We start from the raw sequence: 57,671 nt of genomic DNA, 5'->3' as shown, positions 1-57,671 counted from the left end.
AGATACCTGAATTTGCGGGTATGTTTCAAAAAGAAGTGGCACAACGCATTTGTGAAAAGAAAGGAACTAAAGCATACGGAATTCTGTCTGTTTTAGTGCAAGCTTTTTATGATGCAGAATATTTATTTACGGTAGATGAAAATGTTTTTATTCCGCCACCAAAAGTAAAATCAGGTGTTTTGCGTTTGCGCAGAAAAAAAGATTATAGTTTGCCTTGCGGGGAGAAATTATTTTTTACGGTAGTTAAAACGGCATTTCAACAACGTCGTAAAACCATGAGAAACAGTTTGAAAACGATGAACTTATCTGATAGTTTAAGAGAGGACCCAATCTTTGATCTTCGCCCAGAACAGTTAGACGTAGCGCAATTTATTGAACTTACCCAAAAAATAGAAGCGGATGGAATTTAAAATCAGCAAAAACTTAATACTCGAATTAGAGCAACACATTGTCAATAAAAACGATAAGGAACTTGAAGCCTTATTGAATGACATGCACCATGCTGATATTGCAGAGATTCTGGATGAGCTTGATTTTGATGAGGCAACCTATATTTTTAAGGTATTAGACAGTGATAAAACCGCAGAAATTCTTCTTGAACTAGAAGATGATTTACGTGAAAATATATTAAGTCGCCTTTCGGCAAAAGAGATTGCAGAAGAATTAGATGAGCTAGATACGAATGATGCGGCCGATATTATCGCAGAGCTTTCTCAGGACTTAAAAGCCGAAGTAATCTCTGAATTGAATGATGTTGAGCATGCAAAAGACATTGTTGATTTGTTGCGTTACGATGAGAACTCTGCAGGGGGATTGATGGGGAAAGAGCTGGTGAAAGTGAACGAAAACTGGAATGTCCTGACATGTGTCAAAGAAATGCGCGTTCAGGCAGAAAATGTTTCTCGCGTGCATTCTATCTATGTGGTCGATGATGAAAACAGATTGAAAGGAAGACTTTCGTTAAAGGATTTATTGACTACGTCGACAAAAACAAATATCAATGATATTTACATCCGAAAATTAAATTACGTTAATGTAGATACTGAAGATGTTGAGGTGGCCCGAATTATGCAAAAATATGATTTAGAAGCTATTCCTGTTGTTGATGAAATGGGTCGTTTAGTAGGTCGAATCACCATTGATGATATTATTGACGTCATTAGAGATGAAGCAGATCAGGATTACCAGTTAGCGGCGGGTATCTCTAAGGATGTAGAAGCAGATGATAGTATTTTAGAGCATACTAAAGCACGTTTGCCGTGGTTGGTTTTAGCGTTGCTAGGAGGTTTTATTTCTGTAAAAGTGCTTGGGTTATTTGAAGGCGCTATGTTAAAGCATGGAGAATTATTCTTTTTTACTCCGCTAATTGCTGCAATGGCAGGAAATGTCGGAGTGCAATCATCAGCGATAATTGTGCAAGGTTTGGCAAACAACACTTTGAGTGGATCCTTATTTAGTCGATTGATGAAAGAAGTATCTCTTAGTTTACTTAATGGGGTAATTCTAGCAGTTATATTGTTTGTAGGGAGTCATTATCTTTTGGATGTAAAAATTGTGATTGGGGTAATTGTCACGACGGCTTTAGTTTCGGTGATTATAATTGCGTCACTTATTGGAACATTTGTGCCATTATTGTTGGATAAATTTGGGATTGACCCCGCCTTGGCGACAGGGCCTTTTATCACTACTAGTAATGATATTTGTGGTATTCTTATCTATTTCTCAATTGCAAGAATTATTTTAGGCTTTTAATTCCAGGATATAGAATTGTAAAGAAAACAGCTTGTTTTTGATAGCTAAATTATTGACTAAATTAATCAAAAAACCAAAAATAAAAATGAAAATACATATAATAGGAGGGGGAAACCTTGGAACTTCGATTGCAGTTGGGATATCTAAATTTTCGAAAAATAATACGGTTACCGTCACCAGAAGAAATACGGCTAGTATTGCTTATCTCGAAGATTCTGGAATAACAGTTTCTTCAGACAATACACATAACATTGAAGACGCCGACATAATTATTCTTACGATAAAGCCTTATCAAGTAGATGTTGTTTTGGCTGATATACTACCAAAAATCACGAATAAAACTATTGCTTCTGCAGTGAGTGGCTTGTCCATAGAAGCGCTTCAAGGTAAAATAGGTGACAAGAACCAGGCTATCCGAATCATGCCTAATATTGCGGCACAATTTGGAGAGTCTGCAACCTGTATTTCATTCAATGAAAATAATAAATCGCAAGCTCAGGCTGTTATTACTTTATTTGAGAATCTTGGTACAGCTCCAGTTATTGATGAAAAATTAATGGACGCCGCTACTGTTTTGGCCGCAAGCGGAACTGCTTTTGCGTTGCGTTATATTAGAGCATCGATGCAGGCTGGTATCGAAATAGGATTTGATTGGAAAACAGCTTTGGCCATTTCAGCTCAAACCGTCAAAGGGGCTGCGGAAATGCTTATGGAAGAACAAGTGCATCCAGAACAATTAATAGATCGAGTAACAACTCCAAAGGGTTGTACTATTGCCGGACTTAACGAAATGGAAATGCATGGATTTAGTTCCTCATTGATACGAGGAATCAAAACTTCTTTGAATCAAATAAAAGGTTAATTTTAAATTTGTGTAATGTAAATTTTACATAAATTATCTATAAGTACCTCAATGCTAGATTTTTATAATCGATATGATGTGTAAAACAAACTAAAGCAAGTAGTTCATCGGATTAAAAGTGTAATTCATCGAAAAATAGCTGAAGCGTATTATTTGAGGTATAATTAAACGTAAATTTGTGATAGCCTTATTGATCTACTCTTACTTTTCTATCTAATGGTATAATTGAATATTAACAATTAAAATTCATTATGATGAAAAAATTACTTTACAATCTTTACGAGAGAATTTCTGATTTTTTATATGGAGGACAAAAAGCCTCTCCATTTTAAACGATTAAACGGGTGTTTTAAAAGAATGTACTTAGAATAGTATCCAATATGGATGGTATTAGGTGGAAAACCATTTCTAAATTTATATAATTTAGAAATGGTTTTTTTTATTTTTAGTAAATTGGAATCTATTGAGTTCTTAAAACTATAAACCGTAATTTTTTATTAATTTTGATTTCTAACTTAGAAATCATTTTCATGGATATTAAAATTCTTCATATTGACAGCAACAATCCCATTTTAAAGCGGCAATTACAAGAATTGGGTTTTGAAAATCACGAAGATTTTACTTCTTCTAAGGACGAAATCGAAGCAAAAATACAATCCTATCATGGGGTTGTAATTCGAAGCCGATTTAAAATTGATAAAACCTTTTTAGACAAAGCCACTAATTTACAGTTTATAGCGCGTGTAGGTGCTGGACTAGAAAGTATCGACTGCGACTATGCAAAATCGAAAAACATTTCGCTCATTGCCGCTCCAGAAGGAAATAGGAATGCGGTTGCGGAGCATACTTTAGGAATGATTCTGTCGTTGTTTAATAATTTGAATAAGGCAGACAGGCAAATTCGATCAGGACATTGGAATCGAGAAAGTAATAGAGGACATGAACTAGACGGCAAAACAGTAGGGATTATAGGTTATGGTAATATGGGGAAATCATTTGCCAAAAAACTCCGTGGTTTTGAAGTAGAAGTGTTGTGCTATGATATTCTAGGAAATGTTGGCGATGCCAATGCAAAGCAGGTTTCCTTGGAAGAATTACAGCGAAAGTCAGATGTATTGAGTTTACATATCCCATGGACACCGGAAACCGATAAGATGGTTGATACTGCTTTTATCACTGCTTTTGCGAAGCCTTTCTGGATTTTTAACACTTCTAGGGGTAAAAATATAGTTACCGCAGATTTGGCAGCTGCTATGTCTGCAGGAAAAATTTTGGGGGCAGGACTAGATGTGTTGGAGTATGAGAAATTATCTTTCGAAACTCTTTTTCAAGATAATAATACACCTGAAGCGTTTCAATACTTATTAAAAGCAGATAACGTTATATTAACACCTCATGTCGCGGGATGGACTTTTGAGAGTCACGAACGATTGGCTCAAGTAATTGTAGATAAGATTAAGTCAAAGTATCTTGGTGAAGACAAAGTTGTAGTCGATGAAAAACGAGTTACGGGAATAGGAGGGTTGTTTTTTAAATCAAAAAGTGCTAAAGAATTGGTTGCTTGGTATGGGAAACACTTAGGATTAAAAACAGACGACTATGGTTCTACTTTTTGGTGGAAAGATAGTAAGGGTAAAGATTGTTCTACGCAATGGTCTCCATTTGCTGAGGATACGACTTATTTTGAGCCTAGTGAGAAACAATTCATGCAGAATTTTAGAGTACATAATTTAGAGATGTTGTTGCTACAATTAAAAGAAGAAGGAGTCACTATTGTAGGAGAGATGGCGTGCTTTGATTACGGTAAATTTGGTTGGATTTTGGATCCTGAAGGAAATAAAATTGAACTTTGGGAGCCAATTGATGATGTTTTTAAATAAAAAATTATATATTTAATCCTTAAAATCAATCAAATAATCAACTATTATGGAAAATGCAAAACATGAATCTTGGAATGCTCCACAACCGGTTCATGAAGATAATAAAAAAATAGCAGCCGGTTTATTAGCAATTCTTCTGGCGCCTTTTGGGATTCATAAATTTCTTTTAGGGTACACGACGGAAGGGATAATATGGCTTGTGATTAGTCTTGTTACATGTGGTTCAGTGACGACTTTATTAGGGATTATTGAGGGAATAGTTTACTTGACTAAGTCAGACGAAGAGTTCTATCAAACATATCAGGTAAATAAAAAAGGATGGTTCTAAACATAAAAAAGTCTCGACATTGTCGAGACTTTTTTATGTTTAATTGAACGTTATTATACCTGACTAATCTTCCTTGTCAGCTAATTTTCTTTCCAGTTCAGCCTGAAATTCTTCCATAACTGGTTTCATTGTGCTTTCTGGAATATCTGCGATTCTAATGTACATCAAGCCATCGACAGCATTGTTAAACAATGGATCAACATTAAAAGCAACCACTTTTGCATTTTGTTTGATGTATTTTTTAATTAACACTGGCAAACGCAAAACTCCTGGTTCGAGTTCGTCAATAATTTTGTCAAATTTATTTAAATCAGCTTCTGTTTCATTAAAAATAAAATCTTTATCAGCATCTTTTAGTTTTACTTTGTAAGCCTTTTTCGGATGGATATACTGTGCAATATAAGGATCATAATAATTCGATTTCATAAATTCAATCATCAAAGATTTTGAAAAATCAGAGAATTGATTACTGATACTTACGCCTCCAAGAAGGAATTTATGTTCCGGAAAACGTAAAGTGGTATGAATGATTCCTTTCCAGAGCAAGAAAAGGGGCATCGGTTTTTGCTGGTATTCTTTGATGATAAATGCGCGACCCATTTCTATAGATTTATTCATCATGTCGTGAAGTTCTGGCTCAAAACGAAAAAGTTCATTCAAATAAAAACCTTCTATTCCGTATTTCGGGTAAATTTCTGAACCTAGTCCCATTCTATAAGCTCCTGCAATTTTCTTTGCATCATCATCCCATAAGAAAAGATGATGGTAGTATTGATCAAATTTGTCTAAATCGATAGACTCGTTTGTTCCTTCGCCCACTTCTCTAAAAGTAATTTCGCGCAAGCGTCCTATTTCATGAAGGATGTTTGGAATTGTATTTGCTTCAGCAAAAAAGACTTCGTAGTTTTTACTTTGTAAGAGTCTGCAATCCGTGTCTCGCAACGCATCAACTTCTGAAATAATTTTTTCTCCATTTGCAGGAGTTACTATTTCTTTAGGGCTTCGGGGGATTTTTAAATTTGGTGTCGTCAATAACTTACTCTCTTTCTCGTAAGGATTAGCCAACATATAGGTCTTTTTTCTCAAGAATTCAGAATAGAGTTCTGTTGTTTTGTATTCGTTTTGTTCTGCCACTGAAATCGGTTTCCCTATTCTGACTTTTATGACCCGATGCTTCTGACTGAAAACTTCTGAAGGTAATTTTGCAGTGCGAAAGGTTCCGCTAATTTTAGAAAGGAAATAAAATAACCAACTATTTTTAGCGTGAAAGTAAATAGGCACAACAGGAACTTGCGCTTTACGGATTACTTTAATAGCTCCTTCTTCCCATGGTTTGTCGACCATAAGTTTTCCATCTTTATAACTGGAAACTTCTCCAGCTGGAAACATTCCAAGTGGTTTTCCATCACTTAAATGACGCAAAGTTTCTTTGATTCCTATCACACTTGATTTAGCATCCTTATGATTTTCAAAAGGATTAACTGGCATGATGTATTTTTTGAGAGGCTCAATCCTATGTAATAAGAAGTTTGCGATTATTTTGAAATTAGGTTCTCTATCGAGCATTAATTTCAACAACAAAACACCATCTATACCACCTAAGGGATGATTGGAAATGGTTATATAAGCGCCTTCTTTTGGTAGTCTTTTAAAATCATCTTCCGGGATTTCAAATTTTATTTGTAAGTCGTCTAATATGGCATTTAAGAAATCAACATCTTTTAAATGCTTATTGCCATCATAAAATTCATTAAGCTTAGATATTTTTAATGCTTTCATTAAAAGCCAACCGGAAAAAGTTCCCAGAATTCCATATTTTTCAGCATTTATTGCTTTTGCAACTTCTTTTGCGGTAACTAAACCCATTTACGTATTGTTTTTTGAGGGAAAAACAAAGATAAACAAAAAGTCTATGATTAAGCTATAATACCATTGCATTTTCTTGTTTTTTCGAGTGTTTGATTTTTATTTTTTAGTACTTTTGAAATTCAAAATTATAGTAAAATGAAGATTATTTCTTATAACGTTAACGGAATTCGTTCTGCAATTTCTAAAGGATTCATTGATTGGTTACAACAGGCAAATCCAGATGTTATTTGTCTTCAGGAAATTAAGGCTTCTCCGGAACAGCTCCCATTATTGGATTTTGAACTAGCGGGATACCCCTACCATTATTGGTTTCCGGCTACAAAAAAAGGATATAGTGGAGTGGCTATTTTATCAAAAGTCAAACCAAACAATGTCGTATTTGGAACGGGAATTGAGCATATGGATTTTGAAGGAAGGAATATACGCGTAGACTTCGATGAGTTATCAGTGATGAGTTTGTATCTGCCTTCAGGGACAAATAGTGAAAGATTAGACCATAAATTTATGTTTATGGATGATTTTCAAAATTATATTACAGATTTAAAGAAAGAGATTCCTAATCTGGTAATTTGTGGTGATTATAACATATGTCACGAAGCCATTGATATCCATGACCCAGTTCGAAATAAAAAAGTATCTGGATTTTTACCTGAAGAAAGAGCTTGGCTTGACACATTTCTGAATAATGGATTCGTTGATAGTTTTCGTTTTTTAAATAAAGAACCAGACAACTATACTTGGTGGACCGTTCGAGTTCCTACTGCTAGACTCAACAATAAGGGGTGGCGTATTGATTATTGTTTAGTGAGTGAGCCGTTGCGGGAAAGAATAAAACGGGCTTTAATTTTGCCCGAAGCAAAACATTCGGATCATTGTCCCGTTTTGGTAGAGATAAGTTAGATTTATAATAAAAAGGAAAATAAATTTTAAAGTATTAAAAATGATAAAAAGAATTTCACTAGGATTGTTAATTGTAGCGCTTTCGACTTCTTGCGTATCCAAGAAAATTTACAACGATTTAGAAAATAAGTTTACCGATTTAAAGAAAGAAAATCGAGTTTTAGCCGATGAAAATGCGGGTCTTTTGAAAGCCAAGAATCAATTGGAACTAGAGCAGGACGCATTAAAAACAGATTTCAGTAAATTAAAGTCAGATCGTGATAAATGGTTGGCTGATTATGGTGCTTTAAGTAATAAAATGGACGTGATGCAAGAATCGTACAAAGCATTGGAGAAAAATAGCAATGAAGCGTTGCAAATTAATATGAGCAAGAATCGTGATTTGCTTTCGCAATTAGATGCTAAAGGAAAGGCTTTGGCAATAGAACAAGAGCGACTGAATAAAAGTGCTCAAAGACTTCAGGAATTGGAATCGTTGATTGCTGCCAAAGAAGCGACGATGAAAAAACTGAAAGAAACGCTTTCTAATGCTTTAAATAGTTTTGAAGGGAAAGGTTTAACGGTGGAGCAAAAAAACGGGAAAGTATATGTGTCCATGGAAAATAAACTACTGTTCAACTCTGGTAGTTGGGCTGTAGGTTCTGAGGGAAAGAAAGCGGTAGTAGAGTTAGGGAAAGTGTTAGGAGATAATCCAGATATTTCAGTATTGATTGAAGGTCATACTGATGATGATGGTTTTTCTAGTTCTGGACCAATTGCTAATAATTGGGATTTATCCACTAAAAGAGCTACTGCTATAGTTGCAATTTTAGGCGAAAACAAAAATATTAATAAGCAAAACTTAACTGCTGCAGGACGTGGGGAATTCTCTCCATTAGCTAGTAATGCAACAGCAGAAGGAAAAGCAAAAAACAGAAGAATTGAGATTATCTTAACGCCAAGATTAGATGAAATCGCTGAAATGTTGAATGAAATAAACTAAATTATACTGTTTTTAATACAAAAGGTTCAGCCATAAGCCGCTGAACCTTTTTGTGTTTAATATGGTGAACGTTTCTAAAAAATCTGTTAACGCTATACTATGAACTGTCAATAAAAGGTACATTTGTATCTCCATGCTTTTTAATTTTAATCAAATAAATGAAATATACAACCCTACCCAATACTGAAATAAAAGTTAGTAAAATATGTTTAGGCACCATGACTTTTGGTCAGCAAAATACAGAGACAGAAGGACATGAACAGATGAATTACGCACTTGAAAAAGGAGTTAATTTTTTTGATACAGCTGAGATGTATTCCGTTCCAGCAAGGGAGGAAACCTACGGGAGTACTGAAAAAATTCTTGGAACTTGGTTCAAAAAATCTGGAAGAAGAGAAGAAGTTGTCTTAGCTTCTAAAATTGCAGGTCCCAACCCTAATTTTACCTACATGCGCGATAAGAATGACTTTTCGCCTACAAGTATAAAATATGCTTTAGATAATAGTTTGCAGCGCCTTCAAACGGATTATATAGATTTGTATCAATTGCACTGGCCGGAGCGAAAAACCAATTTTTTTGGACAAAGAGGTTTTAAAGTCCAAGAGGATGATGCTTGGGAAGATAATATCCATGCTGTTTTGGATACTTTGGGAGATTTTATAAAGGAAGGGAAGATTAAACATATCGGACTTTCTAACGAAACGCCATGGGGAATTATGCGTTTTCTAGAAGAAAGCAAGCATCATAATTTGCCGAGAATAAAAACAGTTCAAAATCCTTATTCTTTATTGAATAGGCTATTTGAAAGCGGTTCTGCCGAAATAAGCTTGAGAGAAAATGTAGGTTTGTTAGCTTATTCTCCAATGGCTTTTGGAATCTTATCGGGAAAATTCCTCAGTGGAGAAAAACATCCTAACGCAAGGATTAATTTGTTTCCTCAGTTTTCAAGATACAATAGCGCTCAATGTACCGAAGCTACAAGACTATATCAGGAAATTGCTCATAAAAATGGGTTAAGCTTAACGGAATTGTCGTTGGCTTTTATAGAACAACAGCCTTTTGTGGCTAGTACGATTATTGGGGCTACAACAATGGAGCAACTCAAAGAAAATATAGATACCATTCAAGTATCGTTGTCTGATGAAATACTAAAGGCAATTGACGAAGTTCAGGCTATAATTCCTGATCCGGCACCGTAATGAGTCATAATGAAGTAATCATTTTAAAAGCCTGATAAGTAGAAACACTTATCGGGCTTTTGAGTTTTAAAGGAATTAAACTTTAAAACTCAAACTCTTCAATAACTGACAGGGAATCAATGGGAATTGAATCTTGTACTTTTAGTCGGAGATATGATTTTGCAGCACCTGAAATAAGTAGCGGTTGTGATTTGTAAATCGTATCATTAATATTGAGTAATCCTCTCCTCGTCATTATATTCGTCAAAAAGGATTCCTGTTTAGCCGCAAAATCTCTCAGCTTGCCCTGGTCATTAAACTGATACATAAATTTTCTTGGACTTGGTATAATTCGAGCGAGAAACAAACACTCGTTGAAAGTTAATTGAGAAGGGCTTTTCTGGAAATAGAAGTGACTTGCTTCACCTATTCCATATACATTAGGTCCCCATTCAATAATATTAAAATATACTTCAAGCATGCGCTCTTTGCTTGTAACGCGGTTATTTTCCAGAATGTAAACTAATAAAATTTCTTCCAGCTTTCGGGACACCGTTTTTTCACGTGTAAGGAAAACATTTTTTATCAATTGCATGCTGATGGTACTGGCACCACGTGTGAATTTTTTGGTTTTTATATTTTTGGCAATAGATTGTTTGAATGCTTCATTTATAAATCCATGATGTGAGAAGAAAGAAGGGTCTTCTGTCGTTAAAACGCATTTTCTTAAGTAAGGAGATATTTGATCTATCGGTGTGTAATTTGGGTTAGACGAGCCTACTAAAATTGGACGTTGGAGCACGTCTTTTATAATTGCTCTGTACACAAACTCACCGTTCAGTTTAGTTAGATTTGCTTCTCCGTATTTTGTTATTTTTAAATTTTCCTTTCGTAAATTGCTATCAAAAACTAATTCTTCAGGTTTGTTTTTATTGAACTTAAAATCCAGTTTATAATCGAAAGTACCTTCGGCCTGCATTCCTTGAAAATGGGTGAACAGTCCATCAGGGAGAGAGGAAATAAAATCCTGGGCTTTCATTTTAGGAATAACCACGTTGAGTTTATAAATGGTATCGGTTTCTGTATCATAGGAGATATAGGGGCGAAATTTAAACTGGTTTAATTGGATAGTGGAACTGCTGTCTACTGATATGAAATCAGAGCCCAGCAAAAAACGATAGTCAAATCGCGCATTTTTGATTACAACATCTTTACGGGCTATTTTTGGGTGGTTTATCCTAAAGTTGGTTATCGATGTGAATCCATCAATATGTAATTTGCCACCACTCTTGTCAATATTTTCAATGTTTAACCGAATCGAATCAAAGCTAGATTTTAAATTGTACCGTTCATCAAAATACGGTACTTTGATGGCTCCAGTGTCTTTGTTAAATATTCTAATGTCGGCTTTTTTATTGCGTGGATCGGCAAAACCGCTAATTTTCCAATGCTGAGCAAAAGTATTGGTTTGGACGTCGATGGAAGTTTCAAGCTCTTTATCGGAGAGTGTCAATTTCTTAATGTCGATAGTCGCTTTTTTTCCGTTATCATCCAGTTTGAACTTTAGATTTTCGATGCTCATATCTGTTGGAACCAAATTTAATGCTTTCGAAATAATTCTGTAAGCAAAGGCAGCATAATCTCTTTTGTCATTGTTGGTTGATTCTCCATTATCTTTCTTGAGGAAAGCCGCAAAATTTTTCACATTTCCTTTCTGTACTAGTTGAACCATTCCGTTTTTAATTTTCAAAGTGCCCAGTTGAACATCGCCCAGCAACAAATGCCAGAAGTTAATACTTGTTTTAATTTTTTGGATGTTAAACAGGGTGTCTGCGTTTTTAGGGACTAAGGTAATTTCAGTTAGGCTAATTCCTGAAAATCCATCAAAAGAGGCTTTTTTTATGGATAAATTGCTATTGTACTTTTGCTCAATTTTAGTCGAAGCTTTTTCAATTGCTTGCTGTAAAATAGAATCTCTAAAAATAAAAAAACCGATAGCAAGTAGTAGTAGTAATAACACAATCACTTTCAGGAGTAAAATCATCTTCTGTTTTCCGGTTTTCATAAATTGTAGGTTGTTTTAGGGATCGATTGAGAAACAAATTTAAAAGAATAAATGCTAATCTCTTTTTTAAAGTGGAATAATTATGGGATTAGATTTAATTTTTTGTTGTGGCCAAAAAAAAACTACAATAAGCAATTATTGTAGTTTTTGAAACTATAGGTTGTTTTATGATTTAAACAATGCCTATTCTATGAGATAAATGACGTTATTTTTGATTGTAGAATTTTTTTACTTTGGCAATAATCTGATTGGAAGTCATGCTATCTGCCGTTTCAACAGATTTAAGTTTACTGGCAATAATTGATTTCTCACCATTAATTTTTTGTTCTAATTTAGTCTTGGTTTCTGCAGGCCCAAAAATGTAAAGCTCGTCAGATTCATTGACAGTGGATATAATATCTTTAAAATAGCTGTTAATCTGATGCTTCTTTCTTTCGTCAAAGGATTTTTGAGAATCGATATGTTGACCGCCAAAAAAACTTCCTTTATCACCTTCTTTATCATGATAGACCCTATTCTCAAGATCAGATAGGATTTCACTAACTGCTTCTTTTCCATCTTCAAGAGTTACAATGATTGCTTTTGTTGAGTCAATCCAAATACCTGTTTGCTTTTTCATCTTTTATACGTTTAATAATGTTATTAATTATAGTAGAGAATTTTAATTTTAAAAAGGAAAATGACATTGAATACCTAATCTAAAATTGCTTTTAGAATGATAGATGTGAACCCTTGTTTCATTATAGGCGAACCCTTGCGGAGTCTTTAAAGTAAAAGGAAGATTCGTTTCATAAAAATACGAAATAAATTAAGGATAACATAAAAATTAACATGTAAATAACTAAAGGTCAATATATATAATGTTTTTTTGCTATAGTTTTGTTTTAGTTTGGCCTTTATTTTCGACTATTTTTTTTACCCAAACAACATGCTGGCGACATCTTCAATTTTTGCCACAAGTTGAATTTTTATATCAGAATTTTTCAAAGCAATTTTATTGTATTTGGATACGAAAATAGTCGAAAATCCCAGCTTCTCCGCTTCTTGAATGCGTTGATCTACGCGGTTCACAGGACGGATTTCGCCTGACAAACCAACTTCTCCAGCAAAACAAAAATCTTTATTGACTGGTATGTCCTCATTAGAAGATAAAATGGCCGCTACAACTGCTAAATCGATAGCTGGATCGTCTACGCTAATTCCGCCGGTGATGTTTAGAAACACGTCTTTGGCGCCAAGCCTAAAACCAGCTCTTTTTTCCAGAACGGCTAGAATCATATTCAGTCGTTTAGCATTGTAACCAGTTGTGCTGCGCTGAGGTGTTCCGTAAACTGCAGTGCTGACTAAGGACTGTATTTCAATCATTAAAGGTCGCATACCTTCCAAGGTAGAAGCGATAGCCGTACCAGATAGTTCTTCGTCTTTATGTGAGATTAAGATCTCGGACGGATTTGAGACTTCACGCAGTCCGCTGCCTAGCATTTCATAAATTCCTATTTCGGCCGTAGAGCCGAAGCGATTTTTTAGCGATCGTAAAATACGGTAGACATGGTTGCGATCTCCTTCAAATTGCAAAACAGTATCGACCATGTGTTCCAAGATTTTTGGGCCGGCAATGTTTCCGTCTTTGGTAATATGACCAATTAGAATAACTGGAATGTTTGTTTCTTTGGCAAATTTGATTAGCTCGGCGGTTGTTTCTCGTATTTGGGAAATACTTCCTGCCGTAGATTCAATATAATCGGTATGAAGTGTTTGAATCGAATCGATGATTACAATCTCGGGTTCAATCGCTTCAATTTGTTTGAAGATATTTTGTGTTTTAGTTTCCGTAAGAATGTAGCAATTGTCACTTATGGTAGTGATTCTTTCGGCTCTCATTTTTATCTGTTTTTGGCTTTCTTCACCAGAAACATATAGAGTTTTGTAGGGTAATTTTAATGATATTTGGAGCAATAGTGTGCTTTTTCCTATTCCAGGTTCGCCACCAAGTAGTATTAGGGATCCGGGAACGATTCCGCCTCCTAAGACGCGGTTCAATTCTGCATCAGTAGTGTCCATACGGATTTCTTGAGTAGAATCAATTTCGTTTATTTTTAACGGCTTCGGTGCCTTGTTAGTTGAAGTCGTTTCGCTTTTCCAGGCCACTTTTTCTTGCTTCTGAATAATCTCCTCTGCTATGGTATTCCATTCTTTACAAGAGTTACATCGCCCTTGCCATTTGGCATATTGGGCGCCACAATTTTGGCAGAAAAAAGAAGTTTTTACTTTTGACATTATTTTTTTTGTGTTAAACTTTTCATACTATCGTATTTGTCGTACATCATGTCTTTTGTTAAACTACCGATTGGTTCCATTTGTGCGGCTCGTTCGTATTTACTAGCAGCTCTTTTGGCATCGCCCATTTTTTCATACATTAAACCCAATTGATAAGAGGAAAGCATTGATTTTGGATAGTTCTTATCTGCAATCTCGGATAATTTATCTAACTCATTGTAAGCATTATTTTTTAGAATCGCAGCTTCAATTGCTTTGAAGTCATTTAGTCTCACTGGAATTTCAAGGCCTAGTTTATTCGAAATTAAATCATATTTTTTTATTAAATAATCAACATACCCACTTTGAAGTGTTACAATTTTTTCTGTAAATTCAGAAGAAGAAATGGGTTTGTAGGAGTCAAAAATTTGATACAATGCACTAGGAATCGAGTAGAGAACTAGGGAATAATGAGAAGCATTATGAAACTCATCATATTTATAATCAATATTTGAATTAGTAATCGTTTTTATGTTTGTATCTAAGTTTTTTATCGGTTCGCGAAGCTGTTTGATATCGCCATCTGCGGATGATTGATAATAAAAAATACCTTTTTTTGATTGCGCAAGTTTTTCTGAAATTCTGGTTTCCATTGCAGGAGCAAATTCTGGACTTAGCGAGATATAAGCGTCAAAAAGAGGGGTGTCTTTGTATAGAAAAAAGTTTAAAAAACCTGCTGTTGTATCGTGTCCGGCAATTATTCTAAAAGGTGCAATACGGTATTTTTTTTCAATATAAGGAAGTAATTCTCCTCCAATAAATTCAAAAAAATCAGCTCCTTTTCCAGAAGGCAACCCATCATTATTGTTAAAGTTGCAATCCTCCATTCGAGTGTCTCTTTGACTTATTCCTATGACTATTGTTTCTGGTAAGTCATCCCAGTAGCAGCCGTAGTCTAGGGCACCATAAAAAGGATCAAATAAGTATTCTCCATCCAGTAAAATAAGTAAGGGGTATTTTTTAGTTGGATTAAGGGCGTAAGTAGAAGGTAGTCCCACGGTTATTTGGCGTGTTTCTCCCAACTTGGTAGAAATGAATGCTTCTGAAGTTTTTTGAGAAAACATAGAAAAAGTGACGAAGAGCAAAAGGAATAGCTGTTTCATGATTTAGAGCGGTTTGTAAAATTAATTTTATTCTAAATGAACTAGCAATATAATGCTTTATTTACTTTAATTAAAAAATAGAATGTTTAAAACAATTTTGTGCTAAAAGATTGATTCGGCAGCATCAAACAATAGAACGAGCCTTCAAGATACTGTTGTAAATTGAAGGAAACTTGCATGCTATAAATTTTTAAGTTAAAGAATTATCGTTTTCATTTGGAAAAATAATCCAAGGCTTGAACGTTTTTGCTTCTTCAAATTCGAGGGTAGCATAGGAAATAATAATGATGATGTCTTCTTTTTGGACTCTTCTGGCAGCGGGACCATTTAAAGTTATTTCACCTGAATTACGCTGTCCTTTTATAGCATATGTTTCAAATCGTTCTCCATTGTTAATGTTTACAATTGAAACTTTCTCGCCTTCAATGATGTTTGATGCTTCTAAGAGGGTTTCATCAATAGTAATACTCCCGATATAATTTAAATCGGCTCCGGTTACTTTTACCCGATGAATTTTTGATTTTAATACTTGAATTTGCATGCTACAAAAGTAAATTAATTTAATGAAATGGTGTCAATCAATCTTATGTTATTGATAGTAATCGCGATAAAAGCGCGGTATTTTTTAATGTTGCTTTTCCTTAAACAAGGCCTAAGTGTTGTTTCATCTGCAATTTGAAAATATTCTAATTCAAAAGGGGTACTTGTATCGAAAGATTTTTCTACCCATTTCGTTACGGACGTAGCGCTATTTGTTTTGAATTTTTCTTTGGCGAGATTTAAAGTTGTGAAAATTAAAGCCGCATTTGAACGTTCTTGATCTGTCAATCGTTCGTTTCTGGAGCTCATAGCAAGACCATTAGGTTCTCTATAAATGGCGCATCCAATCACGTTTACTTTAAGGTTATTTTTCGTAACCATCTTTTTTACAATTTGCAACTGCTGGAAATCTTTTTCTCCAAAATAAGCATTTGTAGGCATTACTATTTCAAAAAGGCGTTTCACGATTGTTCCTACTCCGTCAAAGTGGCCTGGTCTGAATTTTCCTTCCATCTGATTTTCTAGCCCATCAAAATTAAATGTAAGCGATAGTACTTTTCCTTCGTAAATATCATCTACGGTAGGTGCGTATAAAATAATATCACTATTTAAGTTGTTTATTTTTTCAATATCTGCGTCTAATGTTCTTGGGTATTTTAACAAATCCTCGGGATTGTTAAACTGTGTAGGATTTACAAAAATGCTAACCACGGTATTGTCATTCTCTGCCAGTGATTGTTGCATTAAAGAAAGATGTCCTTGATGTAATGCACCCATAGTAGGAACAAAACCAAGGGTAGAATTTGGGGTCTTAATAGATTTTAAATAGTCTATTAAAGCTGCTTTTCCATAGAAAATAGGCATGGGTGTTTTGTTTAAATTTAGTGCAAACATAATATATTAGTTAATAACTGCATAAATTTTTGTAATTTTGCATGGTTTTTATTACCAATAAATTAAGCAATTTACAATATGAAAGATAAGAGGATATTATATGTATCATCTGAAGTGGTGCCTTACCTAGCTGAGAATGAGGTCTCTTTAATGTCTTATGACGTACCAAAGATGATTAATGATCAAGGTGGGCAAATCAGAATTTTTATGCCTAGATATGGGAATATTAATGAGAGGAGACATCAGTTACATGAGGTAATTAGGCTTTCAGGAATGAATTTAGTTGTGAATGACTTGGATATGCCCTTGATAATAAAGGTGGCTAGTATACCTAAAGAAAGGATACAAGTGTACTTTATTGACAATGATGAGTATTTTAAAAGGAAAGCAACATTCACTGATGAAGAAGGAGAGATGTATGCAGACAATGATGAGCGTGCTATTTTCTTTGCAAAAGGTGTTGTTGAGACAGTGAAAAAACTGAATTGGGTTCCTGATATTATTCATGTTCATGGCTGGATGGCGGCAATGTTGCCAATCTACATGAAACATTATTATAAAAACGAAGCGTTATTTTCTGACACAAAAATCGTTACTTCTGTATATAGTCAGTCATTTGAAGGGACTTTAGATGCAGAAATGATTAAGAAAATTAAACTGGACGGAGTTCCTTTGGATGCTATTGCTGATTTAGAAACGCCAGATTATGAAAGTATTATAAGAGCAACGATTAAACATTCTGATGCTGTTATTATCGCTTCAGATAGTCTGTCTCCAAGTTTAACAAAATTTATAGAATCTTCAGGAAAACCTTTTTTACCTTTCGTCCCTAAAGAAGAGTTTGCGGAAGCGTATACCAATTTTTATAAAGACGAGGTTCTATCAATTTAAACTTTTATTATCGAATATGTACAATAATTCTTTTTTTAAGAAAATTCTATTAGTGGCGTGTGTTGTTTTTCTTTATTCATGTGATAAAGATTATAATTCAATTGGAGATGGGTTGTTGGGAGATAACCATTTTGATTTTGTAAAATACTCGTCGAATGTTGTGGCTTATAATCAAAAAATAGGGCCTATACAGTCTAATAATCTTGCTGTAAATGCGCTAGGGGTTTATGACAATCCTGCTTTTGGTACTACCACGGCAAATTTTGCAACTCAAATAGTTTTAGAATCGGCAAATCCAACGATTGGAAATAATCCAGTAATTGAAAGTGTAGTTTTGACAATTCCATATTTTAGTACTTTAAAATCTACTGATACTAATGGAGATAGAACGTATGAGTTGGACTCGATTTATGGTCCTTCAGATGCTAAAATTATGTTGAGCGTGTATGAGTCTGGATATTTCATGCGAGATTTAGATCCAGCCGCTGGTTTTCTGGAAGCTCAAAAATATTACACAAATCAAAATTCTGATTTTAACAGCGTCAAAGTGGGCAATCGTTTGAATAATTCTTCGGATGTAAGTCAAAATGATGCTTTTTTCTTTAGTGCTGCTGATTATAAAACAACAGTTACTGGTACCGATGGGAAAGAGGTGGTTACTCGTGTCGCTCCAGGAATGCGTTTGGATTTGAATACTGAGTATTTTGAAACTAAAATTATTAAGGCTTCGGCTTTAGGCAAGTTAGCGACCAATGATATTTTTAAAGAATACTTTAGAGGGTTGTATTTTAGTGTCGCTAAATCAGGAAGTAATCCTTCTAATATGGCATTGTTAGACTTTAAAGAAGGTAAAATTACCATAAAGTACAAAGAAGATACTTCGATTACAGATGTGACTAGAGTTGAGAAATCAATTGTGCTTAAACTGACAGGAAATAATGTTAGCTTATTGGATCAAAGTAATATAAATACTTCTTATGCTAATGCAACAAACTCTGCGAATGTTAACACAACACTTGGGGACGAAAAATTGTATGTAAAAGGAGGAGAAGGATCAATGGCAATTTTAGAATTATTTAATGCTACAGAGTTAGCGACAATTAGAGAAAGTGGATGGTTAATTAATGAAGCTAGTCTTGTTTTTCATGTTGATGCAACTGCTTTAGGAGCTGCTTCTAAGCCTAATCGTATTTACATTTATGATTTAAATAGTGATCTCCCGCTTTCAGATTATATTAATGATCAAACTTCGGGAACAAATACGAAGAATGGAAGAGTTATTTTTAGTGGTATTTTAAATACTGAAAAAGCAGACGATAATACTTATAAATTTAGAATAACTAATCATATTAGAAATTTAATTAAAAACGTTGAGGCTACTAATGTCAAACTAGGTGTAGTAATTACAGAAGATATAAATGCGACAAATACGATAACTTCATATAAGTTAAAAACAGCAAATGACTTTATATCTCAGTTGCCTAAGTCCTCTGTTATGAGTCCTTTAGGAACAGTCCTTTACGGAGGTAAATCAACAGTCGCAGAGGATAAAAGATTGAAACTGGAAATTTATTATACAAAACCTAATTAATTATAAGATATGTGCGGAATTGTTGGTTATATAGGGCATAGAGAAGCTTATCCTATTGTTATGAAAGGATTAAAAAGACTCGAGTACAGAGGTTATGATAGCGCAGGTGTAATGATATATGATGGCGATGCCATTAAATTGTGTAAGACAAAAGGAAAAGTTGTGGATCTTGAAGCAAAGGCTTCAAAAGAAATTACTACTAACGGAACAATCGGGATAGGACATACTCGTTGGGCAACACATGGTATTCCCAATGATGTAAATTCACATCCTCACCTTTCTAACTCGGGAGAGTTAGTAATAATTCATAATGGAATTATTGAGAATTACGCTCCTCTAAAAGTAGAATTAATAAAAAGAGGGTATACTTTTCATTCCGATACGGATACAGAAGTACTAGTTAACCTTATTGAAGAAATACAAAAGAAGGAAAATATTAAGCTAGGAAAAGCAGTTCAAATTGCTCTTAACCAAGTGGTAGGTGCTTATGCAATTGCTGTTTTTGATAAAAAGAAACCAGATGAAATTGTAGCAGCTCGTCTAGGAAGTCCTTTGGCAATTGGTATTGGAGAAGGAGAGTATTTTATTGCTTCAGATGCTTCTCCATTTATTGAATACACTTCGAATGCAGTCTATTTAGAAGATGGTGAAATGGCAGTTATTAGGTTGCATAAATCTATGAAAGTAAGAAAGATCAAAGATGATTCTTTGGTAGATCCTTATATTCAGGAGCTTCAAATGAATTTGGAGCAAATTGAAAAAGGAGGTTACGATCATTTTATGTTAAAAGAGATATACGAACAGCCGAGTGTTATAAAGGATACTTATAGAGGTAGGTTGCATGCTAATGAAGGAATTATTCAAATGTCTGGTATTGAGGATAATTTAGAAAAATTCTTAAATGCAGATAGAATTATTATAGTGGCGTGCGGTACTTCATGGCATGCTGGTTTAGTAGCTGAATATATTTTTGAAGAGTTCGCAAGGATATCCGTAGAAGTAGAATATGCTTCAGAATTTAGATATAGAAACCCAATAATCAATAGCAACGATGTAGTAATTGCTATCTCGCAATCTGGCGAAACAGCCGATACTATGGCTGCGATTAAATTAGCAAAGGAACAAGGAGCATTTGTTTTTGGAGTTTGTAATGTAGTTGGTTCTTCAATTTCCAGAGAAACTCATGCTGGTGCTTATACGCATGCTGGCCCAGAAATAGGTGTTGCATCTACTAAAGCGTTTACAACACAAATTACTGTGTTGACAATGATTGCTTTGCGTCTAGCTAAAGCCAAAGGAACGCTATCTCTTTCAGATTTCCATATGTACTTGCAGGAGTTGGAGTTAATTCCCGAGAAAGTAAAAGAAGCTTTGGAAACTAACGATCGTGCAAAAGAAATTGCAGCTACTTTTAAAGACGCGCCTAACTGTTTATATTTAGGAAGGGGTTATAATTTTCCGGTTGCACTTGAAGGAGCTTTAAAACTTAAGGAGATATCTTATATTCATGCTGAAGGTTACCCTGCAGCGGAAATGAAACACGGACCAATTGCTTTAATTGATGAGCAGATGCCGGTAGTGGTCATTGCTCCAAAGCAAGGCCATTATGATAAGATTGTAAGTAATATACAAGAAATTAAATCTAGAAGTGGAAGAATTATTGCCATAGTAACTAAGGGCGACACTCAAGTTCGGGAGTTAGCAGACTATGTGATTGAAATTCCTGAAACTTCAGATGCCTTGTCTCCGTTGATTACAACAATACCATTACAACTTTTATCATACCATATCGCGGTGATGAGAGGCTGTAATGTAGATCAGCCAAGAAATTTGGCAAAATCGGTAACAGTAGAATAAGGAATTAAATAAATTCAGAAAAAAAAGCAAGATGTGAATCTTGCTTTTTTTTGTTTAAAACTTTTTTTAAAAGCTTAATTTTTATGATAAACGTAATTTTTTAACATATTTTATATGTATGCATAGTATTTCGGTATTTTAGGACTGAATTTTTAGGTTTAATTGATAAAATGACAATATAGAAAAAGTTAAAATGACGCTAAAAAGGTAACAATAATGAAATTTTTTTAACCTTTTTTTATTAATATTAAAAATAATTGTACTTTGGTCATCTAAATCAATAAAATTCAACCAAATGAAAATGTATTTACTTTTTTTGTCATTGTTTTTTTGCAGCTTAAGTTTTGCTCAAAATTCAATTTCAGGCACAGTCACTGATAGTGATAATCAAGCAGTTATAGGAGCCAATGTTAAAGTCGTTGGAAGTGCCGCTAGCGCAGTTACTGACGGTGATGGAAATTTTACTCTTAACTCATCAATCCGGTTGCCTTATGTGATCGAAATTTCAAGTGTTGGGTTTAATTCAACTAAAGTAAGTGTTACTTCTAACAATCAAAAAATAAGTATTGTTCTAAAAGATGAGGCAAACTTACTTAATGAGATTGTGGTGTCGGCTTCGAGAACTCCTGAAAGAGTTTTAGAATCTCCGGTTACCATAGAAAGAATGGGAATTGCTGATATTAAAAAGACGGCATCTGCTTCTTTTTATGACGGTTTAGAAAACATGAAAGAAGTACAAATGAATACAAGTAGTTTGTCTTTTAAATCGGTTAATACCCGTGGTTTTGCAACTGTGGCAAATACCCGTTTCATGCAGTTAGTTGACGGAATGGATAACTCTTCTCCTTTATTAAACTTCGTGTTAGGAAACCTGATTGGAGTTTCGGAAATTGATGTTCAAAGTGTTGAGCTATTACCAGGGGCCTCTTCTGCCTTGTATGGTGCAAATGCATTTAATGGTGTTTTGTTTATGAACAGTAAAAGCCCGTTTACAAGTCCGGGAATTACTGCTTATGCTAAATTTGGACAAACAAGTCAAAAGGCTGCTGGTTCTAATGATTATGTTGACTATGGAATTAGAATGGCACATGCTTTTAGTTCAAAATTAGCTGCTAAAGCTAACTTTACGTATTTGCGTGGTACAGACTGGTATGCTACAAACTATAACGATAAAACCGTTGCAGGAAGAGATAGAAGTCATTACGGTTATGATGGGATTAATGTATATGGAGATGAAGCTGCTATAGTTATTACCGCGCCAACTTTACCTAGTGATAAGGTTTCTAGAACAGGTTACAATGAGACTGATTTGACAGATAATAAAGCAAGTAATACTAAAATCGACTTTTCGCTTCACTACAGGCCTTTAGGGAATGATAATTTAGAAGTGATTTGGCAAAGTAAATTTGGTTTTGGTAATGCCGTTTATCAGGGTGCGAATAGGTATTACCTGAATAATTTTTTTATGCAACAACATAAATTAGAAATAAAAGGAAAAAACTTTTTCATAAGAGGGTATACTACCACAGAAGATGGTGGAAATTCATATGATATGCTTTTTACAGGTCTTAATATAAATAGATTAGCGAAATCTGACAAGAACTGGTTCACAGATTATGGAAATGCTTATGCAAATAGTTCTCTTATATTAGGGCTTAATGGTAAAGAAGCACATATAGCTGCTAGAAATTTTGCAGATTACAATATTTCTCCAGCAGGACTAGGTCTGATTCCTAATATAGATCCGAATAATCCAAGTGCACCAAGAGGAACTAGATTATTGCCTGGAACACCTGAGTTTAAAGCCGCTTTTAATAAAGTGACTAATGAAGCGAATGTTCTTTCTGGATCTAAATTGGTTGATAATTCTAGAATATATCATTCAGATGCAAATTACAACTTTAAAGAGCTGATTGATTTTGCCGAAATTCAGGTAGGGGGATCTTTTAGACAATATCAGTTAAACTCTGGTGGAAGAATATATACAGATGCAAATGGGCCAATATATTATAATGAGTATGGCGCTTATACGCAGTTGACAAAAAAATTAATGGATGACAGATTGAAATTTACGGGATCTGTGCGTTACGATAAAGCACAAAATTATGATGGAAATATTTCGCCAAGGGTGTCTCTTGTATATTCTGGTGGTGAAAGTAGAAGGCATAATTTTAGAGGGTCGTTTCAAACCGGTTTTAGAAATCCATCTACGCAAGACCAATACATTGGTTTTAATGTAGGAAGTGCAGTTTTATTAGGGTCGGCTCCAGATAACTTAGCTAGATATAGTGAAACATTATCTATTTCGACTAATGGCCAGTTGGTTAATCAAGGACAATCTACAATTGCTATTACGGGTCAGATAGCATATGATAATTCTTATACAGCTTCGTCAGCAGCTGCGTTTGGGGTGGCTGGAGATGCTAGTAAGCTAGTGAAAACCAATATTAATTATGTTAAACCGGAAACAGTAAAGGCTTTTGAATTAGGGTATCGTTCGTTTATTGAAGGAGTTTCTGTTGATGTTAATGGGTACTATAATATTTACAATGACTTTATTGGTAACCTTAATGTGGTCGCTCCTTTATATGGAGATGCTTTAGATGGAGGTGGGTTAACTAATCCAGAAGGAGTGAAGGCTTTACAAGCTTTGAAAAATGGAGATACTAGAGTTTTTCAATTGTACACAAACACAGGTGTTGAGATTAAATCACTTGGTTTTGGTTTAGGTTTATCTAGAAAAGTATACAGAGATTTTGAAGTAGGTGTTAATTATAATTATGCTGAATTTAAATATGATCAAGCGAAAGATCCTAGTTTTGAAGCTGGGTTTAATACGCCGAAACATAAAGTAAAAGTATCATTTGGAAACGAAAAATTATTTAAAAACTTTGGTTTTAATGTAAGTGGAAGATATAGTACTGCGTATTTATGGCAATCTACAATGGTAGATGGTGTGATCGATGCTGCTACTGTAATTGATGCTCAAATAAATTATGAATTTCCTAAGTTAAAATCAACACTTAAGTTAGGAGCTTCAAATATTGGAGGGAAAGAGTATGCACAAGTATTAGGTGCTGGATTAATAGGGCAACAATATTTTGCTTCTTGGACAATTAACCCGTAATACTTATTAAATTTTAAAAAATATACAACCATGATAAAAAATTTCAAATGGCTACTACTGGTTTCATTAAGCTTTGTAGCATGTAATAATGATGATGCGGTAATAAATCCTGATTCATCAGATGGGATGGCGCTTACGGCTGGTTCTGCTAATTTTTCAAAATATGTAGCATTAGGAGATTCTTTTGCTGCGGGTTATAGTGATGGCGCCTTGTTTATAAAAGGGCAGGAGGGGGCTTATCCAAATGTCTTGTCTCAGCAATTCGCTTTAGTAGGTGGTGGGGCATTCACAACACCGCTTATGTCAGATAATATTGGAGGCTTTTCTATGGGAGGGTTTCAGATTCCACAATTTGGAACGAGGCTTTATTTTAATGGAGTCGGACCTGTTCCAGTTGCTGGGCCTACAACGACTTCAATAACAGCGAAGTTGACTGGTCAATTTAATAATATGGGGATTCCAGGTGCTAAGAGTTTTCATTTAGTAACACCAGGTTATGCTACTTTAAATCCATATTTTGGTCGATTTGCAACACCTTCTGGGACCACTGTTCTTGCGGATGCTTTGGCACAAGCGCCTACTTTCTTTTCGTTGTGGATAGGGGGTAATGATGTTTTAACTTATGCTACTTCTGGTGGTATTGGGGTTAATCAGACTGGAAATATTAATGCTGCTTCTTATGGAAGTAACGATATAACAGATCCGAATGTTTTTGCAGGAGCTTATTCTGCATTGGTTAATGGTTTAACAGTAAATGGTGCAAAAGGAGTGGTTGCAAATCTTCCTTATGTCAATACACTTCCATATTTTACTACTGTACCTTTCAATCCTTTAACTTCAAAAGTTTTAGGCACTGGCAGTACAGCAGTTGGGGATGCGACAATAGATGCACTTAATACTCAGTTATACGGACCGTTAAAGGCCGCTTTAACAGCTTTTCAGGCTGGAGATAGAATAAATTTATTGTCAAAGACCGTTGCTAATCCATTATTGATTAAAGATGAATCATTAACTAATTTATCAGCGCAATTAACGGCTGCTTTTACTCCTTCACTAGGAGCGCAAACTGCCGCTTTTTATGGGGCTGTTTTTGGCCAAGCAAGACAGGCTACAGCTACTGACTTAGTTGTTTTGCCAACGCAAACGGCAATTGGTGCTGCTCCCACTGCTTCTGATTCAGGAGTTGGATTTGCTCCTCCATCTCCATTGAATAAATTTGGAATTACTTTCCCGCTTCAAGATAAACACGTTTTAATTGCAACCGAGGTTGCCGAAATAAAAGTGGCGACAGACGCATATAATGTTTCTATAAAAGCGATAGCAGATTCTAAAGGATTGGCTTTTGTGGATACTAAAGTTGTGATGGATAAGTTAGGCAAGGGAGGAATTACCGCAAATGGTTATACGGTTACTAGTGCTTATGTGACAGGTGGTGCTTTTTCTTTGGATGGTGTGCATCCAAGCCCAAGGGGTTATGCTCTAATTGCAAACAAATTTATTGAAGCGATTAATATGACTTATGGTTCAAATCTAAAAGGAGTTGATTTAAGTAATTATCGTATCTTGTTTCCAAAATCACTTTAATTTAAAGCTGTTTAAATAAAAAATGAAAAACCATTCGTCGAAAGTCGAATGGTTTTTGTTTTAGTACCGCTTTATTGAGATCAGTTTTCATTTAAAAAACACCTTTTTATTTTTTCGTGTTTTTTATATAAAAAAATATTGATTTTTTATTTTAAAAAATTATCTTTGCACCCTGATAAAAGGGTCTAGTCGATACGAATCGGTTAGTTCTATTTCATAAACCTAAATAGCTATTTAATAAATACATAAGTAATGTCAAAAGTAATAGGAAAAGTTGCCCAAATCATTGGCCCAGTAGTTGACGTAGTTTTCAACGGCGTAGATGTTGAACTTCCAAAAATTTATGATTCGTTAGAAATCACAAAAAAAGATGGTACTTTATTAGTGCTTGAAGTACAATCTCACATTGGTGAGAACACCGTTCGTACCATTTCGATGGACTCAACAGATGGTTTGAGTAGAGGTTATGAAGTAGTTGGAACAGGAAATCCTATCCAAATGCCGATTGGTGCTGATGTTTACGGTCGTTTATTCAACGTAATCGGAGATGCAATCGATGGTCTAGGAAACTTGCCAAAAACAGGAGAAAACGGAATGTCAATTCACCGTCAAGCTCCTAAATTCGAGGATCTATCAACTTCATCTGAAGTGTTATTCACAGGTATTAAAGTAATTGATTTAATTGAGCCTTACTCAAAAGGGGGTAAAATTGGATTGTTCGGTGGTGCAGGTGTTGGTAAAACAGTGTTGATCCAAGAGTTGATTAACAATATCGCAAAAGGTCACGGTGGACTTTCTGTATTCGCAGGAGTAGGAGAAAGAACACGTGAAGGGAATGATTTACTTCGTGAGATGTTAGAGTCAGGAATTATAAAATACGGTGATGAATTCATGCACTCTATGGAAAATGGAGGGTGGGATTTATCTAAAGTTGATATGCCAGGAATGAGAGAGTCTAAAGCTACTTTCGTTTTCGGTCAAATGAATGAGCCACCAGGAGCTCGTGCTCGTGTAGCACTTTCTGGATTATCTATTGCTGAGTATTTCCGTGATGGAGCAGGAACAGATCAAGGGAAAGATGTATTATTCTTCGTTGATAATATCTTCCGTTTTACACAAGCAGGTTCTGAGGTTTCGGCACTTTTAGGTCGTATGCCATCTGCAGTAGGATACCAACCAACATTAGCTACAGAAATGGGAGCGATGCAAGAACGTATCACCTCTACAAACAAAGGTTCTATTACATCTGTACAAGCGGTTTACGTACCTGCAGATGATTTAACAGATCCAGCACCAGCAACAACATTTGCTCACCTTGATGCAACTACTGTATTGTCTCGTAAGATTGCTGAGCTTGGTATTTATCCTGCGGTTGACCCGTTAGATTCTACTTCTCGTATCTTAACACCACAAATTCTTGGTGATGAGCATTATGACTGTGCACAAAGAGTAAAAGAGATTCTTCAAAAATACAAACAATTGCAAGATATTATTGCGATTCTAGGTATGGAAGAATTATCGGAAGAAGATAAATTAGCGGTTTCTAGAGCACGTCGTGTTCAACGTTTCTTATCTCAACCATTCCATGTTGCAGAGCAATTTACAGGTTTAAAAGGAGTTTTAGTTGATATCAAAGACACTATCAAAGGATTTAATATGATTATCGATGGTGAGTTAGATCACCTACCAGAATCAGCTTTTAACCTTAAAGGTACTATTGAAGAAGCTATCGAAGCTGGAGAAAAAATGTTAGCGGAAGCATAAAACAAGCAAAGCTTGATAAACTCAAAAAAATAAAATTCCAAATTCCAACAATTGGGATTTGGAATTTAAAATTTGGAATTTTAAAAATTATGATTTTAGAAATAGTATCACCGGAAGCATCATTGTTCAAAGGAGAAATAACTTCAATATCTGTACCTGGTGTTGATGGAAGTTTTCAAATTTTAAATAATCACGCGCCTATAGTTTCATTACTTCAAAAAGGAACGGTAAGTATTACTGCTCCAAGTTTAGTGTTTAGTAAAGAAGTAGTTGCTTTGTTTACGAAAGTAGATGATCAAAATTACACTTTATCTATTTCATCTGGAACGTTAGAAATGAAAGACAATAAAGTAATTGTTTTAGTTGACTAGGACAATTCTAAATAAAGTAAAAAAGCCAAACAGTACTGTTTGGCTTTTTTTTTTGGAGCTATTCCGGCTTTTCGTTGCAATCTTTTGCCCCGATAAAAATCGGGACAAAAGGATTTTCACTGCAATCCGGGCTAAAAAAAATAGTGCTTGAATTAAGGGATAAATTTCTAAATTTGACCATATGGAATTACCGCAAAATCTTACTCAAAAATTAACTGTTCGCGAAGCAGAAAATGCGCTTAGGATATTACCAAAAGCAACTGCTTTGACAGACTTTAATTCTAATGATTATATTGGTTTTTCTAAATCAACGGACATTTTCAATGCCACACATCAGTATTTAGTTGATCATAGGTTTACTCAAAATGGAGCAACAGGTTCCCGGTTAATTTCAGGAAATCATCCGTTATACCAAACAACCGAAAATTCTATTGCCCAGTTTCATCAATCAGACGCTGCTTTACTATTTAATTCTGGTTACGACGCTAATGTGGGTTTTTTCAGTTCTGTTCCTCAAAAAGGAGATCTGATAGTATATGACGAACTCTGTCACGCTTCTATTCGGGACGGAATTAGCCTTTCTAATGCTAAAGCGTATAAGTTTACTCATAATGACTTTGAAGCGCTCGAAAAGTTAATTCAGCGCAATCTTGGCGTTACTATTTATATTGTTACTGAAAGTGTTTTCTCCATGGATGGCGACACGCCTAATCTTGAAGAATTAATTGCTGTTTCTAATAAATACAATTGCTTTTTGGTTATTGATGAAGCGCATGCATTAGGTGTTTTTGGAGATAATGGCGAAGGACTGATTCAAATGTTGAATTTGCAAGAGTATGTTTTTGCCAGAATCATGACGTTCGGAAAAGGATTGGGTTGTCATGGAGCCGTTGTCTTAGGTTCTTCTGATCTTAAAAGCTATTTAGTGAATTTTGCGCGAAGCTTTATTTATACCACCGCTTTATCACCACATTCGGTAGCCACGATTTTAATGGCGTATCAGTCTTTGGAAACAGAAAAAGAAAACATTGAAAAACTCCGTCTTAACATCATTCATTTCAATCAACAAAAGAATTTATTAGGTTTAAAACCGTTGTTTGTTCGAAGCAAGTCGGCTATTCAATCTGCGATTATTCCAGGGAATGCAAATGTAAAAAAAATGGCAAGACAATTTCAGGAAAATGGGTTTGATGTTAAAGCGATACTTTCGCCTACGGTTCCTGAAGGACAGGAGCGACTTCGGTTTTGTTTGCATAGTTATAACGCTCCTGGTCAGATTGAAGAAGTTTTAAGGTTGCTAAGTAGTTTTATTTTTAAAAAATAGTGATTTCATTTTAGTTTTTTTTGCAAATAAATGGGGGCTGTTAGCTCCTATTTATATTAAGTTAAAAAAAAACGAATTTTTTTTGTAACGTTTTGATGAATTGTTTACTTACGAGTCGTAATCAAATTAAACAATATAGTTATGAAACCAAAATCAGTTACCTCGCATCAAGCTTTAACAAGCTACCTATTTATTTTTCTTTCGACTTTAGGTTTAAGTTACTCTTTAGTCAACTATTTTTTATTTCATAAACCCGATACTCAATTCTTGACCGTTATGATATGCTTATTTGTAGCATCAATCGCTTCTTGGCAAAGAAAAAAACACAATAAACAATAAGCAGGAGTTTTCATCATCAATCAAAAAATAACTTTAATCAATCAATAACATGAAAAATTTAATCAAAACAGTAGTAGCATTTGCAATTTTAATTAGTGTGTCAGGCCAAGCACAAACCAAAACAATGGCATTAAATAATTCTCTATTATGGGAGGTGTCTGGAAAAGGGTTGAAAAAACCTTCTTATCTATATGGCACGATTCATATGATTTGTGGGAATGATTATTTTCTATCGGATAAAACTAAGAAAGCTTTTGCTGCTTCTGATAATTTATTCTTAGAGGTTAATTTATCAGACCCAAATGAAATGGCTGCTGCCCAACAAATGGCTTATGGAAAAGAACCATTAAGTACAACATTGAGCCCAGAACAATTGAATGACCTTGATGCTTTGTTACAAAAGCGAACAGGAATGACAGTCAAACAAGTTGACAAGTTTAGTTTAATGACCGTAATGAGTTTAATTATGATGAAATCTTTTGGGTGTGTTGATATTAAAAGTTACGAAATGGAATTTATGGCAATGGCTAAAGATTCTAACAAAAGTGTTACTGGATTTGAAACAATTCAAGCGCAAATGGATTTCTTAAGCAAAGCTTATTCTGATGCGGAGATGATTACAATGTTACAGGAATCAAATGACGATACTGGTAAAAAGATGGTTCAAAATTATATTCAAGAAAATCTTCCAGAACTATATAAAGACATTACCGCTCCAAAAATAATGAATGAAAAAAGCAGAAAATGGATGTTAGATGTGAGAAATAAAAACTGGGTTGTCAAAATGCCAGAAATGATGAAAGATAAAAGTACTTTTTTTGCAGTTGGAGCCGCTCATTTGCTCGGGGAACAGGGAGTAATTAATTTATTAAGGAAATCAGGTTATACGGTAAAGCCAATAATGAACTAATTGCATTTTGAAAGAGAAAGAACTAGAATTTTTATCCCGCATTGATAAGCATAAAGGAATACTGCATAAGGTTTCTAAGATGTATATGGACAATCGCGATGATCAGCAGGATTTGTTTCAGGAGATTATTTGTCAGCTCTGGAGATCGTATGATTCTTTCCGAAATGAAAGTCAGTTTTCGACTTGGATGTATCGGGTAGCAATTAATACAGCTATTGTTTTTCTAAAGAAAGAAAAAAGAAAAGTAGATAAGTATCCATTAGCATCCGAAAACATTAAAGAAGAAGAAAGTGATTATGATCACAAAGAAAATCAATTAGAACACTTCTATAAGGCAGTTCAAAAGTTAGATAAAATTGATAAGGCCATTATTTTTTATCAACTGGAAGGCTTTTCTCATAAAGAAATAGGGGTGAACCTTGGTATTTCGGAAGGAAACGCGAGAGTGAAATTAAACAGAGCAAAAGAGAAATTAAAAGAAATTATAAAAAATCAAGGATATGGATTTTAAAGATATACAATCAGCATGGAACAATGACAAATCTGATAATGTTGTGCTTCCAGCCAATTTAGAGAAATTACAATCGGCTAATATGCCTTTGGAAAAGATTAGAAAGAATTTGAAAAAAGATTTTTTAATACATCTTTTTGGGGTTCTATTTGTTGGAATATTTTCTTTGTTTATAAAGTTCAATCCAACTTATAAGCTAGCCTTTTATATAGTGTATGTTTTTTCATTTGTAATTACCGTATATTTTTTAGTGAAGCTGTATTTTTTTTACAAAAAAATCAACGATATAGATATAAGTACAAAGGATAATTTATATGAAACGTATTTTGAAATTAGATTATTTGAAGAAGTGTACAAATTGATTTCCTATGCTTTAATGCCTTCCGGCCTTATTTATATGATTTTAATTCCTCTAGGGTCAAAAACTGAAAAAGTCATGAAAATTGTAGAATCATTTAGATACCCTGATGTTTTATATGTAGCGGGTGTAGTTGTTTTTATTGCTTATTTGGTTTCATTATGGTTTTTGATACAGGCTCACGCAGAAATGTTTTACGGTAAATATGCCAAGGAAGTAAAGAGAGTGATTGACGAATTAAAAGAAGAATAAATAAATTACCCATCTTAACGATGGGTTTTTTACTTTTGTGAAAACATAAATTAATGAAACTATTTATAACAGGAATCGGAACTGATGTAGGGAAAACGATTGCATCGTCAATCATAACAGAGGCTTTAGAAGCTGATTATTGGAAACCGATCCAAGCGGGTGATTTAGAGAATTCAGACACGCACAAAGTGAAATCTAAAGTTTCAAACAGCAAATCTATATTCCACCCTAATGCGTATGCTTTGAATACAGCTGCAAGTCCACATCTGGCTGCAGAAATTGATAGAATTCCTATCGAATTAGAAAAAATAACGGAACCTACTACGGATAATCATCTCGTTATAGAAGGTGCCGGTGGTGTTTTTGTACCTTTGAATCATTTAGATTGTGTGATTGATTTAATACAGCCCGATTATAAGGTGATTGTAGTTTCTCGCCATTATTTAGGGAGTATAAATCATACCTTACTAACTATTGAAGCTTTGAAAAGTAGAAAGCTACACATTGCTGGAATCATCTTTAGCGGAGACGAGAACGAAGCTACCGAATCAATCATCTTAAGCAAAACAGCAGTGAAGTGTATTGGCAGAATTGAGCAAGAGCCTTATTTTGACCAAAATGTAGTAAAATATTACGCAGATTTGTTTAGAGACAATCTGAAAAATTTATAATTTAATAATCAGTAAGCTATAGTTAAATGAGCCTATCAGAAAGAGATCAAAAGCATAATTGGCATCCGTATACCCAACATAAAACCGCGCAAGCACATATCGCCATTACAAAAGGGCAAGGAGCTTTGCTTTGGGATGAAGAAGGAAAAGAATACATAGATGCTATTGCATCCTGGTGGGTCAATCCTTTTGGGCACAGTAATCCGATCATCGCTGATGCGATTTACAAACAACTTACGACGCTTGAGCATGTTCTTTTTGGCGGGTTTACGCATGAACCGGCAGTTTTATTGTCGGAGAAGTTAACGGCGATATTACCTGAAAACCAACAGAAACTTTTTTATTCTGATAATGGATCTACTGCTGTTGAAATTGCAATTAAAGTAGCCATGCAGTTTTTTTATAATAATGGAATCAAGAAAACTAAGATTATAGCTTTCGAAAATGCTTTTCATGGCGATACTTTTGGTGCTATGGCGGCAAGCGGAATTTCTTTTTTCGTGGAAGCTTTTAAAGACTCCATGATTGAAGTAGTGCGTATTCCGGTGCCAACTGCAGGAAATGAGAAGCAAAGTATTGAAACGTTAGAAAATTTGGTTGCCACCAAGGAATATGCTGCATTTATTTTTGAGCCTTTGGTTCAAGGTGCGGCAGGGATGGTGATGTACGAAGCATCCGAATTAGATAAACTGATTTCTATTTGCAAAAAACACCAAGTCTTTACTATCGCGGATGAAGTGATGACTGGTTTTGGTAAAACGGGTCGAAATTTCGCCAGTAATTATCTTCAAGAATCGCCAGACATGATGTGTCTATCTAAAGCGCTGACTGGTGGAGCGATTCCAATGGCGATTACAAGTTTTACTCAAGAAATATTTGATGGTTTTTATGATGAAGATGTGAATAAAGCCCTTTTTCATGGTCATACTTTTACGGCTAACCCAACGGGTTGTGCTGCGGCTTTGGCGAGCTTGAAACTATTGGAAACTGATGAAATGCAACATAATATTGCTCGAATTAATAAAAGTCATTTGAGTTTTATTAATCGTGTTGAATCCCATCCGAAAGTGGTTACAACGCGAGTATTAGGTGTTATTTTTGCCTTAGAAATAAAAACCGAGAGTGCAGCTAGTTATTACGGATCGTTGCGCAACAAACTCTATAATTTCTTTATTGAAAATGGAATAATTCTGCGCCCTGTGGGTAATATAATTTACATTTTGCCGCCTTATGTTATTACCGATGCACAATTGCAAAAAGTATACGATGCGGTCGAGAATGCATTGGAAATAGTTTAATTTTTTTAACAATAAGATGCGTTTTGACCTTATTATTTTTACAGAACCATTGTGAACTTTGCAGAAAACTTTGCGACCTTTGCGGTTAAATCAAATATTTTGTCAAAAACGATTTCCATTACGGCTATAGCTTCCATTTCTCCATTAGGTAATGATTCAAAAACGGTTTGGGAGAAATACCAAATTTCAGATCATTGTTTTTCGGAGCATGATTTAGATGGTTCAAAGACTCTAGTTGCGAAGCTCAGTGAAAATTCAAATGAAGCAGTTTCTTTATTGAAACAGTCGGATGTTAAATACAAGTTTCTCGACAAGTCTGTTTTATATGCAATGGCTGCTTCGCGTATAGCAATTAAAAATGCAGGTTGGAATCCAGACGATGTGTTCGGAATTAATATTGGTTCTTCTCGTGGTGCGACAGATTTATTCGAAAAACACCATCGCGACTATCTGTTAACTGGTAAAGCTCAAACCTTAGCTTCGCCAACAACTACCTTAGGGAATATTTCTTCTTGGGTGGCTCATGATTTACAAAGTACAGGCCCAGAAATCTCACACTCTATTACTTGTTCGACGGCGTTGCATGCTGTTTTAAATGGCGTGGCTTGGCTAAAAGCAGGTATGGCCGATAAATTTCTGGTGGGAGGAAGCGAAGCGCCTTTAACCGACTTTACCATTGCGCAAATGCGGGCATTGAAAATATATTCCAGAAGTGACGAGGACTTCCCTAATCGTGCATTGGATTTAGATAAAACCCAAAACACCATGATTCTGGGTGAAGGTGCAGCTGTTTGCTGTCTCGAAATAGGAAGAAAGGAAAATGCCGTAGCTTATGTAGAAGCTATAGGATATGGTACTGAAATTTTAGAACATAACATATCCATTTCTGCGGAAGCAACTTGTTTTCAAAAATCAATGAAAATGGCCCTGCAAAATACAGATCCTTCTGAAGTCGATGTGATCGTGATGCATGCTCCGGGAACTATAAAGGGCGATTTGTCCGAATATAAAGCGATCGGGATTGTCTTTGGCGAAAGCCTACCGTTACTCACGACTAATAAGTGGAAAATAGGACACACTTTTGGGGCTTCGGGGATGTTGAGTTTAGAATTAGCGATCCTGATGATGCAACATGATACCTTTATTGGAGTTCCTTTTGCAAAAGCGCAAATTCAAACCAAATCCATTAAGAAAGTGATGGTAAATGCAGTAGGTTTTGGTGGGAATGCGGTGAGTATTTTGTTGTCTTTGTAAGCTATATTGAATCGCTTTCTAAATCTTTCACTTTCTCGTAAACTAAATTGCTCTCGAATCCCCGCCTAAGTAGGTAATCGCAAAATTTCTTTCGCTTTTTTAACGAATTGGTTTCTCGAATGGTCTCCCAATGCCTTTCGGCCAAGGAATGAAAAGTAGCAGTATATTCTTCTGTAGTAATTTCTTTGAGTGCTAAATTGATATTATAGGTCGAAATCTTTCGGAACTTTAATTCGTTTACAATTCTAATATTTCCCCAGTGCTTGATACGATGCTTTCCCCTAGCAAAACTGCAGGCAAAGCGACTTTCGTTAAGGAAATTAGAACCAATCAGATAAACAATAATTTCATCAATTTCTTGTGAATCCAGTTTCATACTCCATAATTTAGAGACTACTTCTTCGTGACAACGTTCTTGATAGGCGCAATAATGCTCAATTTTGTTTGTAGCCTCTTTTATGGAATATACTTCCTTCATTTTTAATTTTTGAAGTGGGGAAATTAAGTATTTCTAGTCAATATAGGGTACTAGTTGCTATATTAAATTGATGTGTTCAGGGAAAAAATTTCTTTACTTACTGTCAATAAATTACGAGTTTTTGATGGAAAATGGATTGTAAAATATTGTATATCAGTTTTTTTAGCTGATTTTAATACAAGATGACGACCTTGTTTTATTTTTGTGGAGTTTTCACCTTTTAAAAGAAATGATTTCTATAGGTGTTTCGGCTAAAAATCTTGGTTCATTTTAATTAGTAAATTAGAAAGGTTATGGAAACCCGATTGCGAAAACGTGGGGTTTTTATGAGATTGTAATTGCACAATAGGCCATTAATTCAAGAGATTTTTTTTGTGGCGCACTTCTAATTATTGGAGATTACGAAAAAGGTCTTAATGCAGTTATAATATTAGGCTAATTTAATTTTAGTGTCCAATGTCGTTTCTGGTCTATTAATTTTTGCAGTAGACCTTCATGGTAATGCTTTTAGTAGAGGGTAATAACAACTCTGTTTTTGTTTAAACGGGTTCTTTTATCAAGGAAATAATTTTCATTTAGTGTTGTTGTTTGGGATTTTATTTGGCAGCTATGTGTTTGAAAACTAACGTTTTTAGGCAGTTCATTTTTTTATAGTAGGAAAAAGAGCTCTTTGGCGAGGAAAAAAGTAGATTGACGACTAAATTTTTTTAGCCTATTGATATTTCTTTTATTTATCAATAATTGGAGCACCTAATCTCTTAATCTGCTGTATGAATATGAAGACAACTTTACTCAAGACTAATTTTTTTATTTTTGTTTTGTTTTTGTTTGCAAATAGTATGTTTTCTCAATCAGTTGGGGATTATCGCTCTACAGGATCTGGAAATTGGACAAGTCTTGCAAGTTGGCAATATTTTAATGGGGCTACTTGGGCATTGCCTTCAGGCACTGCGCCTCAAGGCTTTCCCGGGCAATTTACAGGAACAGGAATTGTGACAATCCAAAACGGCCATTCAATTACAATTAATAGTAGTACGCCAAACGATTTTGGTGGATTGGTTGTTGGACAAGGGAGTTTAAGTAATTTAATCGTAGGTGCTGATGTTGATGTAAGGACTTTAAATCTAAAAATAGATGCTTCGGCTTTAGTGCAGTTTTCTGGGAATAATTTTATTCGCTTCCCTGAAAAGACGAGTATTGTAATAAATTCTCCTGGAAAATTCGATAATGGAGGAACATGTAATAATAATGTTGCTGTTTATATTGGAACTGTAAAGTTTGCAGTATGTAAAGGTTCGGGAAATGCAGAACTTACTTTTGATCAAATAAATCAAGGTGGTGGTACAATTACAGCTGTTGCAAGCTCCAATTCACCAGTTTGTCAAAATGGGACTATAATTTTAGGTGGTACTTTTTCGGGAACTGTTGGTACGACCGTTGCGAACGGCGGTACAACTGGGGTTAATTATTCTTGGTCAATTAAAGCACCAGATAATATGATTACAACTAGTATCGCGCAAAATCCAAGTTTTACAGCTAGTCAGTCTGGTACTTATTTAGCTACTTTAAATACTAGTACCTTTTACGGAAGTACTGTGTATACTAATTCTAATACTATTTCGGTAATTGTAAATGCTGCTCCTATCATCACGACTCAACCTATTAATCAATTGGATTGTGAAGAAAGTTCAGTGAATTTTAAAATTGTAGCTTCTGGAACGAATCTAACATACACATGGTTTTATAAAAGGCCAACTGATACAAGTTTTATAATGCTTTCTGGTGTAGTTAGTAATACAACTTATCCAGATACACCGATAAACAATGAAATTAGGTTGGCAAACGTTGGAAGTGCTCAGTATCCAAGTGGAACACAATTTCAGGTAGTTGTATCAAATGGAACTTGTAGTGTTACTGCAAATACGGTTGTTCTTTCAGTAAATGAAATTGTAGCCATCACTTCACCGGTCCTTACACCTTCTCAATCTGTATTAGATGTAAAACTTTGTTATGGGTCTAATTATTCTTATACGGCAGTAATTTCAAACCCATCCAATGGTCTTGTTACGTACCAATGGAAAAGTCAAATTCCATCTGGGTCTTGGAATAATGTTGTAGATGGGTCTCATTTTTCAGGAGCAACAACTGCTACCTTGAACATAATAAATGGTAGTCCATCTGAATCAGCCAAATATCGAGTAGATATTGTTTTTAATAGGACGGGGGGTAATTGTAGTGTGAGTAGTTTTGGAAAAGTTAGGTTATTAACTTTTTACCCTTTATTAACGACTCCAGTTACAACTATTTCTCAACCAGATTGTATCACAAATACAGGTACTATTACGGTAACGGTGCAAAGTGCAACTGACGTTTATAGTTTTGATAATGGACAGAACTATCAAGCTTCGAATTTTAAAACAGGATTAATTCCAGCAACATATAAGATAATTATTAAAAATATTGGCGGTTGTGTTTCTGCAGTTAGTAATAGTGTAGTAAACGCATCTGTTACTTCTACATGGAGTGGTTCATGGTCGCCAAGCGCACCAACAATAAACGATGCAATTGTTTTTGATGGTAATTACTCTTCGTCATCAGATTTAGTAGGTTGTTCTTGTCAAGTAAATACTGGAAGAACGGTGGTTTTTAATCCAGGCCATACCTTAAAAGTGACTAATCAAGTTGCAATTTTAGGAAGTGGAACACTTACTTTTTTGGATAAGGCAAGTTTAGTACAAGAAAAAGAAGTGCTTAGTACTCCCAATTCAGGAAATATTACGTACCAAAGGATAACAAATACGGGAGTTCGTAACACAGATTATACCTATTGGTCTACTCCAGTATCACCTTTGAAGTTGGGTGGTGCAGGTGGAATTTCGTATAATCCTTCGAGCCTTGCTGGCAGCATATTCTATTCCTATTTTGTAAATGCAACCTCAGAAGATTGGAAAAGTGAATCGGCTGCTACTACAATGGTTACTGGGCAAGGTTATATTATTAGAGGCCCAGGACCAATATCAGTAAATCCGCTCTCTTTTTTAGAAGCTACATTTGTAGGAGTGCCAAATAATGGAAATATTTCTATTACAGTCAATAATCCAAACGCATCTTATCTTTTGGGTAATCCTTATCCTTCAGCTATCGACGCTGATACTTTTTTGGAGATTAATTCGGATATCCTAAATGGAACTCTTTATTTTTGGACTCATAACACAATGATCGGTGTAGGAGTTTCCAATCCTGGTACAGGTGCTTTTGCTTATTCTGGTGACGATTATGCATCTTATAATTTAACTGGAGGAGTAGGGATAGAGAAAGGAGGAGTAAAAGCTACTAGTGATTTAAATTCAGTTCCAGTTATTCCTACTGGAAAAATAGGGGCGTGTCAAGGTTTCATTGCGTCAAGTAAAGCAGCTGGATCTATTGTATTTAATAACAGTATGCGAGTATCTGGCACATCAGGAAACAACGCTCAGTTTTTCAAGCAAAGCAATGTCAATGGAAATGCTCCTAAGGTCATTGAAAAAAATCGTATTTGGTTAGACTTATTCAATGAACAAGGTGCTTTTAAACAAACTTTAGTTGGTTATGTAAATGGAGCTACAAATGATATTGATAGCGCATATGATGGAGAAACTAATGATGGTCAGGAGTTTGTAGATTTTTATAGCGTTAGTCAAGACAAAAATTTAGTAATTCAAGGTAGAGCTTTGCCTTTCGATGAAAATGATATAGTTCCTTTAGGGTATAGGAGTGCCATTGATGGTGATTTTACCATTAATATTGACCAAACCGATGGCTTTTTCTCTAATCAAGATATTTTTTTAGAAGATAAGTTAATGAGTACGATCACTAATTTAAAAAGAGATAACTATACTTTTAATACAACATCAGGGGTGTTTAATGACCGTTTTGTGCTGCGCTATACTAATAAAACATTAGGGACAAAAGATGTTGATTTATTAGGCGAAACAATTTTTATTTCTAATAAAAATAAAGAGATAAAAATAAGTTCTTTACTTGATGCGATCGATTCAGTATTAATCTATGATGTTTCGGGCAAGCAGATTTATAAAAAAATAAAAGTGAACAGTAACCAATTATTGGTAAATAGTTTGCCTTCTGGAAAAGGTGTGCTTTTAGTAAAAGTGATACTAGAAAATGGGAAGAGCATTACTCAAAAAATTCTTTACTAAGTTATTATATAATAGCGATACTTTAGGTTCTATTTTTCTTCTTTTTAATTCCCTCCTTTTTTAAGCAGAATTCTATAAGTATTAGAGTATATGATTTCACGAATCTTTATTTTAAAACCTACTTAGAATTGATTCTTTTTTTGAGAATATTATGCTGCTACAGGGGTTTGAAAACTGGTTTTTACATTATGAAAAATAGTGATTTAGTATCTGGAAAATCATTTCGGTGAGTTGCATTTGTTTTTTTATAATACAGCCTCCACGAACAAGTATTTAATCGGTTTTTCTTGTATTTAATCGATTAAATTGTATTGTTTGTAGAGCGACCAACGATATTGCACGAATATAATAGATTTTAAATTTTCTGAAGAAAAATCAAGAGCATTTATAAGAAATTATTTGTTAAAAATTAGCCCAAATTTTTGAAAATACCACATGAATAAAAATTACTTTACGCTTAAAAACTACATATTTTTGTTGTTTTTTTTAACGCTATCCAATTATTCGGCACATGCAAATTGTTTTTTTGCTGATGTCGAAACTACTCCCAGAGCAACTAAATCGTTTCGTGTCGACAATACAAATGATTTAGGAATGAGTTATTCTTGCACCACAGGTCAAAATTGGGCTGTGAATGTGGTCAAAAGATTTGACTATACTTTTAGTTTTTCTAAAACCTTTGGTGGTAATGAAAATCCCACGGTTTGTGATACAATGAATACAAGAGGTGCTGCTTTGTCTTATCACATTTCAACAAAAATTTAAAATGGTAAAAAAATTACATATTCAAAAATTACTTATTCTAATAGTAATATTGTTTTTTGGTGAAAAATCGTTTGCTCAAACTATTAGTTCAACTACGTATCCAAGGACTGTGTCATCTGGTGCGAGTCTAGTTTCTTATACAAGTTTAGGCACATTAATTGGGAGTGGTCGTGATGATACAAATTCATCATTAGCTAATATTGGTTTTGATTTTTGGTTTAACGGTGTTAGATACACGGAGTTTGGGGTAAGTGCTAATGGTTATCTGAGTTTGGGTTCAGCTCCTAGTGCAACTGGAACTTTATCTTACATAAATAATTTGTCTAATGGTGCAGATGTTCCTAAAATAGCCTCTTTTTGGAGTGATTTAACAACTGGTTCTGACGGATATGTGAGATATGGTCTAAATGGTACGGCGCCAAATAGAACTCTTGTAGTAGAATGGAAAACTAATTTATATAATGGAGGAGGAACTTCAAGCTCAGCAGGAATGACTTTTCAAGCTATACTTTCTGAAACTACAGGAAAAATACAATATATATATGGTTCTGGAATGCTTACATTAACTGGGTATTCGGTAGGGTTTAGTGCTGCTGGAATTAATACGGTTAGTATGGCAACAGCAACCAATGTAGCGTCCTATGGTAGTGATCCAAATAATAGTCAGACTACGGCTATTGCATCTGGTAAATCATACGTTTTTATACCATTGGTACCAATAGCTCCAACTGGACTTACTTTCACAAATGTCACGGCTAATTCTATTGACTTAAATTGGACTGATAATGCATCGAATGAAGTTGGGTATGTAATTTATTCTTCAACAGACAATATTAATTTTACGTTTAATCAGCAAGTGACTGCCAACAGTACAACTGCAAATGTCATTGGATTGTCTTCTGGGATTCTCTATTATTTTAGGGTGTACGCAGTTACTGAAGGTTGTTTGAGTTCTCCAGTTCTAACGGGTTCTCAAACCACTTTATCTCAAGTAATATTAACTACTTCAGGTACGTGGGTTGCCCCTGCTTGCGTTACGGCTATAACAGTTGAAACTTGGGGAGCTGGAGGTGGCGGTGGAAGTAGTAGTAACGATAATAAAGCCGGTGGTTCTGGTGGTGGTGGTGGCGCTTACGCAAAAGGTAATCATACAGTTGTTCCTGGTAGTACTTATTATTATGCTGTTGGTTCTGGTGGTACTGGCGGGCCTGCAAATAGTACAACTGCTGCTTCTTCAGGTTCAAGTTCATGGTTTAATGCAACTGCCTTAACAAATAGCGCTCCTGCAAATAATGTTTCAGGAACACTAGCTATGGGAGGTGGCTCAGGTGTAAATAATACCTCATCAAATCCAACAAATGGAGGCTTGGCAACTTCTTGTTTTGGTAATAGTACTACTGCTTCTGGTTCCAATGGATTTGGAGGCTACAATAAGGGAGGTGGAACCGGTGGAGACGGAGCAAGTCCAGGAGGAGGAGCAGGTGGTTCTGGTTCCTCATCAACTAATGGGTCAAATGGAACAAGTCCAGGCGGCGGCGGCGGCGGATCTAATGACAATAAAAATAATAAAGGAGGAAATGGAGGTCTCGGGCAAGTTTTGATAACGTACACATACCAAGTTGCTGTTCCTAGTGGGATACCGATCGTTAATGGGCCAATATGTGCGGGTTCAACGTCTATAACAGGAATGAGTTCTGAAGCAAACGGAACTACTATTGAAATTTTTAAAGCAAGCGTGAGTTTAGGAACTACGACAGTAAATTCAGGAACTTGGACAAAAACAGGTTTAGGGGCTCTTAGTGCGGGTGATTTAATTTCAGCTAAAGCTACGGCGGCATGTAAAACGGTCAGTCTGTCATCAACGATTGTTACTGTGAATTCGTCAACAATTATCACGCTAACAAAAACAGATAAGACTTGTTCAGCAATCAATGATGGAACCATAAATACAACTTTATCAGGAGGGCTTTCTAATATTCGTTATATAAAACTAACACAAAAGTACGTCAATTCTGAAGCTTGGCAACAAGTGCAAGAGATTCAAGCGTTTGAAATGTTTACAAATACAAATGTTGCTCTTTCTTCTAATGGAGCAGCTGCAACATCGAGTAGTAATTATAATAATAATCCAGTTAGTTATGGTCCATTGAAAGCTATTGATGGAGATGCAACAGGTTACAGTTTTTGGCATAGTAATTCAGTTAATATCGATGAATGGATAAAAGTGGATCTTCAATCAGGTAAGAATCTTGATTATTTAAGAATCTATAATCGTTCTGATTGTTGTTGGTCTAGAGGACAAAATATGTTGCTGGAACTTTTTGATGCTTCAAATAATGTCGTGTATTCAAAAACAGTGAATCTTTGGGGCGGAGTAAATGGCGCTAATTTTATAGATATTAATGTGTTGGATTTGGTATGGAGTGATGGTGGAACTACTTTAAATAGAACAGGTTTGAATGACGGGACTTATACGTTGAATGTTAATGATGTTTTAGGTTGTAATAGTAGTAAATCGATAGCTGTAAACAATGCAGTTATAAATACATGGACGGGATCGTGGAGTAATGGAACTCCAACTATTAGTCAAAAATTAGTTTTCTCGTCAAATTATTCAAATATTAATGATGTTGATATAGAGGGCTGTTCTTGTAAAGTTACAGGAGTAGCGACTGTAGTAACCATAAAATCGGGGCGTACTTTGAAAATTATTAATGAAGTTGAAGTTCAACCAAACGCTTCGTTAGTATTCGAAAATAGTGCGAGTTTGGTTCAAGAAAATGGTGGGGCTATAAACAGTGGTAATATTACATACAAAAGAGAAACAAATACGATAGTTCGCAACACAGATTATACCTATTGGTCTACTCCAGTGTCACCTTTGAAGTTGGCTGGGACAGGAGGAATTTCTTATAATCCGTCAAATCTTGCGGGCAGCATATTTTATTCCTATCTTGTAAACGCTACGTCAGAAGGCTGGAAAAGTGAATCGGCGACAACTACAATGAAAGTTGGGGAAGGATATATTATTAGAGGTCCATTGGCAATATCTGCAAATCCCCCGTCTTCGTTACAAGCTACATTTGTAGGAGTACCAAATAACGGCGATGTGTCTATTACAATAAATAAAAAAGACGCATCTTATCTTTTGGGTAATCCTTATCCATCAGCTATCGACGCCGATACTTTTTTGGGAATTAATTCAGCTGTTCTAAATGGAACCCTTTATTTTTGGACGCATAATACGGCTATTCAGAATCGTACCAATATTGCTTTGACCGCAGGGACCGGGGCTTATGCCTATACTTCGGATGATTATGCATCTTATAATTTAACGGGCGGAGTAGGGATAGAGAAAGGAGTAAAAGCTTCTAGTGATTTAGATTCAGCTCCGATTATTCCAAGGGGAAAAATAGGGGCGGGTCAGGGTTTCATTGCTTCAACATATAAAGCAACTGGATCTATTGTTTTTAATAACAGTATGCGAGTATCAGGCACATCGGGTAACAATGCGCAGTTTTTTAAAGTAAGCAGCGTCAAAGGAAAGGCTACTGCCACCATTGAAAAAAATCGTATTTGGTTAGACTTATACAATGAACAAGGTGCTTTCAAACAAACTTTATTAGGTTATGTAAATGGAGCTACAAATGATATTGATAGCGCATATGATGGGGAAACTACTGATGGGCAAGAGTTTATAGATTTTTATAGTGTTAATCAAGACAAAAATTTAGTAATTCAAGGTAGAGCCTTGCCATTTAATGAAGCAGACGAAGTTCCATTAGGATATAGAACCGCAATAGATGGTAATTTTACCATAAGTATAGAACAAACGGAGGGTGTATTTACAAGTCAGTCCGTTTTTTTAGAAGATAAATTGACTAATACTATTGCTGATTTAAATAGCGGGAATTATACTTTTAATACCGCTATAGGAACATTTAATGATCGTTTTGTATTGCGATATACTAACAAAACATTAGGTTTAGGAGATATTGATTCAATTGAAAAAGGGATTTATGTTTCTAGTAAAAACAAGCAAATAAAGATTAATTCCACGATTGAAGCAATTAATAATATCCAAATTTATGATCTATCAGGGAAATTGATTTATCAAAAAACAAAAATCGATTCAAATGAATTAGTAATCTCTAATTTAATGTCAGCTCACCAAGTTTTGTTGGTTAAGGTTTCATTGCTTGATGGTTCTTTAGTCACAAAAAAATTAATATATTAAAGCAAAAAAAATCCCGTCTTATTTCAAAACAAGATGGGATATTTATATCAGGGTAAATTATTATTTTCCTTTAGAGGATGCTTCAAGGTTTTTCTCAATAGTATGACCTGGTCTCGACCATTTTGGTTTTTCTCCTAGCGGCATAAATTTAGAGTTTTCAGCTTCAACAGTTGCAGGTTGTGATACTTTAGTAAATGGTTTTTGTGGGTTTAGGCCTAACATTTCAAACATTTTCATGTCTTCATTTACGTCTGGGTTTGGAGTAGTTAATAATTTATCTCCTGCAAAAATAGAATTTGCACCAGCAAAAAAGCACATCGCCTGACCTTCGCGACTCATGTTCATTCTTCCGGCCGATAATCGTACTTGGGTTTCAGGCATGATGATACGGGTTGTTGCTACCATTCGTATCATTTCCCATATTTCAACTGGTTTTTCCTCTTCCATAGGTGTTCCTTCTACGGCAACTAAGGCATTAATAGGCACTGACTCCGGTTGTGGATTTAAAGTTGAAAGCGCGACTAGCATTCCTGCTCGGTCCGCGATGCTTTCTCCCATTCCTATTATTCCACCACTACAAACCGTAACATTCGTTTTTCGAACATTTTCGATTGTTTGCAAACGGTCTTCAAACCCACGAGTTGAAATAACTTCTTTATAATATTCTTCTGAAGTGTCTAAATTATGATTGTAAGCATATAAACCTGCTTCTGCTAAACGATGGGCTTGGTTTTCAGTAATCATTCCAAGAGTACAACAAACTTCCATTTCGAGTTTGTTGATTGTTCGAACCATTTCTAAAACTTGATCAAATTCAGGACCATCTTTTACATTTCTCCAAGCTGCTCCCATACAAACTCGGGAAGAACCACTTTCTTTTGCTCGTAAAGCTTGTGCCTTTACTTGATTTACTGACATTAGGTCATTTCCTTCAACTGAAGTATGGTATCTTGCTGCTTGCGGGCAGTAACCACAATCTTCTGGGCAACCTCCTGTTTTAATAGACAATAGAGTGGATACCTGAACAACATTAGGATCATGATGTTCTCTATGGATAGAAGCTGCTTCATAAAGCAAATCCATCATAGGTTTGTTATATATTGCAATAATTTCTTCTTTTGTCCAATTGTGTTTTGTAATGCTCATAGATGCGATTTTTTAATAGTCCAAAAGTAGTCAAATTGTTCTAATGAAGCAATGCAATAAACTTTAAATAGCGGGCGGTAAATAATTTTAGAATTGTAAGTTAGTCAGAGGTCAGTCGGTTGTTCCAATATAGCATGAGTAGCATGGTAACTATTACAGAAGAGGCTATTCCTTCAAATAGTAGAGAAATTGAATAAGTAAAAATCGATGGGTTTCCCCCAAAAAGGAATGTTTCTGAAAGCGATTGGACATAAGAATCGCCTCCTTTTAAATAACTGTAAATGATTAACCCCGTAATGCTTAAAAACACACCAACAATTGAAGTTAGTAGTGCTGCAACGCTATTAGGGACGAAATTTTTTTCGCCTTCAGCTAGATTCATTTTAATAGTTCTGTTAACACCATAAAAGACAAAAAAAACATTAATTAGGCGTAAATAGAACAGATGTCCTAAACCTACAGCATTCATTAGGAAAAAAAAGGCTCCCGTTGAAACAAAAATAATACAACCATTCAAAAATTCTTTGGGAAATTTCATGTTGTCAGCTGTTAAAAATATAAATCAGATCAAATAAATTTTCCGTTTAGGGTCATTTTTTCTAAACTTCATAAAGAGAAATGATGCTATTGATTTGCACTTGCCGCTAGTCAGAAGGATAACGCTTTTTCCAAAATAACATTAAAGTGTAAGTTACGATTACTGCAGATACGATACCCTCAAAGAGTAATGAAATACCGTAGGTTACAACAGTTGGGTCGCCACCAAATAAAAATGAGGCTGAAAGTGATTCAATGTATTTATCACCACCCTGAATGTAGCTGTAAAATATTAATCCAATAATACTAATGAATACGCCAATAAGAGAGGTCGTAAGGGCAGAGATTGCATTAGCTGGAAGGCCAGTTTTTCCTTCTTTGTAATTACTTTTTAACGTTCTGTTTGCGCCATAGTAAATAAAGAGGATATTTAGCGCTCTAAGATAGAATAAATCCGCAAGGTTTAATGCCTTCATTGTTAGGAAATAAATACTAATTCCAATCCAAATAATAATTCCGTTGTATAGTTCTTTAGGTATTTTCATGCATTTTATTTTTTAAAGTTAAAAAGCAATATGTTGTAATACAGGTTGGTTAACTATCAAATTTACACAAAATATAGGAATATATTGAAAGTAGCTTAAAATTTTTTCTAATAAAAGTTATAGTTGGTGTAAATAAGCAATAGCGATACTTTTATCTTTTTCCAATTGTTTAGTCAGTAAATCAACGGAATTGAATTTTTGCTCGGGACGGATGTATTTAAGTATTGAAACCGTTATTTTTTGGTCATACAAATCGGTGTTAAAATCAAAAAAATGGATTTCGATAGATAATTTTTCTCCAGATACAGTGGGGTTGAACCCAATGTTCATCATTCCAAAGATGGTTTTTTGATTGATGATACTTTTTACCACATAAACCCCGTTAAGTGGGATAAGTTTATAGTCTTCTTTTATTTTTAAGTTTGCTGTGGGGAAACCAATAGTCCTTCCCAGCTGCTTCCCTTTGGAAACCGTTCCGGTCAAAAAATAGTCATACCCCAAGTATTCATTTGCCAATGACATATTTCCTTCTTGCAAGGCCTTCCTGATTTTGGTTGAACTTACTGAAAGCGCATTTATTTCCTGAACAGATATTTGTTCAACTTCAAATCCGTATTTTTTTCCAAAACCAATAAGGTCGTCAATGTTGGCTGTGCGATTTCTCCCAAATCTGTGGTCATGACCAATTATTATTTTGTGAATGTCAAATTGATCCACTAGTACAGTTCGTACAAATTCTTCGGCACTTAATTTAGAGAAAATTTCATCAAAAGGATGGATGACAAGATTTTGAATTCCTATAGTTGCCAATAGATGAATTTTTTCATCTATTGTGTTCAGTAATTTCATTTCTGATTGTTCCTGTAAAACCATTCTAGGATGAGGAAAGAAAGTGAGAACCAGACTTTCGTATTTTTTGTTTCCAGTATTATGAATAACTCTTTCTAGAATCTTTTGATGACCTATGTGAACGCCATCATAAGTACCTAATGTGAGGATTGTTTTTTTTGTGGTACTGAAATCTTTTATAGAATGAAAAATCTTCAAAGCAAATATTTTATAATAATGCAAATTTATACTATCTATATTAAATGCAATAGTAAATGGAATCGATTTTCAATGATTTTTAATGATTTTCTAAAATTATCTAAATTATCTAAAATTTAGGTATAAATACTTTAATTTTGAAACATAAATTCGCTACAGCCATGAAAAAAAGTGTTCTAATTCTGTTAATTGTTCTATGGTGCTTGCCAATTTATGCGCAAAAGGAATCCCCCTGGAAAATAGTGGGCCAAAGCACGGTAGCGCGGAATGGTAAAAATGCTACTGCATCTGATGCAAAACAGCTACTGTTTTTTCAATTAGACGAGAATATATTGAAAAAGTCATTGGTTGCAACCCAAAATAAAACAACGAAAATTAATGGTGTCGAAATAATGATTCCAAATTTAAATGGTGTTTTAGAAAAATTTTTAATTTGGGAATCCTCAAATTTCGAACCGGCACTTCAATCCAAATATCCAGATATAAAAGCGTATGCAGGTATCGGAATTACAGATCCTACAGCTTCGCTAAATTTTAGTTTGTCTCCAAGCGGAATGCAAACTATGATTCTTAGGGCTGATAGCGGATCAGAATTTATAGAATCTTATCAGAAGAATCCTTCTTTATATGTTCTTTTTAGTTCTAAAAGTAGAGACAAAGGGAACTTGCCATTTGTATGTAAAACGGATGATGTCGCTTTAAACAGAAAATTATTAAATAAAACGGCTAAGATTGCGGCAAATAATAAAATTTTTAAAACATTGCGATTGGCGTTATCCTGTACAGGTGAGTATACAACCTTTCATGGTGGAACTAAAGCTCTGGCTCTTGCAGCGATGAATGCTACTATGTCTAGGGTGAATGGCATATTTAATAAAGATTTAGCGCTCAAATTGGTTATTATTGCTGATAATGAGCGTATAATTTATACTGATGCAATGGCAGATCCGTATTCAGATGCGATAGTGGGTGCAGGGGGTAATTGGAGCACCGAGCTTCAAACAAATTTAACGAGTGTAATTGGGAATGCTAATTATGACATAGGACATTTGTTTGGGGCAACTGGAGGAGGTGGAAATTCAGGCTGTATTGGTTGTGTTTGTGTCGATCCTGTGTCGGCAGATGATTTAGCGAAGGGAAGTGCGTTTACTTCTCCTGGAGATGGAATTCCAAAAGGCGATACATTTGACATTGATTTTGTCGCCCATGAAATGGGGCATCAGCTGGGTGCAAATCATACTTTTTCTCATGCATTAGAGAATGCAGGTGTTAATGTTGAGCCAGGAAGTGGTTCAACGATTATGGGATATGCTGGTATTACGGCTGATTACGATGTTCAAGCTAGCTCTGATGATTATTTTGCCTATGCCAGTATTTTGCAAATTCAAGAAAACCTTGCCTCCAAAACATGCCCTATCAGCAAGGGTGTCAGCAATAATCCTCCAATGATAAATGCCGGTGTTGATTTTACAATTCCTAAGGGTACAGCATTTATTTTAAAAGGAACAGGGTCAGATCCTGACGGTGACACCGTTACGTATACTTGGGAGCAAAATGATTCTGCTATAACGACAAGTGGAGCAAATAGTCTAGCTGTTCCCACAAAACCAGACGGTCCTTTGTTTCGGTCTTTATATCCTAGCGTTAGTCCGATAAGGTATATGCCGGCCTATAACAACGTATTGTCTAATAAATTGACTAGTAAATGGGAATCTGTATCGACTGTGGCTAGAACGCTTCATTTTGTGTTGACTGCTAGGGATAATGCGGAACAAGACAATGCTCAAACAAATACGGATGAAATGATTGTGAATGTGAGCGGAACAGCGGGCCCATTTACAGTTACATCGCAAAACGCAGATGGTACAAGTTGGTTACAGGGTACGTCCCAAACAATAACTTGGGCTGTTAATGGCACTAATACACTTATGGGTTCTTCCAATGTCAATATCAAACTTTCTGTTGATGGAGGTTTGACTTTTACAATACTATTGGCAAGTAATACTCCTAATGATGGTTCTGAAGTAATTAGCGTTCCAAATGTTATCGAAAAAAACTGTAGGATTTTAATAGAGCCTATAGAAAATATTTATTATGCAGTAAATAGTAAATCTTTTTCCATCGGATATTCAGTTACATCAACTTGCAATAGCTATGTATTTGGAGCTCCTTTTGATATTCCGGAGCAAGCAGCTTATACTGTTAGAACAATAACTGTTCCTCCTTCAACCACATCCGTTGCTGATGTAAATTTTAATGTTGGCTTTACGCACACTTTTTTGTCTGATGTTGAAATAGAAGTGGTAAGTCCGAGCGGAACTACGGTGAAATTGTTTGATAAAAGCTGTGAAAGTAGAAACGGCAAATTATTGTTAAGTTATGATGATTCAGGGACTGATTTGGCGTGTGGAATCACAACGCTACAAACGGTAGTTCCTTTTCAAGCTTTAGCTGCTTTTAATGGAGAAGACCCGCAAGGAGCTTGGACTTTCAGAATTAGAGATGCTAGTAAAAATGATACGGGAACCTTGAATTCCGCCTCCATTACTATTTGTACGAATACTTATGTTTTGGTTGAACCAAATTTTGAAATAACCAATCTTCTTTTATATCCAAATCCGAACAAAGGGAATTTTAATCTTCAATTTTCTAGTACATCTAAAAGTGGGATTAAAGTAATGATTCATAGTTTACTAGGTAAAAAGTTATATGAAAAAACTTTTGAATTTAGAGATCGGTATGACTATAATGAAAATATTCAAGTAGAAAATATTCAGCCAGGACTTTACTTTCTAACCATTATAGATGGAAGTAAAAAGGAAACAAAAAAGATTGTGATTCAGTAATTGATATTTTAAAATGATTCATCCGAAGCACGCGCAAACAAAGCATCATCGATAATTAGTTGAAATAATTTATAATTTTTGTGAAAACGTTACCTTGTTTTAGGGCGTTACCAATTAAAAATCGTTACATAGAGGATTGTATTGAATTAATCCTCTATGTAAGTTACTATGTTATCAATCTATTTTTTGATAAATTTTAAAGTTTGCTTTGCTGATTCTTTTACAACAGTAACAAAGTAAATTCCATTGCTTAAAGCAGAGGTATTTATTGATAAATCAGTTTCTCTTGAAACTTTCTTCTTACTAATTGTTTGTCCCAAGCTGTTATAAATAATATAACTAGTTGGTAATCCAAAATCATTTGGGACTAGTATGTTTAGAGTTTCTTTCGTTGGGTTTGGGTAGAGATAGATGTCAGTTGATGTTTCAAAGTCAGCAATCCCTAATGAACTGGTTGTTTTGAAATATTTCTTTTCGGCAGTAGTGAAGGAATCCCCTGATGCTACAATTGTTACGCCATCTTCTAGTTTAATGTTGTAATATCCGTTTCCACCACCACAACAGATACCGTCATCGTATGAATCATTTATCGTAAAAGTGTAGCATTCATTGTTTTTTAATTTCCAGGGAATCGTTATCAAATCTCCCAAAGAAGGGTCAGCGTCAGGATAGGTATCGCTTTGATATACAATGTTTCCGGAAGCATCTTTTAAATCCCAGCTCGTCTCAGATCCAAAGTTGTCTGGCTGCAATGTGAATACATAATTGGTAAATGAATAGCTCGATGGAATCGTAGGAATGAAAAAAGTTCCCGATGCGTTATTGTTTGTTGATCTTTGATCTACTGTGGAATTTGCTCCAGCAATACTAACATTAATGATTCCTTGTGAAGTTGAATTTAGGGTTATGTCAAATGTAGTATATTTGTTAGTGGCTAAATTACCAGTCCAATTATAAACTAGGTTGTTTTCTTTATTAATGTTGTAGTTTATTGTTGCTGAAAGCAAATTGTTTGTTCCTCTATTATAAATTGTTACCCTTTGCGTAGTTTGGTTTGTTAAAGCATTGCAAAATGACTTTGTACAGCTAGGTTCAAGGGTGACTTCGGCATCATTCGCAACTAATTCGATAGGTAGATTTTTAGTTGAAGATATCAAGGTCTTTCTCCTGGCTGCATTGTTTATAATGGTAACCATTCTTTCTTTTTGATTTTGAGTAAAAATGTTCATACAGGCATCTTCTGTATAGTCCATATAATTTTCAGGCATGTCAATTCCTGGACTTGAAGGACAGGTGTCAAAGACACCGCAAGTATAATGTTCCCATCCCGCTTGAGGAGTATCTGCACAATAATCTGTTGCTAGACAGTCTGGCGTGTTTGCTTCTTCGTCTCCATTGCCATCACCCCAAATGTGTCTTAATCCTAACCAATGCCCTACTTCATGCGTCATCGTTCTTCCTTTGTTGTACGGAGCAGTTAATAAAAAGGTACCGTCATTATCTTCAAGACTGCCAAACACGTCGTATCTGGAAACTACTCCGTCAGTATTAGCATCTCCGCCTGAAGAACCCAAGCCATCTAAACCTGAAGCATCTGGAAATTGAGCGTAACCCAGAATACTGTTCCCTGATATATCTACACTCCACATATTCATGTATAGTGTAGGATCCCAAATAGTGTTTGGCTTGACTTTTAAATCAATATCAGTTGTTGACCAAGCGTCTTCGCATAGATCGATGCGGTCAATTCCGTTTGTGGGGTTGCCGTCTGATGCTTGTAGGGCTAGGACAAATTCAATTTCAATATCTGCAGCTGCTGGGTTTGTACCTCCTGGGGTACCTAACATTTTTCGAAAATCCTGATTTAATACTTTAATCTGGGATTGTACTTGGGCATCAGTTATGTTAGGAGCTACACCAATTGGCTGGCCACTATGTATAACATGAACGACTACTGGAATGGTTATAACCCCTCCAGGTTTAGAAATGTTCTTCATCGTTTTGTATTGATTGACTAATGGATTCACCCAAGCTTCAAACTCTGAAGTAGTCATCCTCTTTGGGTTATTTTTCTTCAGAAATTTCTCGTATTCAGTCGTAACACATCTAATGTATCCATTTTTTGGATTTACACTTTCTGCTTTTATCTGTTTCCCAAATATAATGTTTTCGGGGTGCTTTTTTTCTTGACCATAAACAATGCATAGGGAGAATAAACAAGTTATAAAAAATAATTTAGGTATAGAAAGAGGTAGTGTTATTTTCATGTTTTACAGGTAAATATTAAATTTAGTGAGATTTTTTTTATTTCTAGTATTAAAAAAATAAATTTAGGAAATTATTTTCGTTTTCAGTTTTATATTGATGTCAAATATCTTAAAAACAGAAATGTAGCCTTTTTTTATTTACCATTAAATGTGGTCATGGTATTCTCTAAACCAGCGGTTCCAAATGATTTGATAATTTCGGATGCCGTTTCTAAACGTTCTGGAAGTACCGTTTTCTCAGCATCATTCCAGTCTCCAAGGACATAGTCTACTTGTTTTCCTTTTTTAAATTCGTCGCTAATTCCAAAACGAAATCTAGTATATTGATTGGTGTTGAGAATTAAGTTGATATTTTTTAAGCCGTTGTGGCCTCCGTCACTTCCTTTTGGTTTGATGCGAATCGTTCCAAAAGACAGATTTAAATCATCAGTAATGGCCATGATGTTTTCAAGCGGAATATTTTCTTTGTCCATCCAGTATTGTACCGCTTTTCCGCTTAAGTTCATGTAGGTGTTTGGCTTTAAAAGAAAAAAGGTTCTTCCTTTAAATTTGTACTCTGCAAGTGCTCCCAGTTTCACGGTTTGAAAGGAAAGTTGTTCTTTTTTGGCAAAATGATCCAATATTTTGAATCCTATGTTGTGGCGTGTATTGACATATTCAGCGCCTATGTTTCCTAGTCCTACTATTAAAAATTTATTACTCACGTTTTTTATATTGTTTTTTTGGTGTTCGTGAACCTCCGGTTTCATAAAATCGGTAGTGTCTTGTTTTTGTTTTGATGAAAATATATCTGATATCCATTTAAGCATGCTGCAAAAGTAAACTTAATTAGATAATTTGTCAATTAGATAATTAGATAATTTAGTGGAGTAGGCTGAAGGAGTTTTCTAAGGATGGAAAAACGTTGTAAAATAGACCCGATAGTAGTGAAAATCCTTTTTGTTCGTCTTTTTTGGCGGACAAAAAGATTGAAGCGAATAGCGGGACAACTGATGTGGAGTGTAGTTGCTTATTCTCCTAATTCTTAAAAAATGGTAGGAGAGATGAAGTTGGTAATGGGAAACGAGTTCAGATTAAATAAAAAAAGCACCAGTTTTACAACTGATGCTTTTAAATATGAGTGAAAAAATATTATTTTTTCTTTCCTTTTGCAGGAGCTCCTTTTGCTGCTTTTGCTGCTTCTTGAGCTGCTTTCATCGCTGCACGAGAGATTCTTACTTGGGCAACAACGGTGTTGTCTTGGTGAATCAATTTGTAGTTATCAGAAACAAGTTTCGTAACGTACAATTTGTTCCCCATCATAAGTGGAGTAATGTCAGCTTCAATAAAATCTGGAAGATTTTTTGGTAAAGCTTTTACTTTAAGTTTACGAGTGTTCAAACGTAAAACACCACCTGCAAGAACACCTTTAGATGTACCTACCACTTTTACTGGAACTTCCATAGTGATTTCTTTGTCATCAAATAATTGAAAGAAATCCATATGTAAAATTCTGTCTGACACAGGGTGAACCTGAATGTCTTGTAGAATTGCATTGAATGATTTTCCGTTTGCCAATTCAATCACAACTGTGTGAGCGTTTGGAGTGTAAACCAAGCTTTTGAATGCTTTTTCTTCTGCTGAAAAATGTACTGGTTGATCTCCTCCGTATAACACGCAAGGAACCGCTCCAGCATTACGTAAGGCTTTAGTCGCAACTTTTCCCACGCTTTCTCTTTCTGATCCTTTAATTGTAATCGATTTCATTGTAAAAATTATATAGTTATTAAATATTCTACTTGTTTGTGGTTACATGATAAACTTTCCGCTGATGGAATTATTATGATGTACCATGTGCATAACTTCGGCAAAAAGTGGGGCACAACTCAACACTCTTATTTTTTTTGATTCTTTCTTTAACGGAATAGAATCGGTAACTATCAATTCTAATAGTTGAGATTTTTCTATTTTTTCGTAGGCATCTCCTGATAAGATGGCGTGCGTACAAATTGCTCTTACGCTCAATGCTCCTTTTTCCATCATTAAATCAGCGGCTTTCGCCAAAGTTCCTCCGGTATCAATCATGTCATCTACTAAGATTACATTTTTACCTCTAACTTCACCAATCAATTCCATGGTGCCAATAACGTTTGCAGCTTTTCTTTGTTTGTAACAAATAACTACATCTGATTCTAAAAATTTAGAATAAGCGTACGCTCTTTTTGAACCACCCATATCTGGGGAAGCAATCGTCAAATTGTCAAGTCCTAAGCTTTTTACATAGGGTAAAAAGATAGTTGAGGCAAAAAGGTGATCTACTGGCTTTTCAAAGAACCCTTGAATTTGATCTGCATGCAAATCCATGGTCATTACTCTAGTTGCTCCAGCAGTTTCTAACAATTTAGCTGTTAGTTTTGCTCCTATCGGAACTCTAGGTTTGTCTTTTCTATCTTGTCTCGCCCAACCGAAGTACGGTATTACAGCAGTTATATGTCTTGCTGAAGCACGTTTTGCAGCATCAATCATAAGTAACAATTCCATCAGATTGTCTGAATTTGGAAAAGTTGAACAAACAATAAATACACGTAACCCTCTGATAGATTCTTCGTAAGAAGGTTGGAACTCCCCGTCGCTGTATTTTGACATGGTAACTTTACCTAATGGAATTCCGTATTCTGCGGAAATCTTTTCAGCTAGATAGACACTTTGTGAACAAGCAAAAATTTTAGCTTCTGGTTCTAGGTGTAACATTTAATTTGTTGTTTTTATTCCGCTACGCTCCATACAGTTCGGCTTCGTCATTTGTCTAAGCCAGATGTTTGTATGCGCCTCGGGTGTAGTTAGTTAGTGTGTCCCGTTTTACGGAGGTGCAAATTTATGAAATTTATTCAACTCTGAAAGGAAAATTTTAAGTATTTTTAGTAGAATTTTTAATATTATTTTTTACATTTGCAGCGTGTTAAAGGAATCGACGGTTGATTTATTACAATCTCCTCTTTTATTGCGTTGAAATGGCTGTCGCCATTTCATGTCTGCTAAGCCCGGATGGCGGAATTGGTAGACGCGCTGGTCTCAAACACCTGTGGGAAACCGTGCCGGTTCGACTCCGGCTCCGGGTACTTAAAAACCGCTTCGAAAGAAGCGGTTTTTTTTTTGATAGGTTTTTAATATTTTAATGGTTTTGTTTCTAATTTTCTTAATTATTTTATACTGATTTTATGAGAGTTAAAGTGTTTTTCTTGTGTTTAGTAGTGATTTCTTGTGCACGTGCACAGAAGATTCGTTGGGATGATTTGAATGTTCGAGTTGCTGTGCAACCTTCGTTGATGGTAAAGGATAATCCGCTAGATGTTGCAGTTATTGCTACCACGGTTGATAATGCTTTTTTTGCTAATCAGGCTTTGCAGTATAATATTGGTGACAATTTGTTCTTGTTCAATGACTATATTAAAAATAATTTTGGCTTGCCACAGCTCGTTGCTGTTCTTGAGTATAAATATGCTCCAGCTACGCTACATGTTATAAAAAAGGATTTAAAATTTCAGGTTGTTGTTGTTTCTCATATCTATGCTAATTTGATTTTGATTGATCGTGATAAAGGAGTTTTTGACACACAAGAAATAAAGTTAGGCGATTGTGACTTGGTAAATCCGGTTAGTAATATTAAAGGGTATAACTCTAATTTGGGATATCTAGATTATCCAAACAATCTAAATACTACATTATTGATAGGTGATTTATCTGAGTTTGAAGCCAATCAATATAAGGATAAAAACAATCCCATTTTACCAAGAGTTAGTGATGGTAAAAGTGTAGATGATGTGCAATTAATAAAGCTGAGATTAAAAGTAGGTAGTGTGCTTAGGGGTAAATTTCATCCCACAGAGCGTTATATTAGGAGGGCTTTTAATTATTTAAAAGAGGATAAAGAGTTTAATAGTGATAATTTCAATAAAGCGTCGCAGTTGGTTAATTCTGGTCTTGATCCAGTTGATGAGTCGAAACTGCGCAATGCAATTGCCATTTGGAACGAAGAATCGGCTACAATTACTAATCTAGAGGACAAGAAGAATAAAAAATATTATATCGCTATCCAAGAGAATATTTTGCAGTTTTATAATGTTTTAAGAGATTTTAGCATTACTGATGATCTAGCGGCTAATTTAAAGAAGTATGATACCAATAATCAAATTGCAGATGCTTTAATTTCCAATAAAAAAGGATTCTTAAGCGCTAAACCAGTTAGCCCAGAAATAGTTTATGAGGCTGTTCCTGGACGTTTTAAACCAACAGATGTAACTCGTTTTTTGGAGAAGAAGGAGGGTGTAATTAATGCTATTCCTCGTTTGGTACCTGACAAATACGATGGTAAGTTACGGGACATGCAGGAGTTTTATACAGCTTCGAAAGCTTTTAAAAATGCTGCGCAGAATTCTGCCGATTACATTGCACTTTGCTATAAGTTTATTGATCTTGCTAGTTTAGAATTTTCGTCAAGTAATCACAGCCAAGTAAAAGAGGTTAAGGATATTTTAGCTCCGTATAATGCCTTTTGTAATACGATTGGTAGCGAAAAGAAGAAATTTACAGATAGCTTTGATTTTAAAAATGACGCGCAGAATTACTTGAGTAAGTTACGTGTACACATTATGAGTCTTCATAAAAAAGAAGAATTTTTAGTTTTTGAAGACGCTTTACTTGCAGCAATAAAATTAACAATAGAGCATACAAAATCCGAGAATAAAACAATTGCACAAGATTTTGGATAAACCAGTTGATGATGTGCCACTCTTTCCAGTAAAAAAGAGGTACGGATTCCGGTTGAAGATGTGCCACTTTTTAAACTTAAATTAGGAT

General features: G+C 35.0%; 42 protein-coding genes, 1 tRNA gene and 1 pseudogene (1 of these 44 running past the window's edge). 28 read left to right on the top strand and 16 right to left on the bottom strand.

Annotated features, from left to right (window positions below):
- The 5 genes and pseudogenes from rsmA to BMW63_RS00210 all read left to right on the top strand — a co-directional run.
- Positions 1-410, top strand: the 3' portion of a protein-coding gene (gene rsmA / locus BMW63_RS00230) for a 16S rRNA (adenine(1518)-N(6)/adenine(1519)-N(6))-dimethyltransferase RsmA (RefSeq protein ID WP_074720062.1). It extends 370 nt beyond the left edge of the window; the window shows 410 of its 780 coding nt (coding positions 371-780); its start codon lies off the left edge, out of view; it ends in the stop codon at positions 408-410.
- Positions 400-1,752 carry a magnesium transporter gene (gene mgtE / locus BMW63_RS00225; protein ID WP_074720060.1) on the top strand — a complete coding sequence of 451 codons (1,353 nt, stop codon included), beginning with the start codon at positions 400-402 and terminating at the stop codon, positions 1,750-1,752. Before rsmA ends, mgtE begins: the two co-directional genes overlap by 11 nt.
- Positions 1,753-1,837: 85 nt before the next feature.
- Positions 1,838-2,614, top strand: a complete 777-nt coding sequence (gene proC, locus BMW63_RS00220) for a pyrroline-5-carboxylate reductase (protein WP_074721093.1) — start codon at positions 1,838-1,840, stop codon at positions 2,612-2,614.
- Between the two features lie 530 nt (positions 2,615-3,144).
- Positions 3,145-4,083 (top strand): annotated as a pseudogene (locus tag BMW63_RS00215) (2-hydroxyacid dehydrogenase); the annotation flags it as partial.
- A 457-nt stretch (positions 4,084-4,540) separates the two neighbouring features.
- Positions 4,541-4,822, top strand: coding sequence for a TM2 domain-containing protein (locus BMW63_RS00210; protein ID WP_074720058.1), 282 nt, complete (start codon positions 4,541-4,543; stop codon positions 4,820-4,822).
- 63 nt (positions 4,823-4,885) lie between these two features.
- On the opposite strand, the gene BMW63_RS00205 is transcribed toward BMW63_RS00210, so the two are convergent.
- Positions 4,886-6,688: a GNAT family N-acyltransferase gene (locus tag BMW63_RS00205; protein WP_074720056.1), complete on the bottom strand. Its 1,803-nt coding sequence runs from the start codon at positions 6,686-6,688 to the stop codon at positions 4,886-4,888.
- A 138-nt stretch (positions 6,689-6,826) separates the two neighbouring features.
- Here BMW63_RS00205 and BMW63_RS00200 point away from each other — a divergent pair, with 138 nt between their 5' ends.
- From BMW63_RS00200 to BMW63_RS00190, 3 genes are all read left to right on the top strand, one after another.
- On the top strand, positions 6,827-7,591 hold the full coding sequence (locus BMW63_RS00200; RefSeq protein WP_074720054.1) for an exodeoxyribonuclease III: 765 nt from the start codon (positions 6,827-6,829) through the stop codon (positions 7,589-7,591).
- Positions 7,592-7,631: 40 nt separating this feature from the next.
- Positions 7,632-8,573 (top strand): OmpA/MotB family protein, encoded by a 942-nt coding sequence (locus BMW63_RS00195; protein ID WP_074720051.1) that lies wholly within the window; start codon positions 7,632-7,634, stop codon positions 8,571-8,573.
- A gap of 158 nt (positions 8,574-8,731) precedes the next feature.
- Positions 8,732-9,772 carry an aldo/keto reductase gene (locus tag BMW63_RS00190; protein ID WP_074720049.1) on the top strand — a complete coding sequence of 347 codons (1,041 nt, stop codon included), beginning with the start codon at positions 8,732-8,734 and terminating at the stop codon, positions 9,770-9,772.
- Between the two features lie 82 nt (positions 9,773-9,854).
- On the opposite strand, the gene BMW63_RS00185 is transcribed toward BMW63_RS00190, so the two are convergent.
- The 6 genes from BMW63_RS00185 to panC form a co-directional block, all read right to left on the bottom strand.
- Positions 9,855-11,816 (bottom strand): transglycosylase domain-containing protein, encoded by a 1,962-nt coding sequence (locus tag BMW63_RS00185; RefSeq protein WP_074720048.1) that lies wholly within the window; start codon positions 11,814-11,816, stop codon positions 9,855-9,857.
- Between the two features lie 205 nt (positions 11,817-12,021).
- Entirely contained in the window at positions 12,022-12,435 is a 414-nt protein-coding gene (locus tag BMW63_RS00180; RefSeq protein WP_074720046.1) for a hypothetical protein, read from the bottom strand.
- A 296-nt stretch (positions 12,436-12,731) separates the two neighbouring features.
- On the bottom strand, positions 12,732-14,093 hold the full coding sequence (gene radA, locus BMW63_RS00175) for a DNA repair protein RadA (protein WP_074720044.1): 1,362 nt from the start codon (positions 14,091-14,093) through the stop codon (positions 12,732-12,734).
- Positions 14,093-15,235 (bottom strand): alpha/beta hydrolase, encoded by a 1,143-nt coding sequence (locus tag BMW63_RS00170; protein ID WP_074720042.1) that lies wholly within the window; start codon positions 15,233-15,235, stop codon positions 14,093-14,095. The genes radA and BMW63_RS00170 overlap by 1 nt, the downstream gene beginning before the upstream one ends.
- A 190-nt stretch (positions 15,236-15,425) precedes the next feature.
- Positions 15,426-15,776, bottom strand: a complete 351-nt coding sequence (gene panD, locus BMW63_RS00165) for an aspartate 1-decarboxylase (RefSeq protein WP_074720040.1) — start codon at positions 15,774-15,776, stop codon at positions 15,426-15,428.
- Between the two features lie 14 nt (positions 15,777-15,790).
- Positions 15,791-16,669, bottom strand: a complete 879-nt coding sequence (panC, locus tag BMW63_RS00160) for a pantoate--beta-alanine ligase (protein WP_074720037.1) — start codon at positions 16,667-16,669, stop codon at positions 15,791-15,793.
- A 78-nt stretch (positions 16,670-16,747) separates the two neighbouring features.
- Here panC and BMW63_RS00155 point away from each other — a divergent pair, with 78 nt between their 5' ends.
- The 14 genes from BMW63_RS00155 (at position 16,748) to BMW63_RS00090 (ending at position 34,771) form a co-directional block, all read left to right on the top strand.
- Positions 16,748-17,560 (top strand): glycogen/starch synthase, encoded by an 813-nt coding sequence (locus BMW63_RS00155; RefSeq protein WP_074720035.1) that lies wholly within the window; start codon positions 16,748-16,750, stop codon positions 17,558-17,560.
- 16 nt (positions 17,561-17,576) lie between these two features.
- The gene (locus tag BMW63_RS00150) at positions 17,577-19,151 is read left to right on the top strand and encodes a BamH family beta-barrel-assembly machinery protein (protein ID WP_074720033.1); all 1,575 of its coding nucleotides are present in this window, start codon (positions 17,577-17,579) and stop codon (positions 19,149-19,151) included.
- Between the two features lie 9 nt (positions 19,152-19,160).
- Positions 19,161-21,008: a glutamine--fructose-6-phosphate transaminase (isomerizing) gene (glmS, locus tag BMW63_RS00145; protein WP_074720031.1), complete on the top strand. Its 1,848-nt coding sequence runs from the start codon at positions 19,161-19,163 to the stop codon at positions 21,006-21,008.
- A 295-nt stretch (positions 21,009-21,303) separates the two neighbouring features.
- Positions 21,304-24,135, top strand: a complete 2,832-nt coding sequence (locus BMW63_RS00140; RefSeq protein WP_074720029.1) for a TonB-dependent receptor domain-containing protein — start codon at positions 21,304-21,306, stop codon at positions 24,133-24,135.
- A 30-nt stretch (positions 24,136-24,165) separates the two neighbouring features.
- Positions 24,166-25,719 (top strand): SGNH/GDSL hydrolase family protein, encoded by a 1,554-nt coding sequence (locus BMW63_RS00135; protein WP_074720027.1) that lies wholly within the window; start codon positions 24,166-24,168, stop codon positions 25,717-25,719.
- A gap of 252 nt (positions 25,720-25,971) precedes the next feature.
- Entirely contained in the window at positions 25,972-27,483 is a 1,512-nt protein-coding gene (atpD, locus tag BMW63_RS00130; protein ID WP_074720025.1) for a F0F1 ATP synthase subunit beta, read from the top strand.
- A gap of 89 nt (positions 27,484-27,572) precedes the next feature.
- Positions 27,573-27,854 carry a F0F1 ATP synthase subunit delta/epsilon gene (locus tag BMW63_RS00125; protein ID WP_074720023.1) on the top strand — a complete coding sequence of 94 codons (282 nt, stop codon included), beginning with the start codon at positions 27,573-27,575 and terminating at the stop codon, positions 27,852-27,854.
- A gap of 181 nt (positions 27,855-28,035) precedes the next feature.
- Positions 28,036-29,178: an aminotransferase class I/II-fold pyridoxal phosphate-dependent enzyme gene (locus tag BMW63_RS00120; RefSeq protein ID WP_074720021.1), complete on the top strand. Its 1,143-nt coding sequence runs from the start codon at positions 28,036-28,038 to the stop codon at positions 29,176-29,178.
- Between the two features lie 388 nt (positions 29,179-29,566).
- Positions 29,567-30,427 (top strand): TraB/GumN family protein, encoded by an 861-nt coding sequence (locus tag BMW63_RS00115; RefSeq protein WP_074720020.1) that lies wholly within the window; start codon positions 29,567-29,569, stop codon positions 30,425-30,427.
- A 7-nt stretch (positions 30,428-30,434) separates the two neighbouring features.
- Positions 30,435-30,938, top strand: a complete 504-nt coding sequence (locus tag BMW63_RS00110) for an RNA polymerase sigma factor (RefSeq protein WP_074720019.1) — start codon at positions 30,435-30,437, stop codon at positions 30,936-30,938.
- Positions 30,928-31,548 (top strand): hypothetical protein, encoded by a 621-nt coding sequence (locus tag BMW63_RS00105; protein ID WP_074720018.1) that lies wholly within the window; start codon positions 30,928-30,930, stop codon positions 31,546-31,548. The genes BMW63_RS00110 and BMW63_RS00105 overlap by 11 nt, the downstream gene beginning before the upstream one ends.
- A 53-nt stretch (positions 31,549-31,601) precedes the next feature.
- Positions 31,602-32,219 (top strand): dethiobiotin synthase, encoded by a 618-nt coding sequence (bioD, locus tag BMW63_RS00100; protein WP_074720016.1) that lies wholly within the window; start codon positions 31,602-31,604, stop codon positions 32,217-32,219.
- Between the two features lie 26 nt (positions 32,220-32,245).
- On the top strand, positions 32,246-33,517 hold the full coding sequence (gene bioA / locus BMW63_RS00095) for an adenosylmethionine--8-amino-7-oxononanoate transaminase (RefSeq protein ID WP_074720014.1): 1,272 nt from the start codon (positions 32,246-32,248) through the stop codon (positions 33,515-33,517).
- A 99-nt stretch (positions 33,518-33,616) separates the two neighbouring features.
- Positions 33,617-34,771, top strand: a complete 1,155-nt coding sequence (locus BMW63_RS00090) for a beta-ketoacyl synthase N-terminal-like domain-containing protein (protein ID WP_074721091.1) — start codon at positions 33,617-33,619, stop codon at positions 34,769-34,771.
- A gap of 1 nt (position 34,772) precedes the next feature.
- On the opposite strand, the gene BMW63_RS00085 is transcribed toward BMW63_RS00090, so the two are convergent.
- Entirely contained in the window at positions 34,773-35,249 is a 477-nt protein-coding gene (locus BMW63_RS00085; RefSeq protein WP_074720012.1) for a regulatory protein RecX, read from the bottom strand.
- Positions 35,250-36,088: 839 nt separating this feature from the next.
- Here BMW63_RS00085 and BMW63_RS17850 point away from each other — a divergent pair.
- The 3 genes from BMW63_RS17850 (at position 36,089) to BMW63_RS17845 (ending at position 44,447) form a co-directional block, all read left to right on the top strand.
- Positions 36,089-39,445, top strand: a complete 3,357-nt coding sequence (locus BMW63_RS17850; RefSeq protein ID WP_083380317.1) for a T9SS sorting signal type C domain-containing protein — start codon at positions 36,089-36,091, stop codon at positions 39,443-39,445.
- A 435-nt stretch (positions 39,446-39,880) separates the two neighbouring features.
- Complete coding sequence (locus BMW63_RS00075) at positions 39,881-40,210, top strand: hypothetical protein (protein WP_074720010.1); 330 nt, start codon at positions 39,881-39,883, stop codon at positions 40,208-40,210.
- A 1-nt stretch (position 40,211) separates the two neighbouring features.
- Complete coding sequence (locus BMW63_RS17845) at positions 40,212-44,447, top strand: T9SS sorting signal type C domain-containing protein (RefSeq protein ID WP_083380316.1); 4,236 nt, start codon at positions 40,212-40,214, stop codon at positions 44,445-44,447.
- 60 nt (positions 44,448-44,507) lie between these two features.
- Here the strand turns inward: BMW63_RS17845 and bioB are convergent, their stop codons facing one another.
- The 4 genes from bioB to BMW63_RS00040 all read right to left on the bottom strand — a co-directional run bounded on the left by bioB (position 44,508) and on the right by BMW63_RS00040 (position 47,722).
- Positions 44,508-45,593: a biotin synthase BioB gene (gene bioB, locus BMW63_RS00055; protein WP_074720007.1), complete on the bottom strand. Its 1,086-nt coding sequence runs from the start codon at positions 45,591-45,593 to the stop codon at positions 44,508-44,510.
- Positions 45,594-45,693: 100 nt separating this feature from the next.
- The gene (locus BMW63_RS00050) at positions 45,694-46,131 is read right to left on the bottom strand and encodes a hypothetical protein (RefSeq protein ID WP_074720005.1); all 438 of its coding nucleotides are present in this window, start codon (positions 46,129-46,131) and stop codon (positions 45,694-45,696) included.
- 106 nt (positions 46,132-46,237) lie between these two features.
- A complete protein-coding gene (locus BMW63_RS00045; protein ID WP_074720003.1) occupies positions 46,238-46,675 on the bottom strand; it encodes a hypothetical protein in 438 nt (145 codons plus the stop codon).
- A gap of 117 nt (positions 46,676-46,792) precedes the next feature.
- Complete coding sequence (locus BMW63_RS00040) at positions 46,793-47,722, bottom strand: bifunctional riboflavin kinase/FAD synthetase (protein WP_074720001.1); 930 nt, start codon at positions 47,720-47,722, stop codon at positions 46,793-46,795.
- A 137-nt stretch (positions 47,723-47,859) separates the two neighbouring features.
- On the opposite strand from BMW63_RS00040, the gene BMW63_RS00035 reads away from it, so the two are divergent.
- On the top strand, positions 47,860-50,568 hold the full coding sequence (locus tag BMW63_RS00035) for a zinc-dependent metalloprotease (protein ID WP_245744820.1): 2,709 nt from the start codon (positions 47,860-47,862) through the stop codon (positions 50,566-50,568).
- 179 nt (positions 50,569-50,747) lie between these two features.
- Here BMW63_RS00035 and BMW63_RS00030 read toward each other — a convergent pair whose 3' ends face one another.
- From BMW63_RS00030 to BMW63_RS00015, 4 genes are all read right to left on the bottom strand, one after another.
- Positions 50,748-52,835: a T9SS type A sorting domain-containing protein gene (locus BMW63_RS00030; protein ID WP_074719997.1), complete on the bottom strand. Its 2,088-nt coding sequence runs from the start codon at positions 52,833-52,835 to the stop codon at positions 50,748-50,750.
- A gap of 134 nt (positions 52,836-52,969) precedes the next feature.
- Positions 52,970-53,644 carry an aminoacyl-tRNA hydrolase gene (gene pth / locus BMW63_RS00025; protein WP_074719995.1) on the bottom strand — a complete coding sequence of 225 codons (675 nt, stop codon included), beginning with the start codon at positions 53,642-53,644 and terminating at the stop codon, positions 52,970-52,972.
- Positions 53,645-53,966: 322 nt separating this feature from the next.
- Positions 53,967-54,581 (bottom strand): 50S ribosomal protein L25/general stress protein Ctc, encoded by a 615-nt coding sequence (locus tag BMW63_RS00020; RefSeq protein ID WP_074719993.1) that lies wholly within the window; start codon positions 54,579-54,581, stop codon positions 53,967-53,969.
- A 42-nt stretch (positions 54,582-54,623) separates the two neighbouring features.
- A complete protein-coding gene (locus BMW63_RS00015; protein WP_074719990.1) occupies positions 54,624-55,565 on the bottom strand; it encodes a ribose-phosphate pyrophosphokinase in 942 nt (313 codons plus the stop codon).
- A gap of 288 nt (positions 55,566-55,853) precedes the next feature.
- On the opposite strand from BMW63_RS00015, the gene BMW63_RS00010 reads away from it, so the two are divergent.
- Both BMW63_RS00010 and BMW63_RS00005 read left to right on the top strand, forming a co-directional pair.
- Positions 55,854-55,933, top strand: a tRNA-Leu gene (locus BMW63_RS00010).
- 99 nt (positions 55,934-56,032) lie between these two features.
- A complete protein-coding gene (locus BMW63_RS00005; RefSeq protein ID WP_074719988.1) occupies positions 56,033-57,583 on the top strand; it encodes a hypothetical protein in 1,551 nt (516 codons plus the stop codon).
- Positions 57,584-57,671: the final 88 nt, after the last annotated feature.

Source organism: Flavobacterium frigoris, assembly GCF_900111075.1.
GTDB lineage: Bacteria > Bacteroidota > Bacteroidia > Flavobacteriales > Flavobacteriaceae > Flavobacterium > Flavobacterium frigoris.
Note: the sequence above shows the minus strand (reverse complement) of the source record. Positions and strands in the feature narration are given on the sequence as shown.

Bases quoted from the DNA above. Each gene is read 5' to 3' on its own strand.
- BMW63_RS00170 (WP_074720042.1), bottom strand. From the start codon at position 15,235: ATGAAACAGCTATTCCTTTTGCTCTTCGTCACTTTTTCTATGTTTTCT.
- BMW63_RS00005 (WP_074719988.1), top strand. From the start codon at position 56,033: ATGAGAGTTAAAGTGTTTTTCTTGTGTTTAGTAGTGATTTCTTGTGCA.
- glmS (WP_074720031.1), top strand. From the start codon at position 19,161: ATGTGCGGAATTGTTGGTTATATAGGGCATAGAGAAGCTTATCCTATT.
- atpD (WP_074720025.1), top strand. From the start codon at position 25,972: ATGTCAAAAGTAATAGGAAAAGTTGCCCAAATCATTGGCCCAGTAGTT.
- panD (WP_074720040.1), bottom strand. From the start codon at position 15,776: ATGCAAATTCAAGTATTAAAATCAAAAATTCATCGGGTAAAAGTAACC.
- pth (WP_074719995.1), bottom strand. From the start codon at position 53,644: ATGCTTAAATGGATATCAGATATATTTTCATCAAAACAAAAACAAGAC.
- BMW63_RS00125 (WP_074720023.1), top strand. From the start codon at position 27,573: ATGATTTTAGAAATAGTATCACCGGAAGCATCATTGTTCAAAGGAGAA.
- BMW63_RS00150 (WP_074720033.1), top strand. From the start codon at position 17,577: ATGTACAATAATTCTTTTTTTAAGAAAATTCTATTAGTGGCGTGTGTT.
- bioB (WP_074720007.1), bottom strand. From the start codon at position 45,593: ATGAGCATTACAAAACACAATTGGACAAAAGAAGAAATTATTGCAATA.
- BMW63_RS00185 (WP_074720048.1), bottom strand. From the start codon at position 11,816: ATGAAAACCGGAAAACAGAAGATGATTTTACTCCTGAAAGTGATTGTG.
- BMW63_RS00210 (WP_074720058.1), top strand. From the start codon at position 4,541: ATGGAAAATGCAAAACATGAATCTTGGAATGCTCCACAACCGGTTCAT.
- BMW63_RS00020 (WP_074719993.1), bottom strand. From the start codon at position 54,581: ATGAAATCGATTACAATTAAAGGATCAGAAAGAGAAAGCGTGGGAAAA.
- BMW63_RS00015 (WP_074719990.1), bottom strand. From the start codon at position 55,565: ATGTTACACCTAGAACCAGAAGCTAAAATTTTTGCTTGTTCACAAAGT.
- BMW63_RS00180 (WP_074720046.1), bottom strand. From the start codon at position 12,435: ATGAAAAAGCAAACAGGTATTTGGATTGACTCAACAAAAGCAATCATT.
- mgtE (WP_074720060.1), top strand. From the start codon at position 400: ATGGAATTTAAAATCAGCAAAAACTTAATACTCGAATTAGAGCAACAC.
- BMW63_RS00195 (WP_074720051.1), top strand. From the start codon at position 7,632: ATGATAAAAAGAATTTCACTAGGATTGTTAATTGTAGCGCTTTCGACT.
- radA (WP_074720044.1), bottom strand. From the start codon at position 14,093: ATGTCAAAAGTAAAAACTTCTTTTTTCTGCCAAAATTGTGGCGCCCAA.
- BMW63_RS00045 (WP_074720003.1), bottom strand. From the start codon at position 46,675: ATGAAAATACCTAAAGAACTATACAACGGAATTATTATTTGGATTGGA.
- BMW63_RS00120 (WP_074720021.1), top strand. From the start codon at position 28,036: ATGGAATTACCGCAAAATCTTACTCAAAAATTAACTGTTCGCGAAGCA.
- BMW63_RS00155 (WP_074720035.1), top strand. From the start codon at position 16,748: ATGAAAGATAAGAGGATATTATATGTATCATCTGAAGTGGTGCCTTAC.
- BMW63_RS17845 (WP_083380316.1), top strand. From the start codon at position 40,212: ATGGTAAAAAAATTACATATTCAAAAATTACTTATTCTAATAGTAATA.
- BMW63_RS00075 (WP_074720010.1), top strand. From the start codon at position 39,881: ATGAATAAAAATTACTTTACGCTTAAAAACTACATATTTTTGTTGTTT.
- proC (WP_074721093.1), top strand. From the start codon at position 1,838: ATGAAAATACATATAATAGGAGGGGGAAACCTTGGAACTTCGATTGCA.
- BMW63_RS00135 (WP_074720027.1), top strand. From the start codon at position 24,166: ATGATAAAAAATTTCAAATGGCTACTACTGGTTTCATTAAGCTTTGTA.
- BMW63_RS00115 (WP_074720020.1), top strand. From the start codon at position 29,567: ATGAAAAATTTAATCAAAACAGTAGTAGCATTTGCAATTTTAATTAGT.
- BMW63_RS00085 (WP_074720012.1), bottom strand. From the start codon at position 35,249: ATGAAGGAAGTATATTCCATAAAAGAGGCTACAAACAAAATTGAGCAT.
- bioA (WP_074720014.1), top strand. From the start codon at position 32,246: ATGAGCCTATCAGAAAGAGATCAAAAGCATAATTGGCATCCGTATACC.
- BMW63_RS17850 (WP_083380317.1), top strand. From the start codon at position 36,089: ATGTTTTCTCAATCAGTTGGGGATTATCGCTCTACAGGATCTGGAAAT.
- BMW63_RS00050 (WP_074720005.1), bottom strand. From the start codon at position 46,131: ATGAAATTTCCCAAAGAATTTTTGAATGGTTGTATTATTTTTGTTTCA.
- BMW63_RS00140 (WP_074720029.1), top strand. From the start codon at position 21,304: ATGAAAATGTATTTACTTTTTTTGTCATTGTTTTTTTGCAGCTTAAGT.
- BMW63_RS00105 (WP_074720018.1), top strand. From the start codon at position 30,928: ATGGATTTTAAAGATATACAATCAGCATGGAACAATGACAAATCTGAT.
- panC (WP_074720037.1), bottom strand. From the start codon at position 16,669: ATGTTTGCACTAAATTTAAACAAAACACCCATGCCTATTTTCTATGGA.
- BMW63_RS00205 (WP_074720056.1), bottom strand. From the start codon at position 6,688: ATGGGTTTAGTTACCGCAAAAGAAGTTGCAAAAGCAATAAATGCTGAA.
- BMW63_RS00030 (WP_074719997.1), bottom strand. From the start codon at position 52,835: ATGAAAATAACACTACCTCTTTCTATACCTAAATTATTTTTTATAACT.
- bioD (WP_074720016.1), top strand. From the start codon at position 31,602: ATGAAACTATTTATAACAGGAATCGGAACTGATGTAGGGAAAACGATT.
- BMW63_RS00200 (WP_074720054.1), top strand. From the start codon at position 6,827: ATGAAGATTATTTCTTATAACGTTAACGGAATTCGTTCTGCAATTTCT.
- BMW63_RS00190 (WP_074720049.1), top strand. From the start codon at position 8,732: ATGAAATATACAACCCTACCCAATACTGAAATAAAAGTTAGTAAAATA.